At 67.5% G+C, this 57671-nt stretch carries 46 protein-coding genes and 8 pseudogenes (1 of these 54 running past the window's edge); 33 read left to right on the top strand and 21 right to left on the bottom strand.

The window, feature by feature from the left end; translation table 11 throughout:
- On the top strand, positions 1–1025 hold the 3' portion of the coding sequence (locus tag OG734_RS00265; RefSeq protein ID WP_330285420.1) for a carbamoyltransferase N-terminal domain-containing protein. The gene continues 724 nt to the left of window position 1, outside the view; only the last 1025 of its 1749 coding nucleotides appear in the window; its start codon lies beyond the left edge, outside the window; its stop codon occupies positions 1023–1025.
- Between the two features lie 72 nt (positions 1026–1097).
- A complete protein-coding gene (locus OG734_RS00260) occupies positions 1098–1397 on the top strand; it encodes a hypothetical protein (protein WP_330285419.1) in 300 nt (99 codons plus the stop codon).
- 264 nt (positions 1398–1661) lie between these two features.
- Here the strand turns inward: OG734_RS00260 and OG734_RS00255 are convergent, their stop codons facing one another.
- The 6 genes from OG734_RS00255 to OG734_RS00230 all read right to left on the bottom strand — a co-directional run bounded on the left by OG734_RS00255 (position 1662) and on the right by OG734_RS00230 (position 9115).
- Positions 1662–2720: a hypothetical protein gene (locus tag OG734_RS00255; RefSeq protein ID WP_330285418.1), complete on the bottom strand. Its 1059-nt coding sequence runs from the start codon at positions 2718–2720 to the stop codon at positions 1662–1664.
- Positions 2721–2966: 246 nt separating this feature from the next.
- A complete protein-coding gene (locus tag OG734_RS00250; protein WP_330285417.1) occupies positions 2967–3593 on the bottom strand; it encodes a hypothetical protein in 627 nt (208 codons plus the stop codon).
- Positions 3594–3600: 7 nt separating this feature from the next.
- Positions 3601–4584 (bottom strand): TniB family NTP-binding protein, encoded by a 984-nt coding sequence (locus OG734_RS00245; RefSeq protein ID WP_330293516.1) that lies wholly within the window; start codon positions 4582–4584, stop codon positions 3601–3603.
- Between the two features lie 104 nt (positions 4585–4688).
- The gene (locus tag OG734_RS00240; RefSeq protein ID WP_330285416.1) at positions 4689–6821 is read right to left on the bottom strand and encodes a Mu transposase C-terminal domain-containing protein; all 2133 of its coding nucleotides are present in this window, start codon (positions 6819–6821) and stop codon (positions 4689–4691) included.
- Positions 6818–7594, bottom strand: coding sequence for a TnsA-like heteromeric transposase endonuclease subunit (locus tag OG734_RS00235; RefSeq protein ID WP_330293515.1), 777 nt, complete (start codon positions 7592–7594; stop codon positions 6818–6820). Before OG734_RS00235 ends, OG734_RS00240 begins: the two co-directional genes overlap by 4 nt.
- A 171-nt stretch (positions 7595–7765) precedes the next feature.
- Positions 7766–9115, bottom strand: coding sequence for a DNA-binding protein (locus OG734_RS00230; RefSeq protein ID WP_330285415.1), 1350 nt, complete (start codon positions 9113–9115; stop codon positions 7766–7768).
- An 890-nt stretch (positions 9116–10005) separates the two neighbouring features.
- Here OG734_RS00230 and OG734_RS00225 point away from each other — a divergent pair.
- Genes OG734_RS00225 through OG734_RS00215 form a run of 3 tightly spaced genes read left to right on the top strand, consistent with a single transcriptional unit; the run spans position 10006 to position 13780 of the window.
- Positions 10006–11406 (top strand): 3'-5' exonuclease, encoded by a 1401-nt coding sequence (locus OG734_RS00225; protein WP_330285414.1) that lies wholly within the window; start codon positions 10006–10008, stop codon positions 11404–11406.
- The gene (locus tag OG734_RS00220; RefSeq protein ID WP_330285413.1) at positions 11403–12086 is read left to right on the top strand and encodes a DarT ssDNA thymidine ADP-ribosyltransferase family protein; all 684 of its coding nucleotides are present in this window, start codon (positions 11403–11405) and stop codon (positions 12084–12086) included. The genes OG734_RS00225 and OG734_RS00220 overlap by 4 nt, the downstream gene beginning before the upstream one ends.
- Before the next feature lie 17 nt (positions 12087–12103).
- Positions 12104–13780: an ADP-ribosylglycohydrolase family protein gene (locus OG734_RS00215; RefSeq protein WP_330293514.1), complete on the top strand. Its 1677-nt coding sequence runs from the start codon at positions 12104–12106 to the stop codon at positions 13778–13780.
- A gap of 42 nt (positions 13781–13822) precedes the next feature.
- On the opposite strand, the gene OG734_RS00210 is transcribed toward OG734_RS00215, so the two are convergent.
- Together OG734_RS00210 and OG734_RS47805 are read right to left on the bottom strand one after the other, a co-directional pair.
- On the bottom strand, positions 13823–16555 hold the full coding sequence (locus OG734_RS00210) for a helicase associated domain-containing protein (protein ID WP_330285412.1): 2733 nt from the start codon (positions 16553–16555) through the stop codon (positions 13823–13825).
- A gap of 42 nt (positions 16556–16597) precedes the next feature.
- Positions 16598–17008: pseudogene (locus OG734_RS47805) on the bottom strand (TniQ family protein); the annotation flags it as partial.
- Positions 17009–17171: 163 nt separating this feature from the next.
- Here OG734_RS47805 and OG734_RS47800 point away from each other — a divergent pair.
- From OG734_RS47800 to OG734_RS00175, 5 genes and pseudogenes are all read left to right on the top strand, one after another.
- A pseudogene (locus OG734_RS47800) lies at positions 17172–18241 on the top strand (IS630 family transposase).
- 279 nt (positions 18242–18520) lie between these two features.
- Complete coding sequence (locus OG734_RS00190) at positions 18521–19030, top strand: transposase (RefSeq protein WP_330285408.1); 510 nt, start codon at positions 18521–18523, stop codon at positions 19028–19030.
- A gap of 66 nt (positions 19031–19096) precedes the next feature.
- Positions 19097–20752 carry an IS21 family transposase gene (gene istA, locus OG734_RS00185; protein WP_330285407.1) on the top strand — a complete coding sequence of 552 codons (1656 nt, stop codon included), beginning with the start codon at positions 19097–19099 and terminating at the stop codon, positions 20750–20752.
- Positions 20749–21540, top strand: a pseudogene (istB, locus tag OG734_RS00180) (IS21-like element helper ATPase IstB). The gene istA and the pseudogene istB overlap by 4 nt, the downstream one beginning before the upstream one ends.
- Before the next feature lie 97 nt (positions 21541–21637).
- A complete protein-coding gene (locus OG734_RS00175) occupies positions 21638–22129 on the top strand; it encodes a nucleotidyltransferase domain-containing protein (protein ID WP_330285406.1) in 492 nt (163 codons plus the stop codon).
- A gap of 313 nt (positions 22130–22442) precedes the next feature.
- Here OG734_RS00175 and OG734_RS00170 read toward each other — a convergent pair whose 3' ends face one another.
- The 4 genes from OG734_RS00170 to OG734_RS00155 all read right to left on the bottom strand — a co-directional run bounded on the left by OG734_RS00170 (position 22443) and on the right by OG734_RS00155 (position 26355).
- Positions 22443–22826: a hypothetical protein gene (locus OG734_RS00170; RefSeq protein WP_330285405.1), complete on the bottom strand. Its 384-nt coding sequence runs from the start codon at positions 22824–22826 to the stop codon at positions 22443–22445.
- Between the two features lie 254 nt (positions 22827–23080).
- A complete protein-coding gene (locus tag OG734_RS00165) occupies positions 23081–24649 on the bottom strand; it encodes an ISL3 family transposase (protein WP_330285404.1) in 1569 nt (522 codons plus the stop codon).
- 213 nt (positions 24650–24862) lie between these two features.
- Positions 24863–25087 carry a hypothetical protein gene (locus OG734_RS00160; RefSeq protein ID WP_330285403.1) on the bottom strand — a complete coding sequence of 75 codons (225 nt, stop codon included), beginning with the start codon at positions 25085–25087 and terminating at the stop codon, positions 24863–24865.
- 257 nt (positions 25088–25344) lie between these two features.
- Entirely contained in the window at positions 25345–26355 is a 1011-nt protein-coding gene (locus OG734_RS00155; RefSeq protein WP_330285402.1) for a winged helix-turn-helix domain-containing protein, read from the bottom strand.
- Positions 26356–26600: 245 nt separating this feature from the next.
- Here OG734_RS00155 and OG734_RS00150 point away from each other — a divergent pair, with 245 nt between their 5' ends.
- The 6 genes from OG734_RS00150 to OG734_RS00125 all read left to right on the top strand — a co-directional run bounded on the left by OG734_RS00150 (position 26601) and on the right by OG734_RS00125 (position 29910).
- Positions 26601–27164: a peptidoglycan-binding protein gene (locus OG734_RS00150; RefSeq protein WP_330285401.1), complete on the top strand. Its 564-nt coding sequence runs from the start codon at positions 26601–26603 to the stop codon at positions 27162–27164.
- A 205-nt stretch (positions 27165–27369) separates the two neighbouring features.
- Positions 27370–27585 carry a hypothetical protein gene (locus OG734_RS00145; protein ID WP_330294032.1) on the top strand — a complete coding sequence of 72 codons (216 nt, stop codon included), beginning with the start codon at positions 27370–27372 and terminating at the stop codon, positions 27583–27585.
- Positions 27586–27695: 110 nt separating this feature from the next.
- A complete protein-coding gene (locus OG734_RS00140) occupies positions 27696–28817 on the top strand; it encodes a tyrosine-type recombinase/integrase (RefSeq protein ID WP_330285400.1) in 1122 nt (373 codons plus the stop codon).
- Positions 28817–29146 (top strand): helix-turn-helix domain-containing protein, encoded by a 330-nt coding sequence (locus tag OG734_RS00135; RefSeq protein WP_330285399.1) that lies wholly within the window; start codon positions 28817–28819, stop codon positions 29144–29146. The genes OG734_RS00140 and OG734_RS00135 overlap by 1 nt, the downstream gene beginning before the upstream one ends.
- Before the next feature lie 10 nt (positions 29147–29156).
- The gene (locus OG734_RS00130) at positions 29157–29531 is read left to right on the top strand and encodes a hypothetical protein (protein ID WP_330285398.1); all 375 of its coding nucleotides are present in this window, start codon (positions 29157–29159) and stop codon (positions 29529–29531) included.
- A gap of 43 nt (positions 29532–29574) precedes the next feature.
- Positions 29575–29910: an ankyrin repeat domain-containing protein gene (locus OG734_RS00125; protein WP_330285397.1), complete on the top strand. Its 336-nt coding sequence runs from the start codon at positions 29575–29577 to the stop codon at positions 29908–29910.
- Here OG734_RS00125 and OG734_RS00120 read toward each other — a convergent pair.
- Positions 29882–30681 (bottom strand): IS5 family transposase gene (locus tag OG734_RS00120; protein WP_199820873.1). Its coding sequence is split into 2 segments (ribosomal slippage): positions 29882–30342 and positions 30342–30681, totalling 801 coding nucleotides; the frame shifts between segments, so codons are not numbered across the junction. The two genes, OG734_RS00125 and OG734_RS00120, sit on opposite strands and share 29 nt — an antisense overlap.
- 83 nt (positions 30682–30764) lie before the next feature.
- On the opposite strand from OG734_RS00120, the gene OG734_RS00115 reads away from it, so the two are divergent.
- Complete coding sequence (locus OG734_RS00115) at positions 30765–31967, top strand: hypothetical protein (RefSeq protein ID WP_330285396.1); 1203 nt, start codon at positions 30765–30767, stop codon at positions 31965–31967.
- Between the two features lie 55 nt (positions 31968–32022).
- Here OG734_RS00115 and OG734_RS00110 read toward each other — a convergent pair whose 3' ends face one another.
- The gene (locus OG734_RS00110) at positions 32023–32430 is read right to left on the bottom strand and encodes a hypothetical protein (protein WP_330285395.1); all 408 of its coding nucleotides are present in this window, start codon (positions 32428–32430) and stop codon (positions 32023–32025) included.
- A gap of 521 nt (positions 32431–32951) precedes the next feature.
- On the opposite strand from OG734_RS00110, the gene OG734_RS00105 reads away from it, so the two are divergent.
- Positions 32952–34241 (top strand): IS256 family transposase, encoded by a 1290-nt coding sequence (locus OG734_RS00105; protein WP_330285394.1) that lies wholly within the window; start codon positions 32952–32954, stop codon positions 34239–34241.
- A gap of 151 nt (positions 34242–34392) precedes the next feature.
- On the opposite strand, the gene OG734_RS00100 is transcribed toward OG734_RS00105, so the two are convergent.
- Both OG734_RS00100 and OG734_RS00095 read right to left on the bottom strand, forming a co-directional pair.
- Complete coding sequence (locus OG734_RS00100; protein ID WP_330293513.1) at positions 34393–34788, bottom strand: MmyB family transcriptional regulator; 396 nt, start codon at positions 34786–34788, stop codon at positions 34393–34395.
- Positions 34789–35038: 250 nt separating this feature from the next.
- Entirely contained in the window at positions 35039–36304 is a 1266-nt protein-coding gene (locus OG734_RS00095) for a phospholipase D-like domain-containing protein (RefSeq protein ID WP_330285393.1), read from the bottom strand.
- Positions 36305–36562: 258 nt separating this feature from the next.
- Between OG734_RS00095 and OG734_RS00090 the strand changes: the two genes are divergently transcribed.
- The 14 genes and pseudogenes from OG734_RS00090 (at position 36563) to OG734_RS47785 (ending at position 50629) form a co-directional block, all read left to right on the top strand.
- Complete coding sequence (locus OG734_RS00090) at positions 36563–42940, top strand: RHS repeat-associated core domain-containing protein (RefSeq protein WP_330285392.1); 6378 nt, start codon at positions 36563–36565, stop codon at positions 42938–42940.
- Positions 42941–43047: 107 nt separating this feature from the next.
- Entirely contained in the window at positions 43048–43995 is a 948-nt protein-coding gene (locus OG734_RS00085; protein ID WP_330285391.1) for a hypothetical protein, read from the top strand.
- Between the two features lie 425 nt (positions 43996–44420).
- Positions 44421–45256: pseudogene (locus OG734_RS00080) on the top strand (IS5 family transposase).
- Between the two features lie 152 nt (positions 45257–45408).
- Entirely contained in the window at positions 45409–45612 is a 204-nt protein-coding gene (locus OG734_RS00075; RefSeq protein ID WP_330285390.1) for a transposase family protein, read from the top strand.
- A gap of 3 nt (positions 45613–45615) precedes the next feature.
- Positions 45616–46032: pseudogene (locus OG734_RS00070) on the top strand (transposase); the annotation flags it as partial.
- Positions 45915–46316 (top strand): annotated as a pseudogene (locus OG734_RS00065) (hypothetical protein); the annotation flags it as partial. The pseudogenes OG734_RS00070 and OG734_RS00065, both read left to right, overlap by 118 nt.
- A 30-nt stretch (positions 46317–46346) precedes the next feature.
- A complete protein-coding gene (locus tag OG734_RS00060; protein ID WP_330285389.1) occupies positions 46347–46496 on the top strand; it encodes a hypothetical protein in 150 nt (49 codons plus the stop codon).
- Between the two features lie 21 nt (positions 46497–46517).
- On the top strand, positions 46518–46838 hold the full coding sequence (locus OG734_RS00055) for an MmyB family transcriptional regulator (RefSeq protein WP_330285388.1): 321 nt from the start codon (positions 46518–46520) through the stop codon (positions 46836–46838).
- A 233-nt stretch (positions 46839–47071) separates the two neighbouring features.
- The gene (locus tag OG734_RS00050) at positions 47072–47257 is read left to right on the top strand and encodes a hypothetical protein (RefSeq protein ID WP_330285387.1); all 186 of its coding nucleotides are present in this window, start codon (positions 47072–47074) and stop codon (positions 47255–47257) included.
- A gap of 87 nt (positions 47258–47344) precedes the next feature.
- Positions 47345–48370 (top strand): hypothetical protein, encoded by a 1026-nt coding sequence (locus tag OG734_RS00045; protein WP_330285386.1) that lies wholly within the window; start codon positions 47345–47347, stop codon positions 48368–48370.
- Between the two features lie 377 nt (positions 48371–48747).
- Entirely contained in the window at positions 48748–49293 is a 546-nt protein-coding gene (locus OG734_RS00040) for an AAA family ATPase (RefSeq protein ID WP_330285385.1), read from the top strand.
- Positions 49294–49360: 67 nt separating this feature from the next.
- Positions 49361–49717: pseudogene (locus OG734_RS47795) on the top strand (transposase); the annotation flags it as partial.
- Between the two features lie 34 nt (positions 49718–49751).
- Positions 49752–50171, top strand: a complete 420-nt coding sequence (locus tag OG734_RS47790; protein WP_443064810.1) for a transposase — start codon at positions 49752–49754, stop codon at positions 50169–50171.
- Positions 50123–50629 carry a transposase gene (locus OG734_RS47785; RefSeq protein ID WP_443065052.1) on the top strand — a complete coding sequence of 169 codons (507 nt, stop codon included), beginning with the start codon at positions 50123–50125 and terminating at the stop codon, positions 50627–50629. The genes OG734_RS47790 and OG734_RS47785 overlap by 49 nt, the downstream gene beginning before the upstream one ends.
- Before the next feature lie 99 nt (positions 50630–50728).
- On the opposite strand, the gene cdgB is transcribed toward OG734_RS47785, so the two are convergent.
- From cdgB to OG734_RS00010, 5 genes and pseudogenes are all read right to left on the bottom strand, one after another.
- Positions 50729–52291, bottom strand: coding sequence for a diguanylate cyclase CdgB (cdgB, locus tag OG734_RS00030; RefSeq protein WP_443065051.1), 1563 nt, complete (start codon positions 52289–52291; stop codon positions 50729–50731).
- Positions 52292–52393: 102 nt separating this feature from the next.
- Positions 52394–53053: pseudogene (locus OG734_RS00025) on the bottom strand (caspase family protein); the annotation flags it as partial.
- A 9-nt stretch (positions 53054–53062) separates the two neighbouring features.
- Positions 53063–53407, bottom strand: coding sequence for an effector-associated constant component EACC1 (locus tag OG734_RS00020; RefSeq protein ID WP_330285384.1), 345 nt, complete (start codon positions 53405–53407; stop codon positions 53063–53065).
- A 91-nt stretch (positions 53408–53498) separates the two neighbouring features.
- Entirely contained in the window at positions 53499–56174 is a 2676-nt protein-coding gene (locus OG734_RS00015) for a DEAD/DEAH box helicase (protein ID WP_330285383.1), read from the bottom strand.
- A gap of 11 nt (positions 56175–56185) precedes the next feature.
- Positions 56186–56554, bottom strand: coding sequence for a hypothetical protein (locus OG734_RS00010; RefSeq protein ID WP_330285382.1), 369 nt, complete (start codon positions 56552–56554; stop codon positions 56186–56188).
- A 416-nt stretch (positions 56555–56970) separates the two neighbouring features.
- On the opposite strand from OG734_RS00010, the gene OG734_RS00005 reads away from it, so the two are divergent.
- Positions 56971–57381 carry a hypothetical protein gene (locus OG734_RS00005; protein WP_330285381.1) on the top strand — a complete coding sequence of 137 codons (411 nt, stop codon included), beginning with the start codon at positions 56971–56973 and terminating at the stop codon, positions 57379–57381.
- Positions 57382–57671 lie beyond the last annotated feature (290 nt).

The raw sequence follows: 57671 nt of genomic DNA, 5'->3' as shown, positions 1-57671 counted from the left end.
AAGAGTTCCACCGCGTCTTCGAGAGCGAGGAACCGGCCGCCGTCGAGTACCGCGCGACCGTCGGCGGGTACGGCAGCCTCTTCGAGCAGTCCGTGCCTCCGGTGCACGAGTTCTACTCAGCGGTTCGTGCCAGGGCGGAGGAGAACGGGGCCAGCGACGAGGACGTGCTGGCCAGCGTGCACGCCTTCCTCGAAGACCTCCTCGTCGAACGGATCTCCGTCAAGGTGCGCGCCGCCAAGGGCGACGGCCCGTGGAACCTCTGCTTCGCCGGCGGCTGCGCGCTGAACATCAAGTGGAACAGTGCGCTGCGCGAGGCGCCGGACTTCCGCGATGTGTGGGTGCCTCCGTTCCCCAACGACGCGGGTTCGGCCATCGGCGCCGCCGCGCTGGGCAGGGCGCAGCACACCGGTCTGGGGCCGCTTTCCTGGAACCCCCGGCTGGGCCCGGCGCTGACGGCGTCACCCGAGGTGCCCGCGGGCTGGTCGACCCGGAACTGCACTCCGGAGGAACTCGCCCGGATCCTCCACGAGTCCGGGGAGCCCGTGGTGGTCCTGCACGGCCGCGCCGAACTCGGCCCCCGCGCCCTCGGCGGCCGCAGTATTCTGGCGGCCCCGGTCAAGGCGTCTATGAAGGACGAGCTGAACCGCGTCAAGGACCGCGAGCCCTACCGGCCCGTCGCCCCCATCTGCCTGGAGGCCGAGGCCCCGACGATCTTCTCTCCCGGCACCCGGGACCCGCACATGCTCTTCGACCACAAGGTACGGGCGGACTGGTTGGAACGCATCCCCGCGGTCGTCCACCTCGACGGGACCGCACGGCTCCAGACGGTCGGCCCGGGCGACGACGACCTGCTCTTCACCGTGCTGACCGCCTACCATCGGCTCAGCGGCGTCCCGGTGCTCTGCAACACCAGTGCCAACCTCAACGGGCACGGTTTCTTCCCCGACGTGGCCTCCGCGGCGCGCTGGGGCCGGGTCTCCCGGATCTGGAGCGACGGGACGCTGTACCGGCGGACCGACGGCTGAGTCGATCCGTGACGCAGAAGGCACGATCCGATTCGGGACTGTAAAACGTTCGGCCCTGTCTCGCATTCGGTGGTGACGGAGCGTCGTGATAGGTCGGCGTGGACGGCGAAAGAGCGCGAGGCCTACGCCAACGACCTCGACGATCCCCGCGCGCTGATCGCCGTCTCCGCAGCGTCCAACCGCTCCAAGTCCGACCAGGACCCCGCGACCTGGATGCCGTCTTTCGAGGGCTATCACTGCCGGTACGCCGGCGGCTGGGTGGCTGACAACACGCGCTACCAGCTGTCCGTCGCCCCCGACGAGAAGGCCGCGCTCTCGCAGATCCTGAGCAACTGCCCGGATAGCCCGATCGAGATCACGCTCGTTCGCTGAGGGGCCGTAGGCTGCCGAACCGCCTCTGGCGCAGGGACAGTACCTTCCTGTCGCCGCCTTTGTGGCCTCCTCTTTTGTGGAAGGGACGCAGCCACCGGTGTCACGCCCTGACGGGCAGGCCCGGATGCACACGAGATCCACTGTCCGGGGCGTTTCCTCGGGCACTGTCCACGAGACAGACGGGCCGGCCTCGTCCATGGAGCGGTCAGAACCAAGCAGTTGAAAATGCCGGACCGAGCAGCGGGACAGGCCTTCCTGCAGCCTTCACTCTCCGCCCACATGGCCGGCGCAGCGGTGCGCGCCTGGCTCACAGAACAGGCCGTATCCCATCTTGTTGATCGTGATGTCGATGGCCATGTACGGCTCACGGCTGATCGTGATGGATGATCCCGCCGGGGTGTTGGGGAGTGCTTCGACTACTGTGCCGACCGCTTCGTCACCAGTGCGGCCCTCGTGAAGGACCCCGGAGGCCCTGCCTCCCATTTCGCTGCCCTTGTCACACGGAGGAGCGTGCTCGGAGCACTGCACCATGGTCAGGTAGCGGTAGTCGAATGAGCCGTCGTCCTTGATGGTGATGCTGGCGCCGGACCAGCTCCAGGTCCCGACGAACCGTGCCAGTGGCCGGGGCGTTGCTGTGGGGGAGGGGCTGCGGGGGCCGGGGGCGAGGTCGCCTATCCAGATGCGGGCATTGGCCGGGTCGGAGGTTTCCCAGGCCCGGCGGGAACCGAGAACCACGACCTTCTTCTTCCACACGGTGAGTGTGGCCAGTGATCTCAACGTGTCGAATCCGTTGGTCCGGGTCGGTTGTTTGGCCCACTTCTTCCCGTCGGCGGAGAACCAGAGGGCGCCCACCGCGGAGTTGTCGGCCGCACGGGCCGACCCGATGGCGACGAAGCCGCTGCCCGCGGGTGCGACGGCGAGCATTTCCTGGTTCTTGCGGGGGACGACGCCGACGTCCGGCAGACGCCCCACGTCGAGCGGCGCGCCGGTGTGCCACCCGGAGTTGCCCTCTCTATACCAGGTGTGGGGCTCGGTAGTGTGCTCGACGGAGTCGTCGGCCAAGCCACCGGTCAGCACCATGGTGTCGCCGTTACGCGCCAGATGGTCGAACTCGTTGCCGTTGTCCGGCAAAGGCTCCTTCTTCCACCTGCGTCCATCACGCGAGGCGAAGAGCTGGTCCGCAGGCCGGAAGTCACCAGTAGTGCAGTTCGTCAGCAGATGGAAGGCGTCATCGGCGACGAGGACCTCCGCCGTCGCCTCACTGCCCTCGTGGCCACCGCAGGGTGTCTCGAACAGTTTGGTCGAGTGCCCCGACTTCTCCACCAGCCACAGTCGCAGACTCGCTTGCTGCTCGTCGGGTTGTGATTCCGGGGTTCATAGTCGGTGTGGCAAGGTCGGCTTGAGCTGGGGTGTTGGGGGTTTCCTGAGAAGCGTCAGGGCGCGTTCTGGGTACTGGGCGGGGTGGTGACGGGGCTTCTGGTCTGGGGTTATTCGTGGTTGGTTGATAACGGTGGCGTGGTGTTGGTGATGGTCCTCGGTGTCTAAAGGTCTGGTGCGTGTTTGCGCTGGTCAGCGGCTTGGTGCCGGGTTGGCGCCGGTCCAGTACAGGGCGGTGTCGATGTCGCGTGCGGTCCAGCCGTCGGCTCGTGTTGCGCCGTGGTGGAGGAGGTCGTCGAGGAGTTGGAGGTAGCGGCCGTAGCGTCCCGGTGTGGGGGTGAGGGGGAGGCCGAGAGTGTCGAGGGCGTGTTGGACGCGGCTGTCGTAGACGGCCATCCGCTGTGGTGCTGCTGCGGTGAGGATGGCTGAGGCGAGGGCGTCGCCGGTGCGGAAGCCGGGCAGTTCCCAGATGATGCCGCGCCCTGTGCGGGCGGCCTCGCCGCGCGGGAGAGTGGTGTCGCGGACGGCGGTGACGGCCCGCTCGGTGACCGCTCGCACGTGGATATTGGGCAGGGACATCAGTTCTGTCACCCACCGGGTCTGTGCGGAGAGCCGTTTCCAGACCACCAGGGCTGCGATGTCCGTCTTGCCGAGGCTGCCTGCGTGCTCGGTTCGCTGTACGACGTCGTGGAAGACCTCGTCGTAGTGCGGTGAGACGGCGGCCAGGTAGCCGGTTCGGGCGGGGATCAGGGCGTCCCACACCCGGCCGCAGAGGGCAGCGAACTCCTCGCCGGCCGGTGTGTCCGTGGTCTTCTTCATGTCCGCATCATGCCGTTGTGGGTGATTGGCGGGTGCGGGGGCGTCTGGCTTCTTCGGCGAGGTGGTCGAGCTGGATGGCGTCGAGTGTTTTCTTGGTGATGCGTTCGGTGCCGTCGCAGATGGCGGTGATGGCGGCTTGGCGGATGAGGCGGGCGAGGCTGCCGATGCGGCCGGCGGTGCGCTGGTGGAGGTAGGAGGCGTGGCGGGGGAGTGTGCCGGGTGGGTGCTGGTTCAGGTCGAGGGCGTTCTCCATGTCGGTGATGAGGTCGGTGAAGGGCCGGGTCTGGCCGTGGCGGGCGGGGAGGGGGCCGCAGGTGATGAGGCTGGCGCGGCCAGCGAGTTGGGCGCCGCGGACTCCGGCGAACAGCGGGGTTGAGGCGACGTCGATGCCGGTGTAGACGAAGGTCGCTCTGATGCGTTCGGTGAGGTCTTTCAGCAGGTCGGCGGCTTCCGCGCCGGTGGTCGTGCGCGGGTTGAGGCGGTGGATCTCGTCGATGAGGACCAGGCGGACGCCGGCGGTGGTGTAGGTGTGGCAGACGGCGCTGGTGATCTGGGCCTGGGTCATGCGGGCGGTGACGGGGATGCCGAGGTAGCGGGCGAATTCGGTGGCGAGGGTCTTGGCGGTGGCGCCGGGCGGCACCAACAGGTAGGCGACCGGTATTTGTTGGTGGGTGCGTCCGGGTGGTGCGGGGTGTTTGCGGGTGTGGGCGAGGTGGCAGGTACGGCCGACTTCGAGAAGGGCGGTCGTTTTCCCGGCTGCGGCGGGGCCGGTAACGATCAGTGAGGGCCGGGCGGTGGTCTGCTGGTGGCGGCCGAGCAGCATCAGGGTGCGGACCTGGGTGGCGAGGGTGCTGATGGCGGGGGTGCGGACGGTGACGAACGCGGAGTGGTAGGCGAGGCGTTCTTCCGTGCTGCGAGGGGCGTCGCCGGGCTGGGGCGGGGTGCGGGGCGGCGTGGTGGCGAAGTCCTCCCAGCCCTGCCAGGTGGTGATCGGCCACTCCGGTTCGTTGGCAGGGGCGTCCGGCCACGGGCCGTCGGCGCGTGTGCGGGCAGGCTTGCTTGCCGGGCTGTCGGTGGTGATGTGCGGGCGGGTGGTCACCAGTTGAGGGCTTCCTGGGCGGGGTCGTAGAGACCGAGGCCGGTGTAGGGGGCGGGGTCGGGGGCGTCGGCGGTGTCGTCGCCGGGTTCGTCCGCGCCGTCGGTCTGCTCTGCGTTGTCGGGGAGGTCGTCGAGGCTGTCGTCGTCCCAGCCGTCGGCCTGCTGCGGGTCCGGAGGGCGGGTGGCGGCCGTGGGCGGGGGTGTTTTCAGCGGTGCGGTGCGGGTGAGGAGGTGTTGCTCGCCGGGGGTGGCGGTGCGGGTGTGGGCGCGGCGCATGAGCTGGTCGAGGGTGTCGGCGAGGTCGGCCTCGTGGGTGTCGCGGTCGCCGTGGCGGGCGGTGACGGTTTTGATGTGCTGCCAGGTGGCGCTGTTGAACGGCTGGTGGATGTGGTCGCGGTGGATCCACGGGATCTCTGTCAGGTGTCCGTCGGGCAGGCGGATCCATACCTGGCGGGCGTCGTGGGGGTTGGTGTGGACTTCCCATTTGCCGCCGCGCGCGGTGACCGGGGAGGGCTGGCCGCGGTAGGGGGCGAGGACATCGTGGTCGTAGGTGCGGTGGTCGACGCGGATGCCGCGTTCGGTGATGGCCTGCCAGCGCACCGGCAGCAGTTCGAGGTAATCGCTGCCGCTCAGCGGGAGGGGTACGTGGCCGGCGACGGCGATGAGCGCGGCCCACATCTGGTTCGGGGTGAGGGCCTTCTTGGGCAGGGTGGGGTGGCGCAGGCCTTCGTGGGGGCGGTGGTGGTAGTGGATCAGCCATTCGTCCAGCAGGTCCTGGAGCTGGGCGACGCTGAAGCAGGCCTCGGTTTCGGCGTCCGGTCCGCGGCGGGTGACGTTGGAGCCGGTGTAGCCGGGCAGGTGCTGGCACAGGAGTGCGTTGATGGTGCCGAAGGTGCGCTCGACGATGCCTTTGGCGGCGGGGGCGTGGGGCGGGGTGGGCTGGACGCTGATGCCGAGGGTCTCGCAGGCGGCGCTGAACGCCGTGGACAGGTAGATCTTGCCCCGGTCCACGACGATCGTCTCGGGCACTATCACCGGCCGGGCGGCTGCGCCCTGAAGGCGTTCATCCAGGCCCATCAGCCGCTGTAGCTGGGGGAGTTGGGTGTGGGCGAGGCGCAGGGCGTCGGGCCAGGCGGGGCGGGCGGGGTGGGGGACGGCCATCTCGGCGAGCAGCAGGGCGGCGTCGACGGCCTTGGTGCCGCCGGGGCGCAGGACGGCGGCGAGGATGGCGCGGGTGGCGACGTCGACGGCGATCGTGAGTTCGGGCCGGCCGGTGGTGCCGTCGTCGAAGACGGCCAGGACGTCCAGCCGGGTGGTGTCGACCTGCACCTGCTCGCCCGGCCGCAGCGCCACGGTCGGGGTGAACGCCCGTCCGCCGGTGGGGGAGGGAAGGGTACGGGCGGGGCGGTGGGGGTGTTCGGCGGGATTGGCGAGTTGGTGGACGAGCCGGTAGAAGGTGGCCTGGGAGGGGGCGGGCACGGTGCCGCGGCCGTACCGGTCGGTAAGGATCTGCGTGACCAGGGGCATCAGGCCCTTGACGGTGCCCTTGGAACGGTCGCGCTGGCGGCGCAGCGCTTCCTCGACGGCAGCGATGACGCGTTCGTCGGTGCGCCCGGTAGGCACGGGCCGACGGGTGGTGCGGTGGTCGACCAGCCCCCACAGTCCCTGCTTGCGGTAGGCCAGGCGCATGCGCTGCACCGTGGTCCGGGAGACAGGTCCGAAACCGATCGCGGTCAGCTCCGCCGCCTTGGCCTCCTCGCGCTGCGCGAGCGTGAATCGGTCGGGGTCGTACTCGGCCCGGGGCACCCCGCCGCTGTCCGCCATCCCGCCGGGCAGGCCGGTCTCCACCTCGCGGATGTGCCGCTGCCAGGCCAGCGCCTTGCGCCGCGCGTCCTCGGGCGCGGTTTCGAACAGACCCCACTGCGTCACGGCCTGGGGCATCTGGGCGCCCACGATGGTGAAGGACGGGTCGGCGAACAGGTGCCCGGCCACGACCGTCTCGTCTTCGCCCGTCTCACCGGCGAGGTAGACCTGCTGGCCCGCCACAGCGATGACCTGCCAGGTGCTCTCGCGGAAGCGGACGTGCGCTCCGACCTGCAGCACCGGCCGTCCGCCACGCCGCACGCTCACCGTCCATCCCCGCTGCCCGGGCCGCCGCGGCCGTTCGCATCGTCGGCGCCGGTGCTGACGAGGACCCGCTCGTTCAGCGGTACGTCCAGGGGCGTAGTGAGGTGTTCGTGCCACAGGGCGTGGAAGACGGCGGGCAGGACTTCGATCGGGTCGCCCACCGCTTCGGCGCCCTCGATCAGCGGCCGCGGCTGGGCGAATGCCTCGCGTACGGCGGCCGCGAGAGGGGGACGGCCGGCGTTGCGGGGGTGGCGGTAGCCGGCCAGCCATTTCAGGTTCGCCGAAAGCGTCATCTCCAGCGGCTCGAGGCGCCGGTAGCTCCAGCCGGCCTGCACGCACGCCGCCTCCAGGACCGTCGCAGCCCGCTGCGCCCGCTCACCGCCGGCCTCCGGGTGGCTGGGGCAGTCGGCCAGCAGGGCGGTGCCGTCGCGCTGGCGGGCGAAGAGCTGCGGCACCCACGAGCGGACCTGGCCGCGCGCGTCCCGCCACAGCAGACGGACCGGCCGCCCGGCCAGGCCGACCACATCGGGGTCGCGGTCCAGCATCATCAGCTGCGCCCGCATCGCGGCCGACCCGCACGCCACATGCCGGCCGGTCGTGGCCGACCACCACTGACCGGGCCCCCACCGCCGCCCCGGCACCACCGGGAACGCCGACACCGGCTCCAGCTCCTCGAAGGCCACCGCGAGAACCGCGTCCGCCCACCGCTGCTGCACCACCTGCCCGAGGGGGTCGACGAAGACCGCCTCCCACTCGGATCCGGTATCCGTCTGCATGCGCTGTGAGCGGCCACCCGCTGCGGCCGTTGCGTCCTTGCTGCCCACGCGCCCAGTCAAGCCCGTCCTGCCGGTGCGGCGGGCGGCTTCACAGATTTTGATCACGAGTGCTGGGCGATGAGGTACGCCCTGCGGATCACGGTCCGTACACGCTTCCCTGCCTCCTGACGCTTACTCACCGTTCCCTTCCTGGCCTCCCGTTGCGGTGGGCCGGGAGTGCTTCGGCCAGGACATCGGCCGGCAGGCGGGCCCAGCGTGCAAGATCCTCCAGGGCCATCCCGGCCGCGAGGGCTGCAACTGCTGCGCGGCGTCGGCGGTCTTGCCGTACTGGACACCGCGCAACTGGGTCAGCTGCTCTTCGGCGTCGTTGACCAGGCTGGTGATCAGTGCCCGTTGCTCGGCCGGCACCACAGAGCGCCACGTGGTGCCCGAGCCGGGCGCGCTGCGTTCCTTGGACAGGACGCGCAACTGTCCGGCCATGGTGGCGGGCTGGTGCTCCTGCCGCAGCCACCAGGGGTCGTTGCCGTAGCCGGGCGGCCCTCCCGCGCCGCGGCGGATACGGATGACGGCGCCCATCCACGAGGTCAGCGGGCCGCCGTAGTCGGTGGCGGCCAGCGGCCCCAGCCACCCCCGCCCGACCCGCTCGCCCAGTCGGCGGCAGAACGCCCCGTCGGCGGGCAGCGGCCGCGGCCGCCCGGCCCCGCTGTCCCTCCACACCAGCTGCGCCATGGCCGGGTCCAGCAGTGCGTCGGCGACGGCCACCACCTCGGGGAAGACGACCGCGTCCCGGCCCACGATCCGCCACCGCTCCAGTTCCGTCCCGGCGTTGCCGCCCGCGACCTGGTGCAGCCGCCGCGGCCAGATGGTCTCCCGCTCCCAGGTGAGGGCCTGCTCCCACCACAGGGCTACCACCGCATAAGCCAGAGCGAACACCCTCTCCGGCTCTACTCCAGCCCGTGCTGCCCGCCGCGCCACACCCGTCCACCGCCGCTGCGCCGCGGCCACCTCCGGCAGGCCGCGTACGTCCAAGTGCTCCAGGGGCTGGTCGGCGTCCGCGTCCAGGAGCCACCGTCCGTGCCGGACGCACACCCGCTCCCAGCGCGGCACGTACCGCACCACCCGCACGGCCGTCCCCGTACGCCGGGCCGCGCACAGGCGGCAGCCGAAGGCGACCGGTCCGGCGACCGCGCCCCCGGTCCGCCACGCCGCCGCCGGCACCCCGTTCTTTCCGGCCGACAGCTTGGCGTCCTCCTGTCCCCAGGACGGCAACGCCCGCGCCAGGACGTCTTCCCCGACGCGGCACAGGCCTGCCAGGAGCTGCCGTCCGGGCGCGTTCAGCAGCACCTCGGCGTCGGCCCGCGCGCCCCCGCCGTCGTACGTGGGCGGGTAGTTGCGCCACTGCCAGCACGACCGCAACACCTTCGCTTCCATCCCGTAGCGGCTCGCGATGCGGCAGATCAGCGACGAGGTTGTCTCCCCCTGCAGGGGAGCTGTCCGCAGGAGGCCGGGATGTTGGGTCACTCCACCACGGTCTCGTGTTCGCCGATCCGGGCGGGCGTTTTCGCAGCAGCCGTCCGGTCCTCGGCCCGTCGTCTCATTACTTCCCCAGGCCGTGGGCCTCCCTCTCGGCTCGGACGTCGTTCAATGCCTCTCAATATTGGCCACCTGGCTCCACCCGCTTGAAGAGCGGCGCGTGACGTTTCGAACCCCGATTGCGTGGGTGGCGGTAGCCGGCAAGCCACTGCAGATTCGCCACCACCGCTGGAGGCGGCTCAAGCCGCCTGTGCGTCCAGCCCACGCGCGCGCATGCCGCCTCCAGGACCACCCGCGCCCGCTGCGGCCTGCCTTCACCGGCGCCAGCTGCTCGAACCTGACTGCGACGGCGGCCTCAGCCCAGCGGCGCTGCACCGGCGTGCCGTCCACCCCGGCGAACTCGGCCTCCACCGCGCCCGGTTCCGGCACCCGGCAGGCGCGGCCCGCGACGGCGGGCAAGCTGGCCTGCCCGCCGTCCTGGCTGCTGTCGATGATCACAAACTCCACATAACGTCATACCTGTCCTGCCGTGCAGGCGAACCGGTAGGTAACCCCAACTGGGTTTATCCATAAGTCCGTTGGGGCGCACGCGGGTCAGGATGCCACCCGGATGTACCGGTGTCAGTGCGAACTCCTGCACTTTCCGGCTGCAGCGCCGCCTCTGCTTCGGCACCGGTGACGCGCGCCAGCAGACGCCCGCGCTAGCCCGGCAATCGCAGGGTGTCCCGTTCCGGGACTGTCACTCAAATGGGTGATCGGAACGGCGCTGCCCGGAATAGTGCGACAGGCTGTCTGTCTGATCTTCGGTACTTCTGGCTACCTCCACTCCTAACATGGCATCAGGTTCAGGGGGCGAGTCTTGGGGAGGGACCGCGCGGATGAAGGTTCTCAGACCGACGCAGCCGACGAGCGAGCAGCTCACGGTGATCAACAACCACAAGCCGGGAGTCTTCGTCGTGCGGGGCGCCGCCGGCAGCGGCAAGACCACCACGGCCCTGTACCGGCTGAAGTTCACCGTCGGCTTCTGGCAGCGACGACGCCGCGACGGCTTCATCGAGGGCCCCGTCCGGGTCCTGGTCCTCACCTACAACAAGACTTTGCGCGGCTACATTGAGGAACTCACCCAGGAACAGATCAAAGGAAACGACGTCGAGCTGACGATCTCCACCTTCGCCAAGTGGGCCACCGACCGCGTGCCCTACGAGCGGATCCTCCGGGAGCCCGAGCGCAACGGGAAACTGAACGACCTGGCTGCGCCCCTGCCGCTGTCCAACGACTTCGTGCGCTCCGAAGTGGACTACTTCCTGGGCCGCTTCATGCCGGACCGCCTGGCCGAGTATGTCGAGTGCGAGCGTCAGGGCCGTGGCCGTTCCCCGCGCATGCCGACCTCGATGCGCCGTCGGCTGCTGGACGAGGTGATCGTTCCGTTCCAGGAATGGAAGAAGGAGCAGCAGGCCTGGGACTGGGCTGACCTGGCGAACGCCATGGCCGCCAAGCGCGCCGACGACCCGTACCACGTGATCGTCGTCGACGAGGCCCAGGACTTCTCCGCAAACCAGGTCCGTGCCGTCCTCAACCATGTCACCGACGAGCACACGCTCACCTTCGTCCTCGATGCCGCTCAGCGCATCTACCCCCAGCGATTCACCTGGGCCGAGGTCGGCCTGAGCGTGGGGTCGCACAACAGCAAGCTGCTGTCGAAGAACTTCCGCAACACCCGGCAGATCGCCGCCTTCGCGGCCCCGCTGCTGCGCGACGTGGAGACCACGGACGACGCTGCGATCCCGGATCTGTCCTCGTGCGAGGGGGACGGCGACAAGCCCCTGCTGGTCCAGGGCACCTTCACCCAGCAGATGGACCATGTTGTGCAGTTCCTCAACGACCTCGGCCCGGACAACGACGAGTCCGTTGCCATCCTGCACGCAAAGGGCGGCGGCTGGTTCAGTTACGTCGAGACCCGCCTGACCGCCGCTGGCCTCGCCTGGGTCGAGCTCACGCGTAACGGGGAATGGCCCACCGGCCCGGTGAACGTGGCGCTGTCGACCATGCACTCCGCTAAGGGCCTGGAGTTCGACCATGTGATCATCGTCGGACTCAACAGCGAAGTCATGCCGCACGCTACGGAGCCCGGTGACAGCGAACGAGACGCCCACCTGCGCCTGTTGGCCATGTCCGCCGGACGTGCCCGTAAGACGCTGACCATCACCTACAAGCCCACCGAGGCCAGCGACCTCATCGCCTGCATGGACCCGGACACCTACGAGGTGAAGACCGTATGACCGCGGCAGAACCGATCCCGGCCATACCGGGTAGTGAAGGACACCCTGAGGGCATCCACGCGCTCATCCAGGAACGTAAGATCACCGAATTGGTGCACTTCACCACCAACCGTGGCCTGCTCGGCATCCTCGTGCAGCGGCTCTGCAGGGCCCGGGCACTGCTGTCCGAAGACCAGTACCTGGAAAGCATCTACCACCAGAACACCAAGATCCGCAGAGAAGCTCCGCAGTACTGGTCTTATGTGAACCTCAGCATCAGTGAACCCAACCACCGCTTCCTGCGCATCAGCAGTGAAGACTGGTGGGCGAACGAGGACCTGTTCTGGGCAGTCCTCAGCTTCGACCCAGTGATCATGACGCACCCCGGCGTCCTGTTCGCCCCAGGCAACATGGGATACGACGGCATCACCCCCGGGGAGGGCCTACCCGGAGCCGAAGCCCTCTTCGCCGACAGAGTCCCCAAGGGCTTCAGCAAGACGATGCTGCGCCACGACCGAGCGCCTCAACTCCCGACAAATCCCCAGGCCGAAGTGCTCTACCCGCAGGCCGTCTCCACTCAGCACCTGCAGCACATCTACGTCCTCACCGACGAGGACGCAGCGAACGCTGAGGCCATTGTCAGCGCCAGCGGACATGATGAGGTCGACATCTCCGTCGACCCGATCACGTTTGGCAGGTAAGGACTACGGTGAGCGCCATGCAATGGGAGGCAGTACGCGCCTCAGCCCAGTGGGCGGCGTACGGAGACGCACTCGGCTTCATCACCGAACTGACCGACACCGCAGGCGTGCAACGCCGCATCGGACATGATGAAGTCACCACCACCGTCCCCTGGAAAAGGCGCATCGGGGGACGCTACGGACGCGACATGCCCCTGCCAGCGGGCGCGTACTCCGATGACACCCAGCTCCGTCTTGCCACTTCCCGCGCCATCCGCGGAGACGGAGAATTCGACGCCGAGGCATTCGCGAAGATCGAAGTCGTCGCCTGGCAGGCATACGCCCTCGGGGCCGGCCGCGGCACCAAAGCAGCAGCAACCGGCTTGATGCGGGTCGAGGCCAAGTGGTCACAGAACATCTTCGCCACCAAAGCCGCCCGCTACGTCGACATCGGCGGCAACGGCGCCGCCATGCGTATCCAGCCCCACGTCTGGTCCGCACGGGACCTCACCAACTGGGACCACATCACCCGCGACGTCATACGCAACGCAGTCAGCACCCACGGCCACCCCCGAGGCATCCTCGGCGCCGTCCTGCACGCAGTCCTGCTGGCCCACACCCTGGACGCCAACGAACTCCCGGGTCCCAAGCAATGGCGCCCCGCAATCGACTGGCTCGAGCAGGTACCGGACGTCATCGCAAAAGACGACGAACTCGCTTACCTCTGGCTACCCACCTGGACCGACGCCGCTGGCACCGACTTCCGGTCAGCTGCCCTCACGGTCGCGGACGAATGCCGCACAGCCTTCGAAGCCGTTGACTCCGCAACACCTCTTACCCCGGAGACCTACACGGCCCTGGTAGAGCGGCTGGGCGGCTTCGACGATGCCACGCGCGGATCAGGCACAGTCACTACTGTGCTTGCCGCGGTGCTCGCATACGCCTACGCCAGCTCCCCAGAAGCTGCGCTGCTCCTAGCCGCCAACACCCTCGGCTCGGACACGGACACCATTGCCACGATGGCCGGCGCTCTCCTCGGCGCTGTCACAGCAGCTCCTCCACCCGGTGCCGTACAAGACGCCGACGCCATCGACTCTGAAGCCCGCCGCATGTGGGATATCTCCCGAGGACGCGAAACCGCCACGTTCGCCTACCCAGACCTTCTGCGCTGGAGCCCTCCCAAAGCCACACTCGACCTCGTAGGCCACACACCCAACGGGCCGGCTTTGTCCGGCCTAGGAACCCTCACCCCCGTAGGAACTCCAACACCAGGCAATCAAGCCACCTATGTATGGGGCACCTTGCCGTTTGGGCAGAGCGTTCTGGTGCGCGCCAGGCCGGACCTCAGGCCGCTGGATGAACACCTGCTTCCGGGAGACGTCCGCCAACCACGGACTCGGCAATCGGCGGACGCCGCTCCAACCGACCAGCAACTCCTTTTCGACACTCCAACATCTTCAGCCGTCACAACAGACCAGGGCAGGCTGGAGCGTGGGGCCGCGCGGGGAACCTTGAGCGAGCGTGCCCACAGGCCCGGACCCCCGACTCTCGAGGAAATCGTTCAAGGCCTGGCTAGGAACGGCTTCCCTCCAGAGCAGGTGGGCCGTGCGCTGCTTCACCAAATGGGAAGCGGACGATATGGCGTGGAGCGGGCTGCCGCCCTCGCCGGACTCCTCGCCCGTGCCTACCAAAGCGAGCAGGAGCGGCCTGGCTGAACCTACAGCGGGCCAACCCGGTGCTGGGATTGAGGCCGCGGCCTAGTCTGAGGCGGCTGGACCGGGGCCGTCGGGATTGAGGCCGAGACCTGCCAGTAGCTGCTGCTGGGCAGGGTGCAGGAGCGGCCATGCCTGGCGCTGGGCGGTGATCCATCGTGTGGCGCGTGGGGTATCGGGGCGGTATTGCTGCCAGGTGCGGTGCCAGGTGTAGGGCCAGGGTGGGTTCCACCACGGGTCCAGGGCGGTGAGCGCCTCAATGGTGGTGGTGGAGAGAACGCCGGCGCGGGCTTTGCGGCGTTGCTGGCCCAGCCATCTGCCGAGGGGGAAGCCGTCTTGTCGGGTGTGCTTGTCCGGGGTGAGGTGGCCGTGTCGGGCGGCGTAGGCGCGTGCGTGGTCGATTCCGGGGCTGGCGGGGTAGGAGCGTGTGGCCGGGGCGGGTCGTTCGCCTACGACAGCATCGGGTGTGATGCCGAGGGCGGTCAGGAGGTCCTGCTGGCCGGGGTGGAGATGCTCCCAGGACTCCTGCTGGACACGGATCCAGCGGCAAAGGCCTCGTGGGAGGTTCGTGGCCGGTACGCCGTCGGCACCCGTGGCTGCTGTGCGGAGGCGGTGGTAGGCCTGCTGCCATTGCAGGGGCCAGGGCGGATTCCACCACGGATCGATCAGGGTCAGGGCTTCGGCCCGGGTGGGGGAGAGGTGGCCCTGACCGGCGCGTCGTCGTTGCCAGGCCAGCCACTTCCCCAGCGGGAACCCGTCGAGGACGGTGCTGACGGGTGCGGCGATATGGCCGTATTCGGCCGCGTAGGTGCAGGCTTGTGCGAGCGCGGTGTCCAGCAGACCGGGCCCAACGCGGAGAGCCGGTGGTTGGGCGGCTCGGGCTGTCTCGGCGGTGATACCGATCTTGGTCAGCAGGCGGTGCTGCTCGGGGTGGAGTGTGCCGTAGTCGGTGCACTGACGCCTCAGCCAGTCGGCCAGCTCCTTCTCAAGGTCCGCAATGCCGGTGCCACCGCCGTCGGCTGCGGACGCGGACTCTGACCGCTCGCGTACGCGAGTCCAATGGCGTTGCCACTCCAAGGACCAGGTCGGGTTCCACCAGGGGTCGAGCGCTGCGAGGAGCGTGCTGACCGGCCATGTCCCGCCTGTACTGCGATGGTGCTCCCGCGCCTGGTGGCGCTGTTCGCTCAGCCACCGGCCCAGCGGAAACCCCTCAGGACAAGCTTTCAGGGGCGTGGCGAGGTGGCCGTGTGCGGCGGCGTACGTGCGCGCGTGGGCCAGCCCGGGGCCCGTACCGCAGAGCTGGGCGATGATCTCGTGGGGGCAAGCGGCGGCGGTCTCGGTGGTGATGCCGATCTCCGCCAGCAGACGCTGCTGCAGCGGATGCAACTGCTTGTAACCGGTGCACTGTACGGACAGCCACGTGGCCCAGCTGTCACTGCCGTCCGGCCAGCTCCTTTCTGCGGCCCCTTGGTGCCGGTCTCGGGCATGAGCGCGGATCCGGTGCCAGGTGCGCTGCCACGTCAAGGACCACGGCGGGTTCCACCACACGTCGATCGCGTCGAGTACCTGGAGGTGCGCGCCGGGTTCGTCCTGGCGGCGGGTGAGGCAACGCTGGGCAGTGAGCCACTTCCCGAGCAAAAACCCTTGGTACGAGATGTTCTTGGTGGCCAGGGCCAGGCATCCGTGTTCGGCGGCGAAGGCGCGCGCACAGTCAACAGCCTTATCGATGCCTGCTGTCCGGCTCGTTCGGCGCGGGCGTGCACTACCGGCGGCCTGGGCCGTGAGGCCGATGTCGGCCAGCAGACGGCGTTGTTGGGGGTGGAGTGAGCTGTAGTCGGTGCACTGCAGGTACAGCCATTCCCCGGTCAGCATGTGGGTGTCGGGGAAGCCGTCGACGGCGTTGAGGGGGCCGTGGCGTCTGACGTGGTCGCGGGCGCGGTAGTAGGAGCGCTGCCACTTCACCGACCAGGGGATGTTCCACCACAGATCCACCTCCTTGAGGGCGGCGGCCTTTTCTTCAGGCAGGACCAAGGCGTGGGCCTGCTGGTTGTGCACCCATTTCCCCAGGGCGAAGGAACCGACTCGGGTGTCGCGTTGGGTGGCGAGGTGGCCGTGCTGGGCGGCGTAGGTGCGCGCGTGGGCCAGGCCGGCGGCGAAGGCGCCCTCGGCGTGCACGCTGTGACCCCGCAGCCGTTTCTGAGCCGGCAGACCCTCTGTGCCCGCGGTCTTCCGACGCTGGTAGCCCGCGAGAACGTCGGCGAGAGGCCGGGGCCGGAGCGCCAAGGGGACCTGCCACAGCCGCTGTTCGTCGTCTCCACTGCCGCCCTCGGTACGGATGCACTGGTACGTCCAGGCAAACAGCGCTCCGTGGGTACAGCCGGCCAGACGCTCGGTGAGCCACGGTCGCCGCAAGCGATGGCCCAGCTCGCCGGGCACGCAGGGCACATCAGCCAACCGGTAAGGGAGGTGACCACCACCGTCAGCAGCGACACGGAGCCGCCAGGCCCGGCTTGCCAGAAGCGTGGCGAGGGAGACGGTCTCGGGGTAGGTGACCAGATCCCGCGCCAGGATCCGCCACCGCTGCGGATCCTCGCCCGCGGGCATGGCCGCATCCAGCCGCATCGGCCACAGACGTTCCTCGGGCCACTCCTGCGCCCACCACCAGGCTGTGACCGCTTCCGCAACCTCGAACGCCGAACCAGCGACGGGGGAGCGGTGCAGCAGCCTGCGGTGATCCGCCTGCGCCTGGACCACCTCCGGGCATCCGGCCAACCCCACGACACGGCCCCCGCTGCCAGGCACGTTCATCAGCCAGCATCGGTGGCGTGGGCAGACTCGTTGGTGCGCCGCCAGGTACACCCGGGCTGGTGCAACGCGACCGGTCCGCGCAGCCACACAGCCCGGGCACGCCGGACCCCAGGCAGCAACCGTCTCCACCCCGTTGTAGAGCCGCACCGCCGGCCGCTCCTTCGAGGGGCCCAGCGGCTCCTCCCGCGTCCAGGCCGGCAACGCATGGCGTAAGCCCACCTGCGGCACACGACACAGCGCCGCGACCCGGTCCCGGGCCGCGGCGTTCAAGAACACCTCGCTGTCGCCCTGCAGAGCCCGGACGACGCCCTGCTGGCCAGCCACTTCGGTAACCGACGACAGCAGACTCCGCACCGTCAGGCCGTACCTGTCCGCGATCCGCCCCAGGAACGACAGCGTCATCTCACCCTGCAGGGGAGCCACCCGAAAGGCACCCGCGGCCAGCAACAGCGTCCCCACCCGCCCGTCTCTTGTGACAACTATCGTGCTTCGACTCAACAAGTGTGACTGAGCGCTCTAGAGATCTTTAAGGGTGTGGGTTACGTGGGGTCGTGACGGTTGTCGTGGGCTGCGCTATGCCGGAGGGATGAGGTATCCCGATAGCGGAGGGCTGACGGCTGAGGAGCGGGTCCGGCGTGAGCGGGTCCGGTTGGCGGCGGCTGATCTGATCGAGGCCGGGGCCAGTGACGGGGAGGTGGCCCGGCGGTTCAGGGTGACCCGGATGTCGGCGAACCGATGGCGGCGGGCGTTGGCTTCGGGCGGTCGGCAGGCCCTGGTCTCCAAGGGCCCCGGCGGTGCCCGCTGCAAGCTCGATGCGGGTCAACTACGCGGGCTGGAAGCGGTGTTGGACGCCGGCCCGGCCGCTGCCGGCTGGAGCGACCAGTGCTGGACCCTGGCGAGGATCGCCGAGGTCGTGCGCCGCCGGTTCGGCGTCGAGTACACCCTGGCCGGGATGGACCTGCTGCTGCACCGCATCGGCTGGAGCGTGCAGGTTCCCTCCCGCAAGGCCACCGAGCGCGACGAGGAGAAGATCGCTGCCTGGAAGGACGAGCAGTGGCCCGTCATAAAAAGACGGCGGCGGACCTGGGCGCCTGGCTCTGCTTCGAGGACGAAGCCGGCCAGGGCCTGAGGCCGCCCAAAGGCCGAACCTGGGGCCGCCGAGGCCACACACCCGTCGTGCGGGTCACCGCCGCAGGCACCAAACGCGTCTCCATGGCCGCACTGATCTGCACGAAGTCCGGCCATCGGTCCCGGCTGATCTACCGCATCCACCTCGACCGCGGCCCCGCCAAAGGCCGGCGCAAGGGCTTCACCGAGACCGACTACGCCCGTCTGCTGGATGCCGCACACCAGCAGCTCGGCGGCCCGATCGTCCTGGTCTGGGACAACCTGAACACGCACGTCAGCCGCACCATGCGGCAGCTGATCGACGCCTGATTATGGCTGACCGTCTACCAGTTGCCGCCGTATGCACCCGAGTTCAACCCGGTCGAGGGCGTGTGGTCGCACCTGAAACGGTCCCTGGCCAACCTCACCAAACACAGCCTCGACCAGCTCACCACGCTGGTGAAGACCCGGCTCAAACGGATGCAGTACCGACCCCACCTCATCAACGGCCTCATCGCCAAGACCGGCCTCGACTTCCAACCGCCGTAACCTCAGCCATTGAAGATCTCTAGTTGGCGGGTAAGCGTTGGCGGCACGAGCGAGGCCCGGGCGGTGTCCTTCGGGTTCCTCAGCCGTGACGCGGTCGTTGGAACCTGTCCACCAGGCGGTGTCCTGGCGATCCAGAGCGCTGGCGCCAGGTTTAGCCGAAAATGACGACGAACACGATCGCCTAACTGGCCGCGAAGGGCACTGAGCAAGCTAGTACTACAGCCTCAGATCATGTGACTGGTGATCGGTGCTGATCGTTGTCCGGTCATGCTGACGGATGTGAGTGCGGAACACGTTGAGGGGTGGGCGGAGGAACTGGCTGCCCTGACAAGTGGGTTGGGGTATCTGTTCGCCCGGCCGGAGCCGCGGGAGGTGTTCGCCGATCTCATCGAGGGGCTGTTGTCGGACCTGGGCCGAAAGAACGGCTGGACGATGGCGGGGAGGGCCGGACATGCCACCCCGCACCGGATCCAGAAGTTCCTGGGCGAGGCGTCCTGGAGCGCGGAGGGACTGCTGGCCGAGGTGCAGGCTTACGTGGCACGGGAGTTGGGGGATCCGGGCGCGACGCTGGTGCTGGACGACACCCAGGTGATCAAGAAGGGTGACAAGTCCGTCGGGGTCGCCCACCAGCACTGCGGGGCGACCGGTGACGTCCGCAACTGTCAGGTCATGGTGATGCTCACCTACGCCGCCGCGCGCGGCGGCGTAGTGGCTGTGCGCGTGAGTAGTGACACCGCCTGTCGGTCAGCGACGACACCACCCCGCCTCATCGGAGAGCGGTATCGCTGAGTTTTGCCACCACCCTGGTGCTTGCGGTGGGACCATCGAAGTGCACCGCGTGGTGAGGGGGCATGGATGCCGCCGAAGTCCAAAGTTGATCTGTACGCGGCGATCCGTCGTGATTCTCGGGCCGGTCTGTCGAACCGGGCTTTGCAGCACAAGTACGGGGTGGGTTTCCGCACGGTGCAGAAGGCTCTGACCTCGGTCTGGCCGGAGCCGCGCAAGAAGCTTCCGCCGCGCAGGACGCGGCTGGACCCGTACAAGGGGCTGGTCGACGAGATGCTGCGGGCGGATCTCACCGCGCCGCGCAAACAGCAGCACACTGCCAAGCGGATCTTCGACCGGCTGGTTGCCGAGCATGGCGCGGCCGACATCACCTACGGGATCGTCCGCGCCTACGTCGCGGAACGTCGCGAGGAGATACGGATCGCGGCGGGCCGGGGCATCGCGAAGGCGTTCGTGCCGCAGTCCCACCGGCCGGGAGCCGAGGCGGAGGTCGACTTCGGGGATGTGACGATCCGTCTGGCCGGCGAGCAGGTCAAGTGCAGCCTGTTCTCCTTCCGTCTGTCGTACTCCGGCAAGGCGGTGCATCGGGTGTCCGCCTCCGGCGGCCAGGAGGCGTTCTTCGAGGGGCATGTCCACGCTCTCAGCGTGCTGGGCGGGGTGCCGACCGGCAAGGTCCGCTACGACAACCTCAACTCGGCCGTCGCCCAGGTGTTGGGCTTCAACCGGGCCCGGGTGGAGACGGAACGGTGGACCGCGTTCCGCTCGCACTTCGACATCGAGGTCTTCTACTGCCGTCCCGGCATCGAGGGAGCACACGAGAAGGGCGGGGTGGAGGGGCAGATTGGCTACTTCCGCCGCAACCACTTCGTCCCCGTTCCCGTGGTCGGCTCGCTGGCCGAACTGAACGCGATGGTCGACCGCTGGGACGAGGAGGACGACGCCCGGCGGATCCGCTCCCGCCCGCGGACGGTCGGCGAGTACTTCGCCGCGGAACAGCCGTTGCTGAAGCCGTTGCCGACGGAGCCGTTCGAGACGGGCAGGCTGTTCGCGCTGCGGGTGGACCGCTACGGCCAGATCAGCGTCCGCACCAACCACTACTCGGTGCCGGTGCGGCTGATCGGAAGACGGGTGCGCGTGATGCTGCACGCCTCCGAGCTGGTGGTCTACGACGACGGCGTCGAAGTCGCCCGGCACGAACGGCTGATGACCAAGGCTGGGTCCCGACTGGTGCTGGACCACTATCTGGAGGCACTGATCCGCAAACCGGGAGCGCTGCCCGGCTCGACCGCGCTGGAACAGGCCCGCTCGGCGGGGAAGTTCACCCCGGTCCACGACGCCTGGTGGGCAGCGGCCTGCAAGGCCCACGGCGATAGGGACGGCACCCGGGCACTGATCGAGGTCCTGCTGCTGGGCCGGCACATGCCCCACGAGCACCTGGTCGCCGGACTCGCCGCGGCCCTGCGGGCGGGAGCGATGACCTCGGACGCGGTCGCGTTGGAGGCCCGCAAGGCAGCGGAGGCCGACGACACCACCGCTCCGGCGGTGCTGCCGGAAGGGCCGGAGTCCGACCGGTTCGGGCATCCGAAGGTCACCTCCCTGACCGAGCGGAGAATGGCGCACCTGCCGCCGGACACCCGGCCGCTGCCCTCGGTGGCCGTCTACGACCAGTTACTGCGACGACGCCGGCCGGGCGGCCGGCCCCGACCCGAGGGAGAAGAGCCGTGACCGTCAAACGCCACCGTGGCCTGACTGAGCAGGCCGCCGACGCGGCCATCGAGGCATCCTGCAAGGCGCTGCGACTGCCCACGATCCGGGGCCAGTTCGCCGACATCGCCGAAGACGCGGCCAAGGGCCAGATGACCTACCGCGGGTTCCTCGCGGAACTGCTGCTGGCCGAGTGCGACGACCGGGCCCGCCGACGTTCTGAGCGCCGGATCAAGGCCGCCTCTTTTCCCCGGGAAAAGTCTCTGCGGCAATTTGATTTCGACGCCAACCCGAACATCGACCCGGCCGTCATCCACACCCTCGCATCCTGCGAATGGGTGAAAAAGGGCCTGCCGCTCTGCCTCATAGGAGACTCCGGCACCGGGAAGTCCCATCTGCTGATCGCGCTCGGAACCGAGGCCGCGATGGCCGGCTAACGGGTGAAGTACGTCCTGGCCACCAAGCTGGTCAACGAGCTGGTCGAGGCCGCCGACGAGAAGGTCCTGACCAAGACGATCGCCCGCTACGGACGCGTCGATCTCCTCGCGATCGACGAACTCGGATACATGGAACTCGACAAGCGGGGCGCCGAGTTGCTGTTCCAAGTTCTCACCGAACGGGAGGAAAAGAACAGCGTCGCCATCGCCTCCAATGAAAGTTTTGGAGGGTGGACAAAAACGTTTACCGACCCCCGGCTCTGCGCAGCCATTGTCGACCGTCTCACCTTCGGCGGGAACATCATTGAGACCGGCACCGACTCCTTCCGCCTTGCCCAGACCCGAGCCAGGGCCGAGCAGCACTCCGACTGACGATCACAACGGGCTCTCTTCGACAGGAGCCTGTCCTGTCAGGCCCAAAGGAAATCATTCGCTGCCCGAGGCTGGCGCTTCTAGCCTGCATCGGGTGATGAAAGCTGATGACGTGTTGTTCGTCCTGGCCTTGTTGCGGCGGGCGAAGGTGGATGTCTGGGTCGGTGGAGGATGGGGGATCGATGCTCTGCTCGGTGAGCAGACCCGGGACCATCGCGACCTGGACTTGATGCACCGGCAAGACCAGGAAGCCGCTGCGTTGGCGGCCCTCTCGGCGGAAGGTTTCGTGGAGAGCCTGGACTGGAGGCCCATCCGATTCGTCGTGACGGCCCCGGACGGGCGAGAGATTGACCTTCATCCGCTGGTCTTCTCCGACGACGGCTCAGCGGTGCAGGCGTCACCCGATCCGCAGCGTCCTTTCGTCTATCCCTCAGCATGCTTCGTGACGGGGACCGTCCAGGGGACGCCCGTCCCGTGCTTGTCCGCCGAGCAGCAGGTCTACTTCCACCAGGGATACGAACCATCGGAACGCGATCGGCACGACATGGCGCAGCTCCGCCGCACCTTCGGGATCGCCACGCACTTTTGACCCAAGTTGTGGGCCGAGGCTCTTTCGAAGACCGATCAAGGAAGGAGGCCCGAGCAACCCGAGGCGGTGTCAAAACTCGGCTCTGGCAGCGATCACGGGGAGCCGTCACGGCGAGTGATGTTGCCGTTCGATTCGGAGGCGTCGCAGGGCTGTCGGCCGGGAGCCTGCCGGTACTCGGGGTATCCCGGTGCGGGTGTGCGGTCGGCTCGGCTGCTGGATGTGGCCGCCGGGCCCGCGCCGCGGGTTGTTCAGCCCAGCGTGGCCATCAGAGCGGTGGCATACGCATCCAGTCGTTTCTCCACAGCCCGCGTCGTCAGCTCCGTCTTCCCTCAGCGATGTCACGGTGCTGGCTGCTCTCGCTGTCCAACTCGACGGCGAGGCGCCAGATGTCAGCGCCTGACAAAGCAGCAACGTAGTCCAGCCATGCATTGCCTCTGCCGGTGCCGGCAGACCTAGGGGCCTTGGGGGCGGTTTCGCGTCGCGTCCGCTCCTCCGCCTCGAATTCCGCAAACTTCAGCAACATTTCGACCGCGAGTGGCGCAATGTCGGGTCGGCGCAGGAGGTTGCTGGCATACGGCACGAGCTCGGGCCTCATGGTGAGAAACCGCTCGACGGCAATCCGACGTTCTTCGGGGATCTCCGGGAACTGATCACAGACGGGTCGGTCGGAAGCCGGCTCTGGACGATCGACGCTCATTTCGTGCTCCTCACCAACCTTGCCCGATCCGGCACATCGATCTTGTCATTGTCCACACCGCTGGCCATCGCCACCAGAGCCGTCATGCTGCCGCTGGCCCCCAACCACCGCCACATTGCGCTCCGCCACCACGAAGGTCCCAATTCAGGACGGCCCACGGGGCCAAAAACAAGACACCTGATCTTCACCAATCACCCCAGCACTGGGGGAGGTTGGAGATTCTGGCAGTGGTCGCGGGGAGTCGTCACGGTCGGTTACTGAAGCAGGATCAGCTTTCGGAGTAGTTCGAATTCGGCACGCCCGTATAGCTGCCTTTTGATTTTTTTGATGCGATTGACGGCACCTTCCGTGCCGCCGGAGCTCCAGGACAGGGTGAGGCCGGCGGTGACGGCGTCGAAGTCGCTGTTCATGCTGCGGGCGTAGCCGGTCAGTCCGGGCAGGTCGTCCCGGACGACGGCGTCGATCCAGTCGGGGAGCAGGGTTCCGAGGTGACAGGTGAGGATCTCGCCGAAGTCGCGGATGTGCTGGTGAGCGGCCTCCAGTTCGGGGCATCGGGCCAGGATCGACTTGAGGTGCTGATGTTCTTCTTCACTGAGCGTGGTGGGGTGGCGGGTGAGCCAGCCGGTGACCCTCCGGACGCTGGGTGGTGCGGGCGCCGGGGTGCCGGCCTTGGGCCGGAAGGCCGCGAGGTAGTCGCGGACGGAGGCGTATCCGTCGGGGTAGCCCTGTTCGGTGATCTCGCGGTGCAGGGCGATGGCGTTCGTGCACCCTTGTGACCATCGGCGTTGCAAGTAGGGCTTGTAGGGATCGAGCTTGCTCGGCCGCAGTGGCATCCCGACGATCATGTCCTGCCAGCGTGCGGCGTGCGCGTACCTCAACACCGTTTTCCGGCCCCACCCAAGATGCCGGGCGATCGCGCGGAGGCTGTGTCCCTGCGCGATCAGCTCGTGGACCTGGGCGTGAGCGGCCCGCTTGCGTTCCGCGCGCGGTCCGGTGGGATCCGCCGCCACCGCAGGCTCGGTGCCGTCCGCCGGTATCGGGGCCGGTTCTTGCAGGCAGGAGCGGTGGGCGCCGACGGTCTTCTCCACGGCCCGGCCGAGGCCCTGCCAGAGGTGGAAGCGGTCGGCGACCTGGACCGCTTCCGGGGCGCCGAGCCGGGAGCCCTCCGCGTAAGCCCCAGCCCTGTCCCGGCAGATGACCTCCACGCCCGGGTGCGCGGTGAGCCAGTCGGCCAGCGGTCCTGCCTCGCGGCCCGGGAGCACGTCGATGACTTGGTGCGTCTCACCATCGGTAATCACCGTCGCGTACCGGACACCGCGGCGGGTGGCGAAATCATCGACACCGAGGACCCGCGGGGTGTCGTGGAGCGGGTCAGGCATCGCCCGGACGCGGTTCAGCAGCCCCATTCGCCCCGCGGTCAGCCCCAGGGCAGTAGCCATCCTGGACCCGGCGCGGCCCGCCAAGGCGAGCGCGACTCGGTCCAGGAGCTCGCCGAGCCGGTCAGTGCACCGCGCGTACGGGCTGGTCAGCCCCGATATCTGCTCAGCGAATGTGCGCTGGGAGCAAGCCGGATCGACGCACACGAAGCGTCGCACGGACAGTAGGATCCGTACGGCGTGCCCGGCCAGCGGAAGATCCTGCAGCTGTCGCTCATAGCGGTCGTGCACCCGTGCCGACGCCCGGCCGCAGGACGGACACACGCCTTCACCACTCCGGCCGGCCAGCCGCACCATCAGTCCACTCACCCCGTGCACTGCGGCGGTGATCAGCACCTCGACGCCCTCGAACAGCACGTCCTGCCAGGAGATCTCGTCGTGGTCCATGTCCTGGGCATCGCCCCGGACGGTACGAAACAGCTCGCACTCACCACACCTGATGGAGCGCCACATATGGCGATTCGGGCTGAGGCGCGCCCCGGCGTGCAGTCCGGAATCGAACAGCCCCTTCACCGACCGTGACGGCTCCCCGTGATCGCTGCCAGAGCCCAAAACTCACCGACATTATCGAACCCACGGAGCAGGAACCGCTGTCAGAACTCATCGACGCACGCTGTTCCAAGTCATCGACAAAGCCATCCAGCACCGCCGTCCGACCGCCTCCCGGATCTCCTCCACCGAGCCGACGTCGCGTACATCGGGCCAGGCCCGCGGATCCATCCGCGCGACCTCCACGAGCGCCATCACCTCCCGTCGGGCCGGGTCGTCCGGCAACTGCGCCATGACCTCCACCGCGAGTTCCTCCACCACCACGCCGTACCGCATCCCGCACACCCCCGTGGTCGATTCGGGCAGCAGCGTACGGAGGAACCGCCGACCGCGTTCCGGCCTGTGGATAAACCCGGATCGGGGAGGCCCAGGCACCGGACGGCGGCGAGGGGTACATGTACCGCATGGCGCGTGAACGGGTGCGATGGCCGGCTGAGAAACCCAAGGCCCGTCGCCACGGAGAGAGTGGCACGGCGTCATAGCGGGCCACGGGCGACCGGGATCGAGCAGGCCGACTGGAGGCCGGTGCCCGCTCAGTCTGACGTGTGGTTCAAAAGGCCGAGTCCTAGCTGGCTTGGACTGTGCAGCCGCGTGTTCCGATGCCTGATGGTGGTGATTAGCCCAGCCTCGCGGAGGGTGGTGGCGTGTTCGCTGGCGCTGGATGCGGCCAGCCCCGTGAAGGCAGCTAGTTCCTTGGTTGAGCAGCCTGGGTGCTCGGCAACGGCGGCAAGCACAGCAGCTCGTGTGTGTCCGAGCAGCGCTGCGACTGGGGCGGTGACTCGCCTGGGGGCGGCCTTGGGCGTGAAGGAGGTCAACCGGCGCAAGGGCTGGTCGTAACTGGCTGGGTAGGTGACGGCGGGCTGGGGCTCAGCGTCGTAGTGGATAACAGGGCTTGTCAGCAGCACCGAGGGCATGAGCAGCAGACCTCGGCCTCCCAGGTGCAGGTCGTATTCGTTGTCGTCCCTCGGCGTGGGTATCTCCAGTATCGGAGCCTTCCAGCGCATATATTGCGGATTGACCTGGCGGAGTAATGACTCCACGCCCCCGTGCAGCATCTGCCGCATTCGCACCGACCTATCGGCGACGAAGGCGTCAACTATCTCTGACCAGTAAGGAGCGAGGAGTACCTCGTAGAGGGCGCTGAGGCCATCACAAACCTCCCCAAGGAAGGCTGAGTCGGTGAGGCGGGGCGTCAGAGGCGGGACTGCGGACGGACTGTGTCGAGGGAGGATCGTAGTCAGCGCCGTGCGAATCTGACTGACCGGTGTCGCACGTACCTGCTCGACGAGTTCCTCCGGGGCGCCGGCCCTGGGCGCACCAATGAAAGTTGGTGACCAACCCACACGGGGAATGAAGTCCAGGGCCAGGCGTGCCGTAGGGGACAGTTGCGCGAGCGAGTGTCGACGCCAGCCGCTCAGTCGAGCCAGCTGATTGCGATCTTGCAAGGCTCGTGCAGCCGCCTTCAGCTCCGCAAGCGGCATCGGCGAATCAGCCACCTTCGTGCGCGCCAAGTCCTCAGCCGTGAAGTGAATACGAAAGACCACGGTCTCCCCCAAAGCTGTGAGGCACAGGCCTGATGATCTTTCCGCTGTGGCGTTGTTCGGTCTAGGCCGAATCAGGTCGCGGCTCCGGCCACCGACAGCTCAATCTGGAGCAGGGGGGAAGCGGTGGTGCTGGTGGTCCGAGGCCACCAGCACCATGTCCTCCTCGCAATAAGAGCATGCACAGCACCCGGTTGATCCCGGGGCAGCGCCACCACACTCAACCACGATGACTACGGGGAACCCACATGACCATCACCGCAACACGGAAGCGCATCGCCACAGCCCTCGGCGCCACCCTGGCCGTCGGCGCCCTCGCCCTGAGCGCGTCCCCAGCCTCGGCAGCCAAGTCCGATGGCTACGTCCGCGGCTACGATTCCTACAAGGGCGACTGGAGCGACGAGGGAGAGCTGCAATTTGACGCCGGCGCGTGGTACGACGACAACAACGCCGTCTGCCTGTGGCAGAAGATCCTCTGGGCTGAGGGCGCGGACGAAACGGACGGCTCGAACTTCGATGCTTCTGACGTCGACGGCCAGTTCGGCCCGAACACCCGTGGGGCAACGGAGAATCTGCAGGATCACTGGAACCTAGGCGTCGACGGGGTCGTGGGTGGCGGAACCTTCGGCCGCGCCGACGACGAGCTCAAGGTGACGGGCGGCAGCGAGGCCAGGGGCGAGCAGCTCAACATGACGTACTACGGAGACCTTCACAGCTTCTCCGTGGTGCGCAACAGCGAGGGGAAGTACTCCTTCAGGGACGGGGACGACATCTGGCGCATCGCCGGCTACGGATACCGGACCTGCAGCTGACGCTCGTTCCTTTACCCCCGTAATCCGCCGGGGGGCAGGGAGGTTCCGCGCAACCTGCAGCAGGTCATGGGCGCTGACAGCCCCTGGCCGAACTTCAAAAGGACAGACTCCCAGAGTCCGGCAGTTACAGACTCCGGGAACTGACTGGTGCCCGTATCGGACGTAGCCGGTACGGGCCCTGACGTGTAACTGGTCACCTCCCCCAGTGACGCTTGAGGCGTCCACGGGAGCCAGCACCTCGCCGACCCGCGAGCAGGCGATGGCCCACTCCCGCCATTCCCGCTCGGCCACGGCCAACTCGGCCTGGACGCGATCGGCCTCTTCCCTCAGCCCGTCCACGCGACGGCGGGCGGCGACCTCGCGCTGTTCCAACAACCCCACGACCGACGGCATCCACGACCTCCTGTGCGACATCCCGTGAGTTCCTCTGAGCCTCGTTGAGTCCCCGCCCCCGTGGCCAGGGGGTTCTTCCTCCTTCGAGTGCTCTGTGGTCGCGTGACGTAACTTCGGGATTCTTGAAGCGTTCTCACCGTGTCCGACCGATCCGCAGTCGGGCCGAAGGTGAGGGGGCTCGGGTTGGGGGCGCTGGCAGTTGTACGGGACCTGCGCGAGCACTGGGCGCCCGCGTCGGCGGAGGAACTAGAGAGATTCGAGACCGACGCGCTGTCCGGGTTTGTCCTCGCACGCGCCTCGGCAGGACTGGCGGACGGCACGATCCGCGGGGATGTCGGACACCTGGACCAGATCAGAACCTGGTTCGGCCGACCGCTGTGGGATATGGAGCCGGCCGACGCTGACGCGTACTTCGGGAAGGTGCTGCGTGGCTCGCCGAGCGGCACCCGGCTGGCCCGGTCCCAGGCGCTGAGCACGTACTTCATGTTCCTGGAGCTGCGGCACAAGGTCGAACTGCACCGGATGACCGGCCGGGTCATCGAGTGCCCGATCGACGAGATGAACAAGCCGCGCGGCGCGAAGGACGCCCAACTGCGGATTCCACCGAGCGAGCCGGAGGTCGGGGCGCTCTTCACCGGCTGGGGCGGTGAGCTGGCCACCTGCCGCAAGTTCGCCCCTACCGCCAGGAACTACACCGCCTCGAAGCTGCTGTCCCAGGTCGGCCTGCGAGTGAGCGAGGCATGCGGGCTCGACCTGGATGACATCAAGTGGGACCTGGGCCGCTTCGGCAAACTCCACGTCCGCCATGGCAAGGGCGCCCGCGGATCGGGCCCACGCGAACGGATGGTCCCGCTGATCAACGGCGCCGACCGAACCCTTCGGTGGTTCATCGAGGATGTCTGGGGCCAGTTCGACGACGACCACACCCGCCCCGGCACCCCGCTGTTTCCCTCCGAGCGCAAGAACGCCGACGGTTCCTCACGTCGGGTGGGCGACGATGCCCTGCGCAATGGGCTCAAGGACGCGGCCAAAGTGCACCTGCCCGGGTGGGGCGAGAAGCTGACACCGCACGTCCTGCGACATTTCTGCGCGTCCCAACTCTACGGAAGCGGACTGGACTTGCTCGCAATCCAGGAGGTTTTGGGACACTCGTGGATCGCCACCACGATGCGATACATCCACGTCCAGCAGACCCGGGTCGAGGACGCCTGGGTCGCCGGGATGGAACGGGCCGCGAAGCGGTTGGAAGGACTGGTCTGATGAGGTGGAACCTGCGGCTGACCGCCGCGAACAAAGGGGTCTGGAAGGCTTCCGAGCTCCAGCGGAACCTGGCCGAGCACGGCTTGGTGATCTCGGCGGGGAAGATGTCGGGCCTGTGGTCCGGGCAGCCCGTCTCGCTCAAGCTGGAGGACCTGGACGTCATCTGCGTCGTCCTCGGCTGCGAGATCAGCGACCTGCTGATCCCCGAGCCGGAAAAGGTCGGCCGCCCGGAGCAGGCGGAGACGGAACGAGCGGCAGTCGGCGCGGGGACTGCCACACCGGCAGTGATCCCCAAGCGCCGGGATGGCCGATCCCTCCCGCCGGCCTGACGCCGCCACGGTGAGCAAGATCCGCGACAACAAGCCTGCGGCCTCCTGCGTGGGCTGCTTCGCCTGGGGGCAGCTGCCCGGCCGGTTCTGCCGGGCCTGCTACACCTACGGCCAGCTCAACCCGCCTGGCACATGTACTGTCTGCCGTCGCGAGGTTCCCGTCCACGACGGCCGCTGCCGGCTCTGCCGGGCCCAGGCCAGCTGGGCCGTCAAGGCTGCGGGCGTCAACGGCGAGGCCGCCGCACTGGCGATCTTCCTACGGCGGGTGAAGCACCAACAGCTCTTCTTCGCGGGCCTGCAGCGGCCTCGCAATGGCGGACCGCCCGTCGGCAAGCAGGGGCGTCGCGTCCTTAGACGTCATCTCAATTGGTGGATGACTGTGTAGATAGTCGCTGGCAGACGTGCTGTGGTGGCGGTTGAATGCCTTGGTGAGCGACTACTGGACACCCGCGCATCACGCGGTCGAGCACGAGGATGCCGAGACCCTGGCCCGGTTGCTGGCCCACGGTACCGATCCTGATGAGGCCTTCAGCAACATGACGCTGCTGACGCACGCGATCGACGCCGAGGGCGACGGCTCCCTGCAGAGCGGCCAACCGTTGACCGTGCACACCACTGCCGTGCTGCTGGCCTTCGGGGCTGACCCGGAGCTCGCCGATCCAGACGGTCGCACCCCCATGGACATCGCCAAGCACTACGGCCACGACCTGGCGGTGAAACTGCTGCGGACCCACATCAGCGGCCGAGCCGCCGGTAACAGATGAGGGTGCAGGCGATGCTCGTGAAAGCGAGGAAATGCTCGGCCTTGCGCTCATAACGACGGTGGAGACGGCGGCAGCCGGCGAGCCAGGACATGGTGCGTTCGATCGTCCAACGGTGACGTCCCAACCGCTGGGAGCTCTCAACTCCCTTGCGGGCGATACGGTGCCGGATGCCTCGGCTGCTTAACCATCGCCGCAGGTGGGCATAGTCGTAGCCCTTGTCGGCATGAAGCTTGTCGGGCTTGCGACGTCGGGGTCCCCGGCGGGAGCGGACCGGCGGTATGCCCTTCACGAGCGGGATCAGGGCCTGGCTGTCATGGACGTTGGCACCCGATATTCCCACGGACAGGGGCAGACCGGTCCGCTCCGTGATCAAGTGGATCTTTGAGCCGTACTTGCCCCGGTCGACAGGATTCGGACCTGTCAGGTCCCCCTTTTCAGGGCGCGCATGTTCACTGAGTCGATCGCACACCGAGACCAGTCCAGGTCACCGCGGGAGCCGAGTTCGTCAAGGACAAGGCGGTGGAGCTTCGCCCAGACCCTGGCCTTCGTCCACTCGGTGAAGCGGCGGTGAGCCGTCGCGCCGGACGGCCCGAAGGACGCGGCCGGCAACTGCTGCCAGGTGCAACCGGACGTTGCCACGAACACGATGGCAGCCAGCACTTCACGGTCACCGTGCCGCCGCCGACCACCGCCCTGAGGCCGTGAGGGCGCCTCCGGAACCACCCGCTGAAACAGCGCCCACAACTCGTCCGGCACCAGCCGCTCAACGATCCCCACCACAGCCAAGAGCCTAACAAGCCAGCCAAATGAGATGGCTTCTAAAACGGGCACCAGGGCCAGCCCCTGAGCTCGTGATGACGGGCTGGATCCAGCCGCCTCTGGTCACCACCACCCGGGACTACCGCACCTTCGAACGGGAACGGCACGCCGACCTGGCCAACCCGTGGCTGGTCCGGGCCCGGCGGGCAGCGCGCGCTCTGGGTGAGGCGCGCGGGTGGACCCGCTGGGTCGCCAGCGACGTCGACCGGGCCCTGGTAATCGTGCTGTCCGGCCATGCCGAGGGCGAGTCGATCCGCTACACCGAGATCTTCCCGGCCCTGCGAGGCCGGGGACTCCCGGTCGGTCGGACCGCCGAAGTTCTCGATCAACTGGGCCTGTTCACCGACGACCGCACGCCAGCGATCGACCGATGGTTGGACCGCAAGCTCGACGCCGTCGCCCCGGGCATCCGCGGCGAGGTCGATTCCTGGGCCCGGACCCTACTCGACGGCGGCCCGCGGTCCGAGCCCCGCGCACGGCAGACCGCCTGGACCTACCTCAACGAGATCCAATCGGTTCTGTTGGAGTGGTCCAGCCACTACGACCATCTGCGGGAGGTCACCCGGGAGGACATCGTCGCCGCCCGGGACGCCGCCAGCGGCAAGCAGCGGGAAAGCCGCGTCGTCGCACTGCGGTCGTTGTTCCGTCACGCGAAGAGGAACGGCCAAATCTTCCGCAACCCCACCCAACGGATCCGTGTCCACCGGCAGGCTGGCGGCGTCGCCCAGCCCCTGGGGCAAGCGGACATCGACCAGGCGGTCGCCAGCGCGACCACCCCGGACATCAAGCTGATCACTGCCCTGGCCGCCGTCCACGCGGCACGGCCGAAGATGATCCGAACGATGCAGTTGTACGACGTGGATCTCGGCAACGGGCGAATCACCGTCGCCGGTCACGTCCGCCCGCTCGACGACCTCACCCGCCAGGCCGTCCTGGACTGGCTCGACCACCGCCGAACCCGCTGGCCGAACACCGCCAACCCACACCTGCTGATCACCCAGAAGACGGCCGTCGAACTCGGGCCGGCGGGCAAGCTCTGGACCACCCGGGCCACCCGCAACCTCACCGCGACCCTGGAGCGACTCCGTGTCGACCGCCAGCTCGAAGAAGCCCTGACCCACGGCGCCGACCCCCTTCACCTCGCCCTCGTTTTCGGCATCGACGAGAAGACCGCCATCCGCTACGCGGACTCCGCACGGGCCTTGCTGGATCAGGCCGCTGAACAGCCATTTCGGTGAAGTCTGCTCGACCGGTACACGCCTTTGATGGGGGGAACATGCCGTCAGGGCAGAGTCAGCAACCGGGGCCGATCGGTGGAGACGATGTCAAGGCGAGCGCGGCGATCCGCAGCTCGGCCGCCCACGTCCGCTGGTCAAGCCCCAACGTGTACTCGATGCAGCACCCGCATTGCGGGATCAGCGATACGAATGATCGTTCCTCAACGGTTTCGACCTCCGTCTCCCACCAGTCGTCCGTCGCCAGGTCGGCGGGAGTGATTTCCCCGTTGATCAGCCTCGCCGCCAGCCGACGCAGCGCGTGGCGCCGTGCCAGGCCCGGATCAGGCAACTCGAGTCCGGCCTCGGAGAGTGCTTGCTCAAACGCGTCGCGGATATCGCGGGCATCCGCGTTGCGGGGCAATCCGGCGAGCTCGCGCAACGTCGGGGTGTCCAGCCCGGCCGCGAGCGCCTCGGCAGCAATCATCGGCAGGTCCTCCGGGCGGATCTCATCAGCCTGATATCGGCACGCCACCTCACCCAGAGACGTGAGGCCGCTCCGCGTTGAGGGCTCCGATTCCGGTGTCGTTCCTGCTGTTCTCATGACTCATACGATGCCAGCACCGTCCCAAGGAGGGTTGCCGAAGGGGCGGTCCGCTCGGTACTCACCCCGCGTGTTCGCCTGAACCCGAAGGCCGACGTGCACTTCCGGCTCCGTATCCCGGCGCCGGCCCGGCCTGCGACGCCGACGGAACCCTCCGGATCCGACGCACATACGGAAGCCAACCTGAGCCGGCTACGGAAGGAGAACACCGACCTGCGCCGCACTCTCGCTCTGTACGAGGAGGTCATCCGTCAGCTTGCAACCGAAAACGACGCCCTTCGCAGCGGCGCTACTGTTGTGCCCTTGCCCTTGCCCTCCCGGAGCCGGACCACCCCGCGAACCCCATCCTGATCCGCGGGACTGTAAAACGTTCGGTGTAACTCCCGATCATGGAAGATGCATCGATGACCAGCAACAACGTGACTGAGCCCGAGGCCGTCGAGCCGTCTGAGGCGCCGGCGAAGTCTGTGGACAACCGACTGATTGACGAGCTGGTGGGCCGGGCTCAGGCCGAGGGCCTTCAGCTGACCGGCGAGGGCGGGCTGCTCCAGCAGCTGACCAAGCGGCTCCTGGAGTCCGCTCTCGAGGGTGAGATCACCGACCATCTCGGCTATGACAAACACGATCCGGCCGGGAAGAACGGCGGCAACTCACGGAACGGCACCCGGGCCAAGACCGTGTTGACCGATGTCGGCCCGGTGGAGATAGCCGTGCCCCGCGACCGGGAAGGCAGCTTCGAGCCGAAGATCGTCAAGAAGCGGCAGAAGCGTCTGTCCGGCGTGGACGAGATGGTCATCTCGCTCGCGGCGAAGGGCCTGACGACCGGTGAGGTCCAGGCCCACCTGGCCGAAGTCTATGGGGCCGAGGTGTCCCGGCAGACGATCTCAACGATCACCGACAAGGTTCTCGACGGGATGGCCGAATGGCAGAACCGGCCCCTCGACGCCGTCTATCCCGTGATCTTCATTGACGCCATCCACGTGAAGATCCGTGACGGGGCGGTTGCCAACAGGCCCATTTACGTGGCCCTGGCGGTCACTGTCGAGGGTCGGCGGGACATCCTCGGGCTGTGGGCGGGCGACGGCGGCGAGGGCGCCAAGCACTGGATGCACATCCTCACCGAGATCAAGAATCGCGGTGTGAACGACGTCCTCATGCTGGTCTGCGACGGGCTCAAGGGCCTGCCTGACGCGGTCGAGGCCGTCTGGCCCCGCACCACGGTCCAGACCTGCGTGGTGCACCTGCTGCGGAACTCCTTCCGTTATGCCGCCCGCCAGGACTGGGACAAGATCGCCCGCGTCCTCAAGCCCGTCTACACCGCGGCGACCGAGGAGGCCGCACTCGAGCGGTTCGCCGAGTTCGCCGATGCCTGGGGCCGGAAGTATCCGGCGATCGTGCGGCTCTGGGAGAACGCGTGGGAGGAGTTCACCCCGTTCCTCCGCTTCGACACCGAGATCCGGCGCATCGTCTGCACCACCAACGCGATCGAGTCCGTCAACGCCAGGATCCGGCGGGCGGTCAAAGCCCGCGGACATTTCGCCACCGAGCAGGCCGCATTGAAGTGCGTCTACATGGCCATCATGTCCCTGGACCCCACCGGCAAGGGACAAGCCCGCTGGACCATGCGCTGGAAGACCGCACTCAACGCCTTCGACATCACCTTCGACGGCCGCCTCTCGGCAGCCCGTCAGTAACTCCAACAACCCCAGTTACACCGCTCGTTTGACAGACCCTGATCCGCAGGCCGTTGGCAGGCGCTGATAGATCTGTGGGCGATCGCCGGAGTGGATGACGCTGACCTGGACCTCTGGTGATCGCTTTTTCGTGGACAGGTCTGGGGGAGCTTCAGGGCGTGGGTGGGCGGTTTTCGCCGGTGCCGGATCGGGGTGCGAGCGAGGACGGCGCAGCTTGGCGCGGCTGGTCAGCGGGCTCTGCTGCCTGAGGCCGGGTTGCTGCCAGGCTGGCCAGGAGTTTGAGCCGGTCTTCGGATGTGGTGCCGGGTTCGGCGGTGTAGAGGGTCAGGTCGTGCATGGCCCGGTGGGACACGGGCAAGTCCAGGGAATGGTAGGTCAGCTCCAGCTCGCCGACCTCGGAGTGCCACAGCCGCTTGGCGCCGTCGTGGCGGATGCGGACGTCGTGCGCGGCCCACTGGCCGCGGAACTCGGGACTGATCGTGGACAGCTCGCCGATGAGTTCGCGCAGGGCCCGGTCCTGGGGTTCGCGTCCGGCTTCCGCGCGCAGCAGTGCGGTGGTGGCGACGGCGGCGGCCTCCCAGTCGACGAAGAACTGCCGGAATGCTCAGCACTTGTGGATCGGTTCCGGGAGGGGACGTGAAGGCGTACCTTCCCGAATGATCCTTTGAAGGTCTCCGAGTAGGCCCGCGTTCACAGCGCGGGTCGGGAAGGCACGCCCCCCGTGCTCAGCGTAGTCACCGATGACGGCGCCACCCAGTCCGGCACTTTGATCGCGGCCTGACCGGGCCACCCTGTGATCAGGTCTCGGGCGTGCTGATGATCCCCTTGCAGGCGTTCGTGTTGTCGGCGGTGCCGGGCACGGCGGCGGCCTTCACCGCGTTGAAGTCCGTGACGTAGGCGTCGTGGTCGGCGTCGACGTCGACCTTGAGGAGCGCCTCGTCGTTCTTGGTGAGGGCAGGGCCGGTGTAGTTGTGGCTGCCGGTCCACAGGACCTTCTGCCCCGTCGCGCCGTCGTACTTGCCCTCGATCAGCAGGTACTTGGAGTGGATGATGCGCGAGGCGGTGGCCGGGTCGTTGTCGTCGTCCCAGTTGTAGCAGCGCAGCGTGGGGCCGCCCGAGGCGTGCAGGGTCTCCCAAGTGCCGCTGGAGGAACCGCTGTCGGTCTGTGAATAGACGATGTCGACCGTGCAGCCGGCGGTCTTGAGCGCGACCAGCTTCTGCGCCACCGGGAGCCGGGTGAGCTTGAACATCCCGACCCGCACCTTGGTGTGCTTGGTGGTGCCGTTTTCGGTGTAGGTGCAGGTCACGTTGTCGAGGACGCCGGTGATGGTGTCGCCCGGTGACGGATCGTCCGCCGGACGCGGGAAGAAGTAGGCCTTGTAGGGGCTGCTGGTGGTCGAGCTGTACTGCCAGTTGGCCCAGTCCTGGCCCACGAGTTTGCCGAAGTAGTTGCTGTACGCCGTGTAGATCGTCACGTTGTTCGGCAGGACGTAGGCGTCGTTCCAGAACCGGCTGTAGCTGGACGGCGTCAGGTTCGACGAGGTCTGCACCACGACGTCGTACGCTCCGTCGAGCTGTGAGAACAGCCAGAACTTGTTGTGGTTGATGGAGGCGCCCTGTGAAGGCTCACCCAGACATGACTTGTTGACGGGGCACAGTCCGACGAACGAGCTCTTCGTGAGGTCGGTGCCGAGCGCGGCCGTCAGGATCGGGTACGTCGGGTCGTCGACGTTGTCGCTGACGTCGCTCTCGTCCAGCATCAGCTGGATGTCGACGCCGCGGGCGCGGGCGTCCGCGATGGCCTGGGCCAGCTCCGTGTCCCAGAAGTGGTAGACCGAGGCCTTGATGGACGAGCCCGACGGTGACTGGTTGATGTAGTCGAGCAGTTGTGTACGTATCGCCTGCTGCTCGGCCACGGTGCCGGTCGGCTTGTTGAAGACCGGGCCCGCCGTGACGGCCGCGGACGCGCTGTCCGCCAGGCCGAGTTGCAGGCCCGCGACGAGCGAGACCGAGAAGAGAGCCGCGGCGAGACGGCTTGAACCATGGCGTGATGCTGAGCGCACCAGACCCCCCTGAGGCCGATCGAGCATATATCTGTCGAACGGATGTTGACAGAGAGGCGGGTGTGACTACCAGTTACACCCGCAGAATGCCTGGGAGTTGGGCGTGAGTTGGCCGTGAGATGACCATAAGATGACACTTGTCCCTTTTGATGAACTAGACATGACAGATGAGAAGTTCCTACCCTCGGCGAACATTTATTGATCTTCCTTTCGCGTGGGGGGGGTGGGAGCTTCGTGAGACGTCTGAGTTCTCGAAGCGTGGCTGCCCTGGTCAGCAAGGCATTGCTGGCCGGGCTTTTGTCGGTCGTGGCGTTCGCGCCCACGGCGGCGGTGGCGTTGCCGAGTGGCGACCAGCCGAGCGTGCCGAGCGGAAAAATGGACAGCCCGGTGCCGCAGGTGGCCGAGCCGTCCCAGACGAAACCGGCGAAGGTGACCTGGCCCAAGGCGGGCCGTGGCACCGTGGCGCTGGGATCCGCGCCGGTCAAGGCGGCCAAGGGATCGGTTGTGTCGGTCCGTACGGCCCGGCACTCCGCGAAGGCCAAGGGCGCGGCAGCGCGCCCCGCGCCCTCCAAGGTCGACGTCGAGGTGCTGGGGCGCGCGAAGGCCGAGGCCGCCGGCGGTCTGGGACTCGCGGTGCGGCTCGCGCGCCGGGACGGCGGGCGGGGGGCCGGGGCGGTGGAACTCTCCATCGACTACTCGGGCTTCGCCCACGCCTACGGCGGCGACTTCGCCTCCCGGCTGCGTCTGATCAGGCTGCCGGCCTGCGCGGCAACCAACCCGAAGGCGAAGGCCTGCCGAAGCGGCAGCTACGTACCCGCGAAGAACGACACGGACGGTCAGAAGCTGACGGCGACGGTCGAGGCCACGCCGCAGACCGAGACGTACTCCGGCATGGCGGCCCTCGCGGGGCCCTCCGTCTACGCGCTGACCACGGGTTCATCGTCCGACAAGGGCGACTACCGGGCGAGCACGCTGTCGCCCACGGGCAAGTGGGACGTGTCGATGGGCTCGGGCGCGTTCACCTACCAGGTGCCGATCGAGGTGCCCGAACCCCCGGTGGGTGAGGCCCCGGACCTTGCGCTGACCTACAACTCCCAGTCGGTGGACGGCCGTACGTCGGCCTCCAACAACCAGGCCTCTTGGGTGGGGATGGGCTGGGACCTGAACCTCGGCTACATCGAGCGCCGCTACAAGAACTGCACCCAGGACGGGCACCCGGCCTTCGGCGACCTGTGCTGGGATTCGCCGAACTCGTCGGCGGACCCGAACGGCGCCGTGTACGTCATCAACATCAACGGGATGACGACGCAGCTCATCCAGGACAACACCGGCACCGGCTCCTTCCACATGGAGGACGATCCCGGCTGGAAGGTGCAGAAGCTCAACGGCGGCTACGGCTCGGACAACACCGACGAGTTCTGGGTGATCACCCAGCAGGACGGCACCCGCTACTACTTCGGCTGGGGCCGCTCCGAGCGCTCGCTCGCCAGGACGAGCTCGGTACTGACCGTCCCCGTCGTCGGTGACGACGCGGGCGAGCCCTGCAACAGCTCGTACCCCAACCCCTGCAAGCAGGCCTGGCGTTGGAGCCTGGACCGGGTGGTGACACCGAACGAGGTCGAGAACTCCTACTTCTACGACAAGGAGCAGAACTACTACCGTTCGGTGGCCGCGGCCGACAAGGCCCGCTCCTACGACGCGGGCGCGTACCTGAGCCGGATCGAGTACGGCTGGTCCTCGCAGACCGCGGGCGCCCAGCTTCCTGCCAAGGTGGAGTTCCAGCACGTCAACCGCTGTGTCGAGCGGATGAACGAAAAGGACCCGCTGGACAGCACCCCACCGGACTGCCCGACCATCGACGGGTCCCCCTCGTCGTACCCGGACGTGCCGGTCGACCTCATCTGCGACGGCCCGGAGGACGGCGAGTCCTGCGCGGGAAAGACCTACTACCCCACGTTCTTCCAGCGCGGAATGCTCTGGGACATCAAGACGTACGTCCGCGACAACGACGCGGCGAGCTGGGACCTGGTCATGCAGTACCAGATGAAGTACGCGCTGATGAATCCCGAGGGGGCCATCGACGGCACGCTCTGGCTCGACTACATCCAGCGTCGCGGCTACGCGGGGGACGACGTCACCCTGCCGACCATCAACTTCAACGGTGTGTACCTGGACAACCAGGTCGGCGGCTCGTTGCTGAACTTCCGCCGGGTCAACAAGGTCTTCACCGACCTGGGCTCCAGTGTGGCCGTCACCTACGGGCACGCCTCCGACGGTGACGTCTCCCGGCAGTGCGACGCCGCCGACCTGCCCTCCCAGTCGACCAACGACTCCGAGTGCTTCTGGCAGAAGTGGACGCCGGAGGGCACGACGACCGAGCAGACCGGCTGGTTCAAGAAGTTCGTCGTGACGCAGATCGTGGTGGACCCCGGCGATCTCGGGGACGGCGATCCCGCGATGACCACGACGTACGAGTACGACGGCGCCCCGGGCTGGCGGTTCACGGCCGACCCGATCGCCAAGGACGAGGACGAGTCCTGGTCGGAGTGGCGCGGCTACGGCAAGGTGCTCGTCACCACCGGCGCCAACTCCAACAGGCACTCCACCTACAACTGGCTGTACCGGGGCCTGGACGGCGACCGCACCTCCAAGACGGACCCCTCGCAGACCCGGACGGTGAAGGTCACCGACTCCGAGGGCACCCAGTGGACCGACTCCGCGTGGCTGGCGGGCAAGCCGCTGGAGACCTCCACGCGCGACAGCGCGGACAAGTCGCAGGCGAGGGAGTGGCACGAGTACTGGATGCACAACACCGCCCAGTACACGGGCCTCCCGGACGCCCGCTTGGTGCGGGAGAGCAAGACGCGCACGCTGGAGAAGGTCTACGACTCCACCGACACGGACCTGTCGACCTGGCGCGAGCACATCGTCGAGAACGAGTACGACGACAGTGAGACGGCCTCCACCACCTTCGGCCTGCCGATGCGCGTGGACGACTGGGGCGAGACCGGCGTCTCCGACAACACGTGCACCGAGTTCGGGCGGGCCTACAACACCGACCAGCTCGACGCGACCGGCACCAAGCGGTGGATGGTGTACCAGGACGACGAACGCCACTACTCCGTCTCCTGCACCACCCAGGCCCAGGACCAGGCGGCCGGGCAGGACACCCTGCACCAGGACCAGAGGACCGTCACGCTCCTCGACGGCGCCACGACCCAGTCCGAGAACGACACCAAGCTGACCGACGGCAACGCCACCGAGGTCCGCACCTACACCGACGCCACCACCTACCGCACCACCAAGGGCAACTTCGACGACGCCGGGCGCCGGACCAAGACCTGGGACGGCAAGCAGAACCTGACAACCACCACCTACAACCCGAACACGTCCTGGCCGATCAACGGCATCACCACCACGACCCCGACCCCGAGCGGGGGAACGGCACTCACCTCGACCACGTACATCTCCCGGTTCTTCGGGGAACCGTGGAAGACCGTCGACGCCAACGGCAACATCAGCCGGGTCGTCTACGACGCGCTCGGCCGCACCATCCAGGTCTTCAAGCCGACCGAGTCCGCCAACTACCCCGACGGCACCCCGTCGATGAAGTTCTCCTACGCGGTCCCGGTCGCCACGTCCTCCACGGGTGTGCCCGACGTGGCGACCGGCGCGCCGGCGAAGGTGACCACCGAGATCCTCCAGTCCGGCACCACCTTCCTGAAATCGGTCGGCTACGTCGACGGCCTCGGCCGGGCGCGGGAGACACAGATGCCCGCGCCGTCGGGCACGGGCCGCACGGTCACCGTGACCCGCTACGACTCGTCGGGCAATGTCGCCGGCACGTCGGCGGAGTTCTACAACAGCCAGGCGGCCGGCTCCGGCATGGTCAATCCGGCCGTCTCCGACATCCCGGCCTACAACGACCTGCAGGTGGACTGGGCCGGGCGCACCACGCTGTCGCAGATCCTGGTCGGTAACGTCGCGCAGGCGGCGAACAGGACCGTGACCAGCTACGGCGGCGCGGACCTCACTACCGTCTTCCCGCCGGTGGGGGAGCCCAAGGACACCTATACCGATGTCGACGGCCAGACCGTCAAGGTGGTCGAGCACAACGGCTCGGAGTCCTACACCACGGAGTACGAGTACACGCGCAGCGGTGGTCTGAAGTATGTCCACGACGCGTTGGGCAACACCACCCACTACACCTACAACTGGGCGGGAGATCGTCTCAGGACCGAGGATCTCGACAGTGGCGTCAGCACGAACACGTACGACGCCAACGGCAGCGTCGAGACCGTCACGGACGGCACCACCGTCCTCACGCACACGTATGACCAGTTGAACCGCCAGAAGTCGGTCTCCTCGGGTTCCACGTTGCTGAGCGAGTGGAAGTGGGACACCGCCACCAACGGCAAGGGAATGCTGGCCTCGACCACCTCGTACGCGGGCGGCTACGGCTATGTGTCGACGGTGGGCGCCTATGACGCGCGCGGCCGGGCCACGTCCAAGACGACGGTCGTCCCCAACGACGGCAGCGGTTTCCAGGGCAGCTACACCTTCGGCTACCACTACGACGCCAACGACCAGACGACCTCGGTCGACTACCCGGCGGTCGGCGGACTGCCCGCGGAGTCCGTCACCACCCAGCGCTCGGCCTACGGCGACCCGACCAAGCTGTCCAGCGCACTGGCCACCTATGTGTCCGGGGTCGGGTACGACGACCTCGGCCGTACGATCTCCCGCTCGTACGGCACAGCGGGCACCGGCACCAGTGCGACCCGCACCTTCGCCTACGACGACGCCAACGGCACCGGCTGGCTGAAGAACGTCACCACCAACGCGCTCACCTCGGGCACCACCACCAAGGTTCAGGAGGACACCTACGCCCGCAACAGCGCGGGAACCGTCACCGCGCTGCGCGAGATCGTCGCGAACCAGCAGCAGTGCTACACCTACGACGGCCTCCAGCGGCTGAAGGGGGCCTGGACCACGGCAGCCACGAACTGCGGCACCACACCGCAGTCGGACTTCGCCGGTCCCGACGCCTACCAGCACCAGTACACCTACGACCGGCTCGGCAACATCCAGTCCGTCACCAAGGCCACGGCGACGGAGACGACGGTCAGGGACTACAAGTACCCGGGCTACAGCGCCGACGAGACGACCTACACGGCCGACCAGGCGCACCCGCACGCGGTCACGTCCGTCACCACGCCGTCGGGCACGGACATCTACGGCTACAACGACAAGGGCCAGCTGACCACGCGCACCGTCGGCGGAGTGAGCTCCACCCTGGACTGGGACCCGCAGCAACGGCTGACCAAGGTCACGCAGAAGAAGCAGACCGGCGACGAGGTGTCGACGTACGTCTACGACGTCGAGGGTAACGTCGTCATGCGCACCGCCAAGAACGAGAAGGTGCTGTACCTGGACGGCCAGGAACTGCATTCCACCACCGCCGGAACCAAGGCCAGCCGCTACTACGCGCTGGAGAAGACGGCGGTGGCCGTGCGCGTGGCGGACGGCACCGCCAACGGCACGCTCATCTGGCTGATGTCCGACACACAGAGCTCCACCCAGCTGATGGTGGCGCAGGCGACGGGCGCGGTCACCAGGCGGCGTTACCTGCCGTTCGGCGAACAGCGCGGCGCCACCGCACTGCCCTCGGCCACCGACCGGGGCTTCCTCGGCAAGTCCGAGGACGACTCCACCGGCCTCTCCCTCCTCGGGGCGAGGCTCTACGACCCGGGTCTGGGCCGCTTCCTGTCCCCCGACCCACTGGCGACGCCGTATCTGCCGCAGAGCCTCAACGGCTACAGCTACAGCGTCAACAACCCCATCGCGTACAGCGACCCGTCCGGACTGTTCTTCGACCTCCTGTTCGGCGGCAGCTTCTGGCGCACGCTGTGGAATTCCCGCCACAACGCGGCGGTGATGCTGAGAGCCATGGCGGTTCGCTTCTACGACCTCTCCCACGGCAACGGCCACGGGGCCGTGACCACGAGCCGCAAGGCGAATGCCATCAAGCACGGCTCGTACAACAGCATCAACATCAAGAAAGAATCCCTGAAGAAGACCGGGTACGCGGACCTCATCTACTGGACGGACAAGAAGGTCTACGTCTGGGAGATCAAGCACCAGCAATCGGCCAACTACAAGTCGTCGAGACCGTCGGCGGAATCCACCGGGCCCGCGCAGCTCAAGAACTACATCAAGTATCTGACCAAACAGCTGCGGGCGAAGGGGGACAAGAGGCAGGTCGTCGCCGGTTTCGCATTCCCGCTGGCGCAGTCGGCTCCCAGCATCAAGGGCGATGAACTCATCACCGTCCGCTCGTCGTCGAAAGCCGCGGGAATCGAGGTGTACACGTACACGAAGGTGAAGAAGATCGACAAACCCTCGCCGTCGCCGTTCCCGCAGCCGAATCCGACGACCGTCCCGGAAAGGGTGCCCCAGCCCGCGAATCCGTACCAGCCGGCACCAGGCGCGACGCAGCTCGCCCCGCTGCCGGGAGCGGAGACCAACAACGAGTGGGGCTGGGACTGGGGGACGGTGACGACGCCGGACACCAGCACCAGCGGGGCGCTCGCGACGGTGGCCTTCCTGACCGCGCTGTTCCTGAGCCCGGCTTGACGGCCCCGCACCACGATCGGCTGCTCAGGCCGCCGATCGTGGTGCAGTAGCCTGCGGTTGACGTCAGTGGGGTCCGGTGTGCGTCCGGAGGAGCGAAGGGGCGGGACATGGCGGTGGAGCGCGAGATCGGGCTGAACTCGAGTCTGCGTGCTGAGATCGATCTGCCCTGCCCCGAGGACGGCTCCGCCTATCGCGAGGTGGCCGAGGCATGGTTCACCGCGGCCCTGGCCGAACTCGCCGGGGCGCTGGGCGAGGAGTTCGGGTACGACCTGGACCTCTCCGCCCGCGCCTCGACCATTATCGGGGGAAACAGCACGTACGGACCTCCCGGGAGTTTCTGGGCCTCACTGCTCGTCACCCGGGCCTCCGGGCGTCAGGTCGAGACCTATTGGTCGCCGAAGAATTGGCGGACCTTCCTCCGGGACGTCGAGAAAATGCCGCCCGAGGCCAAGGTGCAGCTGGCCGTGGTGGGACCCGACGGATTTCCGGGTGAACCCTGGCTGGACGTCTCCGTCGTACGGGAGAGGGACGCCCCGGACTGGATCGCGCTCGTCGCGGACCGCACCACCGAGGAGTTCGGCGATCCCGGTACCAGAGCCGAGGCTCAGTCCCGCTGGATCGCGTTCCTCAGGTCACAGGCGCACGCCCACGAGACGGTGCTCTTCGGCGGAGTCGCGGACGACGCGGAACTCACCACCGGCCGCACCGCCCTGGAAGCCACACTCGGTCTCTTCCAGGACGACACCTTCGCGGAACTGGACTCGGTGCTGCGCGGATACGCGTGGATCACGGTCTGCTCCCCGGGCGTCGTGGAGGTGCTGGGCGGCATCGACCGCCTCCGGGACGCCGACGCCTTCTTCGCCGTGGAACCGCTGGCCCGCGGCGGCGCGCTGCTGCGGGCGACGGAGCACATCTGGGAGTACGGGCCCGCCGCGGTCGACGCGGTCTTCCGCGCGCTGGCGCCCGCGCTGCCGCCGGGCGAGGCCTCACCGGCCATCTCCTCCGACACCATTCGACTCGCCTTCGAGGACGCGTCCCGGGTGGGGCGCTCCTGACTGCGAGGCGGCCCGGACTGCAGGGCCGCCGACTGCTGGGGTTGCGCGGCGTCACGGCTCTCCCGAGACCCGGGGATTGCCGACGCCTCAAGACGGCCACACTGGTGGTGACGTGGCTGCTGGGGCGGTTGCCGCCCTGGCGGGTGTTGATCCTCTCGCGATGCCCGAACCGCTTGGCCTGGTTCATCAGCAGCACCCGTGCCAGACCTGCTGGCCGGAACAGCAACCGTGACGTCCTCGCCGGGCAGATGCCCTGTAGGAACAGCGACGCCGCGCCCAGGGCTCCGTCAAGTTCCCCGGATGCACTGATGGTTGACGATCAGGGCCGGTAGAGGCGGGTAGCAGTGCAGGCACGGGGGTTCGTGATCATTGTGGTGACTAAGAGGTCCTAACAGAAGTTGTTGATCATGTGACTTTCGGTCTGGGTGCTCGTTGGTCTGGTCGTGGGGAAACGACAGTCGCGGCCTTGGATCGTGTCGGATGAACTGTGGTCGCTCATCGAGCCGTTACTGCCCGGGCCGGGTCCGAAGCTGGTGGAGGGCCGCCCGCGGGTCCCGGACCGGCAGGCGATGTGCGGGATCCTGTTCGTGCTGCATACCGGCATCCAGTGGGAGTACCTGCCCCAGGAGCTGGGCTTCGGTTCCGGCATGACGTGCTGGCGGCGCCTGGCCGCGTGGAACGAGGCCGGAGTGTGGGACGAACTGCACCTGGTGCTGCTAAAGAAGCTGCGGACCGCGGGGAAGCTGGACTGGTCGCGGGCGGTGATCGACTCCTCCCACGTACGGGCCGCTCGGCGCGGCCCAAAAGCGGGCCCAGCCCGGTCGACCGCGCACGGCCGGGCAGCAAGCACCACGTCCTCACCGACGGCCAGGGCATCCCGCTCGCGGTGTCGCTGACCGGCGGCAACCGCAACGACGTCACCCAACTCCTGCCCCTGCTGGACAAGGTTCCGGCCGTGGCCGGACTCGTCGGCAGGCCCAGACGCCGGCCTGACGCGCTCCTCGCGGACCGCGGCTACGACCACGACAAGTACCGCCGCCTGCTCTGGGCTCGCGGCATCCGCCCGGTCATCGCCGAACGAGGCCAGCCACACGGCTCCGGCCTCGGGGTATTCCGTTACGTGGTCGAGCGCACCATCGCCTGGCTGCACGGCTTCCGCCGCCTGCGCATCCGATGGGAGCGACGCGACGACATCCACGAAGCGTTCCTCGGCCTCGCCACCTGCCTGATCACCCACCGCCACGTCCAACGCCTTTGTTAGGACCTCTAAGCCAGATGATCACGAGGACGCCCCGTGCCTGCCGTTGCATCTTCCCCTGTCCCTGCCGTGCTGGGTCCGCTGGATGCGGACCTGCGCCCCTACCTCGCATCGGTGCCCGATCCGCGTTCACGCCGGGCCGCTGGTACTCACTGGTGTCGGTCCTGCTGGTGTGTGCCTGCGCGGCCGTGTCCGGCGCGAAGAGTCTTGACGAGATCGCCGAGTTCGCCGAGCGGGCCACGAACACCCTGCTGGCAACCCTCGGGATCCGCCGTCACCTGCTCGGCTGGCGGCGCAGCCCGAAGCCGGTCACCATCGGACGCGTCCTCATGGCGCTCGACGGTGACGCCTTGGACTAGGCCGTGGGCGCCTACCTCGCTGACCAGCACCGCAAGTCCGCGTGCGCGGATACGCCGACGGCCCGACGGCGGCGGGTCATCGCCGTGGACGGCAAGGCGCTGAAGGGCTCGGCCCGCCTCGATGCGCCGCGCCGGCACCTGCTCGCGGCGGTCACGCACCACCCCGTCGCCACACTCGCACAGGTCGAGGTCGGCGCGAAGACCAACGAGACGCGGCACTTCAAGCCCCTGCTGGCACCGCTCCACCTCGCTGACGCTGTGGTCACCTTCGATGCCCTGCACTCGGTGAAGGCCAACATCACCTGGCTGGTCGAGACGAAGAAGGCCCACTACATCGCGGTCATCAAGACCAACCAGCCCACCGCGTACGCCCAGCTCGCCGCCCTGCCCTGGACATCGATCACCGTCCAGCACACGGCCTCCCGCACCGCCCACGGACGGCGCGAGTCCCGGTCGATCAAGACCTGTTCCATCGCCGACAGCCTCGGCGGGATCGCTTCCCGCACGTCCGCCTCGCCATTCGCGTCCACCGTCGCCGCAAGCCCACCGGCAAGCCCGAGAGCCGCGAGAGCGTCTACGCCGTCACCAGCCTGGACATCCACCAGACCAGCCCCGCCGACCTCGCCGCCGCCATTCGCGAACACTGGGGAATCGAAAATTCCTCCCACTACATCCGAGATGTCACCTTCGCCGAGGACGCCTCGACCGTCCACGCCGGCAACGCGCCCCGCGCCATGGCTACCTTCCGCAACCTCGCCATCGGCACCCTGAAGCTCCTCGGAGCCGACAACATCGCCAAGACCACCCGCGCCATCCGCCACGAACCCGAACGAGCACTCGCCATCCTGGGCATCACCAACAACCCCGACACTCCCGGAACTTGATCAAGCCCTGCCTGCGTGGCCATGCTCCGCAGGGAAGCCGGACGCAATCCCCAGGACCAGCGCATGGCGCATCTCGTCGGTGAACTGTCCCTGGCGGACGACGACTTCCGCCGCTGGTGGGGCGACCACCACATCGCCAGCCGCACCAGGGGAAGCAAATCGCTGCGCCACCCGATCGCGGGCGACCTCACCCTCGACTGGGATGCCCTGACCTGCGCCGGCGACCCCGAACAGCAACTCGTCGTCTGGACCGCCGAACCCGACACCCTCTCCCACGACGCCCTGCGCCTCCTCGCCTCCTGGACCGCAACCACAACCGACCACTCCGTGGCCGACCGGTAGGACGTGACCGGGGAGCGTGGACAACGGACAACTCCAAACCCTGTCCATAACTTGGGCTCTGCCGCCCAGCCAGGCCGCAGCTCGGGCACGGACACGGGAATGGTCAGCATGGGTTCCGGCGGCGTCCAGGTCACAGCCGATCCTTTCCACCGTGCGCTCCGGTGCTGTCCTTTTGCTGCCGAGTCCCGCTAAGGGGTGAAGGCGGGAGGATCCCGCCGGATGGGAGTACCGCTGTGATCGTCCGACTCGTGGGCGGCCCGCTCGGTGGCCGTGAGTTGTCGACCACCCCGGACCCGTGGGCCGGAGGCTGGCTCACGGCCGGTGACGCGGACTGGGGCTTGTATGTCCCCGTGCACCGCGACCTGGTGACCGGCGTCGTCCTGGCGGAGGTCCGGGTCACCATCCCGCGTCGGCGGTAGTCACCGACCGCTCCACGCGGGGCTGACATAGCCGGGGACGGCAAAAATGCCTGATGAGCGCGCATGGAAGCGTGGGATCATGTAGCCATGGCTGAAAATAAGGAGCCTGACGAGCCCGAGGACATGGATCAGGCGGAGGACCAGGAGCCTGACGAGCCCGAGGACGCGGGCCAGGCGGAGCTGGTTGATCTTTCGCGCTTTTATGCGTCGGCGCTCAAGCCGTTGCACGGCTATTTTCAGAGCCAAAACGCGTGGATCAGCAAGATGATCGCTGATTCCCCTGCGCTGAGGATGCGCCCGGTTCTTCCTCGGATCGTGGTTGATTCTTCGCTGATCCGGATGACCGCCTTCACGGAGAACCTCGGCAGGCAGATGGCGGACCTGACGGGCTTCAACGACATGGTCCGGAAGGCGTTGGAGCCGCTGGCCGCGACCTACCGGCCACCCCAGTGGCACAGTGTCTTCGCCTCCCTCGGTGACGTCATCGACAGGCTCTACCCGGAGAACTTGCGCGAGGTCAGGCCCGATCTGGATGACCTGGAAGAGCTCCTGGTTGAAGAGGGCATCCCCCTTATGTGGGTGCCCAGGCCTCAGACGGTGCGTGCCCTGCTGGATGCGCCGGATGCGGCCGCCCGGCGCCGAATCATCGGCCGACGCTGGACGGGCATCGTCAACGACTGCGAGGCGGTGCTCGAAGAGGTCACGCACCCGGACGTGCAGGATGCCCGCGACTTCGCCCTCGATGTCGTCCATGCCCTACGAGCCGGCCACACCAGCGCGGCTCAGGCATTGGCCGCCAACCTGCTCGACTCCCTTCTCCAGCGCCATTTCGACAAAGACTTCCGCATCGAGCTCACGAAGAACGACTTCAAGACCACGGGCGTCAAGTTCAAGTTTGAGGACCACAAGTTCAAGGTCGCCTGTACCTTCGCCCCGGTCTGGTACGCGCACGCCAAGTACCACGCCAAGAACGGCGACCCCATCCCGCGTACCTTCGGTCGCCATCCCAGCGCACACGGCGTCTCTCGGACCCAGTACTCGCGTATCAACACGGTGTACGCCCTCATGCTGGTCACCTCAGTGATCAAGTTCTTCGACACGGAACTGCCGTGACAGCACGAAGCCCCGGGCGATAACGCCCGGGGCCACTCAGTGCACTTCGCTTGACCGCCCGGTTCAACGACCAACCGCGGCCGGTGTCACGCCCACTCCATGCCCAGTTCCCGCAGTGCGTCGAGCTGCTCCTGGGTGAGCCTGTCCCGCCTAGAACGGACATTCGATGTCCATACGCCTAGCTTGATCACTATCGGCTCTGTCTCGCCGTCGACGGCTGTGAATGGGTGCGGTGATGGCATTGAATGGGTGTCAGCAAGGATGGGACGACTGTCCCTGCTCACGTTGCGCAGCGGTAATGATCATGGCTGTCACCGGGTGACCAAGCTGCTGCCGTCGGGTGCCGATCGCGAGGATGGCGACTCGCCGCCGGTAGCGTGACCGTCGTGACGGTGGGCACCGAAGAAACCCGGTTGGTCGTGCTGCGCGGCAACAGCGCGTCGGGGAAGTCGTCCGTCGCAGCCGGCATCCGCGACCGCTTCGGCCGCGGCCTGGCTGTTGTCGGCCAGGACAACCTGCGCCGGATCGTCCTGCGTGAGCGGGATCGGCCGGGCGCCGCGAACATCGGCCTGATCGGCCTGATCGCCCGCTACGCCTTGGACGCCGGATACCACGTAGTGGTCGAAGGGATTCTGTACGCCGACCACTATGGCGACATGCTCGCCCGACTGTTCGCTGATCACCGTGGCCCAACCCACCTCTACTACCTGCACGTACCGTTCGAGCAGACCCTCGCCCGCCACGCCGCCAAACCGATCGCGAACGAGGTCAGCGAGCCGCAGCTGCGGGACTGGTACCGGGAGCTCGATCTCCTGTCCGGAGGCACCGAGACCGTCATCGGCGACGACAGCACCCTGAAGGAGACCATCGACCGCATCATGCTCGACACCGGCCTGGCCGACCTTCCCGCACTCGATCGTTGAGCGTCCCTGTCCTAGTAGGACTCCGTTAGGTCTGTCTCGCGGTCCTGTTTGGGGGCATGTTGGCAGTGTGGACGCACATGAAGTGAACCGTGCTCGGGCGACGTTGGCGTTATTCGTGGCTGACGTGTTCTCGTCGGTGCCGCGCAAGGATCAGCGGGCGAAGGGCGACTGCTATCTGCGGGGACTGATGCTGGACGGACGGCGGAAGTCGATCCAGCCGATGGCCCAGCGGCTGCCGGACGGCAACGAGCAGAACCTGCAGCAGTTCGTGAACCAGTCGACCTGGGATCCGGTGCCGGTTAGGCGGCGGATTGCGGAGCGGATGGTGCCGAGAATTGGCCCGGATGCCTGGGCGGTCGATGACGTGTCGTTCCCCAAGGACGGGAAGATGTCGGTGGCGGTCGCGCACCAGTTGCGGGGCGCTGGGCAAACAGGCCAACTGCCAGGTCGCGGTAAGCGTGCACGCGGTCTCCGACACCGCTTCCTGTCCGCTGCAGTGGCGGTTGTTCGTGCCGCAGGAGTGGGCGGACGATGCCGTGCGGCGGCAGAAGACCGGGATACCGCAGGAGGCCGGGCACCGGGAGAAATGGCGCCTGGCCCTGGACATCCTCGACGAGCTGGCCGGGTGGGGGCTGGTGCCGCCGGTGGTGGTGGCCGACGCCGGCTACGGGCAGAACGCCGACTTCCGCGACGGCCTGAACGGCAGGGGCATCGGCTATGTCGTGGCGGTCCGTTCGGACGTGACGGTCCACCCGCACGACGTGCGGCCCACCGCCCCGGCCTGGTCCGGGAACGGCCGCAGGCCCGCTACCGCGACAAGCCGTCCTCGGTGGCCGCGCTGGCGGCCTGCCATGGGCGGCAGGCGTTCACCGAGGTGACCTGGCGTGAAGGCTCACGCGGGCCGATGCGCTCGCGCTTTCTGGCACTGCGGGTGCGGCCGGCAGGGGTCCGGGCCCGCCGTCTGGCCCAGGCCGCCGCCACTGCAGAGCACAGCCGCTGGGACGGCGTCCTGCCCGAGGTGACGCTGCTGGTCGAATGGCCCGAGGACGCCGAAGCACCCACCGGCTACTGGCTGTCCAACCTGCCCGCCACCACCGCGCCGGCCGAACTGGTCCGCCTGGCCAAGATCCGCTGGCGCATCGAGCATGACTACCGGGAGCTCAAGCACGGCCTCGGCCTGGACCACTTCGAGGGACGTTCCTGGACCGGCTGGCATCACCACGTCACCCTGGTCACCGCCGCACACGCGTTCCTCACCGAACAGCACCTGGCCCCAAAAGCCGATACAGCGGACTCACCCTCTACCAGACCCTCGACGCCATCCAGGACCTGCTGAACTGCTGGACCGGCACCTGCACCACCTGCCACCGCCCCCTGCCCAGAACATCCACCACCAGCCCAAACCCAAGAGCCAGAGCAACCTAACGGAGTCCTACTAGGTTGTCCCTCTTTTTGTGTGCCGTGAACGCTTGGCGTTGTCCATCTGCAGGTCTGCAGCGTGCAGCGTCTCCTCTGCTGTTCTGCCGCATTGGGCCCAGCTGATGGAGATATTGACTCCAACTCGCATGGCGCGGCCGTCGATCCGGATCGGTTGAATGATGTCGTTCCGCAGCCGCTGGGTGAGGCCGTCAGCCTCAGCCTTGCTGCGCTGATCGGCGAGGATAACGAACTGGTCGCCGCGGAGCCGGGCTACGGTATCGCCGTCCCATACTCCCTGGCTGAGCCGGCGGGCGACTTCAACCAACACGGTGTCACCCGCGTTGTGCCCGAAGCGGTCGTTGATCGACTTGAAGCCGTCGAGGTCGCAGAAGAGGACCGCGAGCCCCTTAGCGCTGTCGCTCTCGGGGGCGATGACGTGCACGTGGTGTCGGGAGGCGTCGAACATGTTGGCGCTGTCCGAAGGGGAATTCCAGGTGTGGTCGTTGTAAGGGGGGCCAGCGAGGTTCGGGGAGTCAGGGATTCTCGGCTGCGAGGGCTGACAGAGACGGGAGGAGAGGCGGGAGCGCAGCTCGACGGAGTTCGCCAGATCAGTGAGGGAGTCGTGGGAGGCGCGGTGGGCGAGTTGGAGTTCGCGGCGCTTGCGCTCCTCGATGTCCTCGACGTGGGTGAGAAGGAAGCGCGGGCCGTCGGCGGCGTCGGCAATGACGGAGTTGCGAAGGGAAACCCATATATAGGTGCCGTCGCGGCGTCCGAGGCGCAGCTCAGCGCGGCCGCCCTCGGCGGAGGTGCGCAGCATGGTGCCTATGTCCTCAGGATGGACGAGGTCGGAGAAGGAGTAGCGGCGCATCGCGGAGGCGGGGCGGCCCAGCAGCCGGCACAAGGCGTCGTTCGTCCGGAGAATATGACCGTGCTGGTCGCCGCCCATCTCGGCGATGGCCATGCCTGAGGGGGCATACTCGAAAGCCTGCCGGAATGATTCCTCGCTGGCACGGATTGCCTGTTGCTCGCGTTCCAGCCGGATAAGGGCGCGTTGCATGTTAGCCCTGAGTCGACTGCTGTGGATGGCGATGGCGGCTTGGAAGGCGTACGACTGCAGGGTCTTGCGCTGCTCGAGACCCGGCAAGCGGTTGTTGCGCGGTCGGTCCACGCAGATCACACCGAGCAATTCAGCGGACGAGCCACCCTTGACGCTGGGTACGTACATAGGAGCGAAGAGCCGGTCGGCAGGGTGCCACTCTCCTTCGTAGCGAGGCAAGGGGCCCTCGATCGACCAGTGAGGGATGGCGCAAAGGGCCTCGATTTCGGCGTGGGATACGAAACGTAGATCCCCCCACGCTTCTCCGGCGGCGAGTAGATTTTCCCAGATGTCGCGTGAGCCGACACGGCCGTTGATGTCAGCCTCGACAGCGGTGTTTCCTGCATACGCTGCGACGACGAGGTCGCCGTCCGGGCGGACAAGGTTGACGGACGCCCGCTCGTACCCCAGGCCGGTGACTATGCCGTCAGGGACAGCTTGCAGAGTATCGGCCAGAGAGTTCGCCTGGTGGAGAGCCTGGATGGCGTCTTGGAGTGAATTTGTGTCATCTAATGTGTAAGCGGCATTTCGAGCGAAGGCGGTCCGCCCAACCTGGTTCCGGCTCAGCGACTGTGGTTCAGGATGTCCCTGACGTCGGAGAATTGACTGCATGCCCCGGAAAACAGTATCCACGTCGAGCAGTTCGGGTGCATCAGCGATGCCGTCCGTCAACACACGCACCAAAGCACTAGTGAAAGCCGTATACGCCTCACCTGGAGGAGCCAGAGCGAACGCATTTTCAGCTGCGGCCGCAAGCACGTAGGTTCCCTCGGCCTCGGCTAGTTGCACCATGCTCGCAGAGCCGGCGGACTGCACTCCCATGGCTCGCGCACTGAAGCAGCAGTCAAGAACAACGATGCAGCGCTGGGCGGGACTAGCCGCCAGTCCCATGCGTACCCAGTCGTACGGAAAGGCTGTGGAATGAACAGCCCGCGGATCACTGTCAGACATCGCCAGGTGCAGACGACCCTTTAGATCGAGCAAGCCATGCCCTGCGTAGTACAGCAGAAAGGTGTCCGAGGCTAACCGTGCTGAACGAAAGATTGCTTCATCTACCTCCCTCATCGAGGACGGATTGAGTAACTGCTCACAACGAGGAGATCCCAAGCCCCATACGTCGTCGGCGAATAGATCCACCAACGTGGACAGGTTTCGCTTCACAGCTGGCAGGATCTCGAGCGATGTGAACTCATCTACACCGATGAACAGTGCACTGGACTGCTGAGGAACAGGAAGCGCGCCCATGCTTCAGTTTCAGTCCTCGCTGAGCAGTTGTTCCACCATGCGCTGCGTCTCGCTCGCTGACGCACCGCTGATCGTTACCGTGCGGCCGTCCGGACGCTCTAGCGTCACGGTTGGCCGCTGCGGTCGGGTAGAGCGCCACGAGGCGACCGATATTCCAAGCGAAGCCGCACTAAAGCCGCTACCGAGCACGAGCGAAACCAGATCGAGGACCGTTCCCTGCGCGCCAGCGACAGGATTCTCGGACGAGAGCATCTCAATCTGTGAGCTACGGCGGAGAGCACGGTCCGCCTCAAACCAGTCGTGCAGCGAGCGGGTTTCCTCCTCAACGCTGTCGTCATGGATCCGTAGTGTCACTCGCACGACTGTCCCCCCAGTTCTCGGCGTCCGGAGCAGTCAGCATAGAGCCGAAAGACAGAGGTCCCAGCTGATCTATGACGGTCTGGCCCTATGCCCACTCCATGCCCAGTTCCCGCAGTGCGTCGAGCTGCTCCTGGGTGAGCCTGTCCCGCCTAGAACGGACATTCGATGTCCATACACCTAGCTTGATCACTATCGGCTCTGTCTCGCCGTCGACGGCGATCTCTTCAGCGTGGCCGCGGGGTACAGGCCGGTGGGCGCCTTCCCTCTCGACCCACTGCGCGAGGGCTGCCAGGCCGCACTGGAACGCCTGCTGCGCCTTGCCCGGACCCTTCGTCGCCCGCGTAGCCGCAGGGACCGGAGACGGCGCCTGGACGGGCTGTACGCCCAGCTTGGTCAGCCGCTTCTGCTGCTCGGTCGACAGCTGCGCCCAAGTACCCGGCTGGGACTGCCGCTGGAGCCACCGACCGATGTCATCGCCGTCCATCAGCACGCCGGGCTGGATTTCGGGCAGGGCGCCGTCGGCGTCGACCAGGTCGGAGAGGACGCGGTAGTGGCGTTGCCAGTCGAGCGGCCACGGGCAGTCCCAGTCGGGGTCGATCGCCGTCAGCTGCTGTGCGCGTTCTGCCGCCCGCTCCGGGTCCTTCCCGAGGCCGCCCTTGCGCCGGAGGTTGGCGGCATGCTGCCCGATGGGCACCATCGCGTCGCCCTCGTCCCACACCTGGTCCTGACGCGGAGCAAGGTGCCCGGTGGCCCGCCGGTAGGACCGCAGCGCGGAGATTTTGAACTCCCACGCTTCCTCGCCCGGCTCCCACACCATCCCGGCCTCCGGGGCGTCCAGGAGCTCCTTGCGCCGCGGCTCCAGCTCCCCGGCCCTCAGGGATTTCCGCTGTTGATGGACCCATCGCCCAAGCGGAAATGCCTTCGTGACCCCGACTTCGACCTCTACGTCGTAGGGAACGGCGTAGAGCCCGGTGATCTCGTTCTCTGCCCGCCAGCGGATGAGGGCCTGGTATCCCTCCAACCAGACGAGGCTGTCCGGCCGGTAGACGCGGGTGCGCAGGAACGCGGCGATGGTCGCCGCGTCCCGGGGAGCGCTGAAGTGGAGCAGGGCCGATTCGGCGGCGGCCTGGGTGTCGTGGTGCGCCTGGTCCTCGCCGTCACCCTCCCCGCCGGCGCCGACGATCCGGCCTTCCTCATCCCGCTGCACGTGGGCCTTGTGCTGCTCCCTGACCCGGCTGAGGGCGCGGGAGGCGAGCTGCTCAACGAGTCGGTCATCATGACTGCGGAGCCCTTGGAGGATCGCGACAAGGGGGCGGAAACTGGCGCTGGCGACCATGTCGGTGGGGTCCTCGTTCGGCTCCAGGAAGATCGGCACGATGATCCTGGCCACCTTGGTGGAGCCATCGCGGTTCAAGCGGAGCGCGCGGCCGATGTTCTGGACGATCTCGACTTGGGAGCCGCGGGTGTCGGCGAAGCAGATGGCCTCGACTCCGCGTTCGCCGGTGATGTCGACGCCTTCTCCGAGGACCCGCACGGAGGCGAGGAACGCGCGGTGTACGCGCCGGTTGTTGGCGTCGATGCCGTTGGCGAACTGCCGCAGCGCCTCCCGCCGTTCGGCCACCGTGTGGTCGCCGCACAGCCACGCCGACCACACCCGGTCCGGCGGGACGTGGCGGCCGGCCTCCAGGCCGTAGAACTCCGCGTCGATCGACGACGCGGGCAGTTCCCTCTCCGCCTTCACCATGGTCTCGTCATCGGCGTCCGTGACGTACAACTCTGCGACCGTCTCCGGCAGCTTCTCCGCGAACGCCGCCGCCTCCTCCACTTTCTGATGGAAGGTCATGACGGTGCGCAGGTTCCACCTTGCGGCGTGCTCCAGGAGGGCGGTCTGCAGTAGTGCCAGGCGCCGGCCTCGCTGTGCCTCCTCTGATTCCCCGAGGGCGGGGGAGGGGTCGCGGATCTCCAGGACGTCGATCTCGAACCCGGCGAGGATTTCGCGTTCGATTGCTTCCGAGAGCCCGAGCTCGGCGAGCCAAGACCCGTACGTGCCGTCCGGGTCGTCGGTCATGCTCGCGATCTCCAGCTCCTGGCCGTCCGCGCCTTTCTGTGGTCGGGGTGAGGCGAGGATGCGTGGGGTGGCGGTGAGGTAGAGCCGGAAGTCGGCGGGGATGCGGGTGTTGTCGTGGATCGCGGCCCATGGCCTGCCAAGATCGCCAGCGGTTGAGTGGGCTTCGTCCACGATGGCGAGCCAAAAACCGTCCATTTGCTGTCCGTACAGGCGCTCTCCGCCCGCCAGGGCGGCCTCCAGCGGCCCGCGTACCTTGGCCCGGCCCGTCACATCCTCGGGATCCTCGCGGTCCACGAGAGAGGCGTACGTGGCGAACACGACCACGGGCCCCGTCCCTGCCCACAGGGCGAGTTGGATCGGGTTGGTGGTGGTGCGCACCCCCAGCTCGTTCAGCACCGGGTCGTTCTCGAGCGAGCACACCGCGACCATGGGGGAGCGGTGGCCCACCAGGCGCCACGCCTGGGCGGTCTGCACGAGCAGGTCCAGAGTCGGCACGGTCACGAGGATGCGCCCGCAGGGAAAGCACTCCAGCGCGCACGAGGCGGCGGTGATCGTCTTGCCCGATCCGGTCGCGGACACGATCGTGCCCCGTGCTCCCTGAGGGGGCACAGACGATCTTGCAGGAAATCCTACCCACTTACGGAATTTCGACTTCTGGTCGACCTGGTGTTCCCTGAGCGTAATCGCCCTCATGCCGAGTCCCGTCACCCGTCGATGCTGTTCACGTCGAAATTCTCTGCACGGAGGTCCGCCGGTAGGTGAGCGCGGTACCTCTCTTGGAAGCAGATGAGCCTTTCCCTCTCTTCCGGGAAGCCCGTGAGAAGCTCGAAGGCGTACGCGGCCGCGTCTAGTGCACGCCCCGAGCCGATCTCCTCGTACAACACCCACACGCGCCCGCGGACGGCCCTCCGGCAGGCCTCCGCGATGTCGTCCTGCTCGCCGTAACACAGCGCGCACAAGACCTGGATGAGGCTGCGCCTCCAGACGAGCGGCACCAGCGGGTCAGCCAGAGCGGCAGACACCATGGAGGCGGTGGCCACGGCCGGTGCCATCAGGTTGGACTGGATGTACACGTGATTGTCCGCCCACCTTTCCCCTACTCGCTCAGGTGGCGCCCCGCTCAACGAGGCAAGGAAATCTCGGGGGACGTGACCGGCGGCCCGCATGCAGCCACACTCCATTCCGTCCCAGTTGTGACGTGAGATCTCCGCCGATACAACCTGCCCGACCAAGGTGCCCCGCCAATCAACAAGAACCTAGGAGAAGGTGTGCCATAATTTTTCCAATCCTACATGCTGCATCAATTCAAGAGGCAGCAGTCGGTCAACATCCGCACTACATCGCGAAGGGCAGCTGCTCCACACCACGCAGTGCCTGAGAACGTCACGGGGTGGCTGCCGTTGTCGTGAGTTCGCATACTCATGCACGAAGGCCCGCCCCCGTATCAGAATGACCATGTCATGACAGGCAATCAGGAGAGGCAGGCGTAATGAGCGCGAGGAAGACCGCCACTGCGGCGATGCTGGCGGCCTTAGCCATGGTGGGCGTAGTGGCTACGCCCACCATGGCGGCCGATGGTCTTCTCCCTCACCCGGGACCGGAAGGGCTGGTGTGGGTTGAAGAGATGACCGGTGATGGGGGAGTCGCATCCGGCGGGGCATGGGAGGGACTGCCGACCGTGCTCACCGTGGCATGCGAAGGCGGGGGCAGTGTGGGGGTGACGATGGAGTCACAGCAGAGACGAGTGGCCGAGTTCACGGTGGACTGCCCCGCCGGCACTGCGGGGAGGGGTTCGGTGACCATGAATGCAGGCGTCGTACAGGCAGGATCCTTCACCATAGGAGTCGACGCTTCAGACGAGAACATCCGCTGGGCCCTGGCAGTCACTCAGCCCGAGTAAGAGGCAACCCACCCCTCCTTGCCGCCCGGGCCGTAGGCCCATTGGCCGATCCCGCACAGCGGGGCTGGCCGTGTTGGCGCGCAGCGCCACAGGGTGGCTGAAGCGCAGCGGAGGCCACCAAGCGGGGACGTACCCCCGCAGCTCCGGGAGCACAGCGGACGGAGCGTCACCCGCCTTGCGCAGCAAGGCGGGTGAGCGGGACGCGCAGCGTCCCGCCAACGCTCCCGCGGAGCGGAGCGCAACACCGCGCAGCGGGGGTGTTCGCTTGCACATCGCGCAGCGATGTGGTA

Source organism: Streptomyces sp. NBC_00576, from assembly GCF_036345175.1.
Lineage (GTDB): Bacteria > Actinomycetota > Actinomycetes > Streptomycetales > Streptomycetaceae > Streptomyces.
The sequence above is the reverse complement of the archived record's forward strand: the minus strand, read 5'-3'. Positions and strand labels throughout refer to the sequence as shown.

What these genes read in the sequence shown, in the direction of transcription:
- OG734_RS00250 (WP_330285417.1), bottom strand. Translation starts at nt 3,593, where the DNA reads ATGAAGAAGACCACGGACACACCGGCCGGCGAGGAGTTCGCTGCCCTC.
- OG734_RS00235 (WP_330293515.1), bottom strand. Translation starts at nt 7,594, where the DNA reads ATGCAGACGGATACCGGATCCGAGTGGGAGGCGGTCTTCGTCGACCCC.
- OG734_RS00225 (WP_330285414.1), top strand. Translation starts at nt 10,006, where the DNA reads ATGAAGGTTCTCAGACCGACGCAGCCGACGAGCGAGCAGCTCACGGTG.
- OG734_RS00220 (WP_330285413.1), top strand. Translation starts at nt 11,403, where the DNA reads ATGACCGCGGCAGAACCGATCCCGGCCATACCGGGTAGTGAAGGACAC.
- OG734_RS00215 (WP_330293514.1), top strand. Translation starts at nt 12,104, where the DNA reads ATGCAATGGGAGGCAGTACGCGCCTCAGCCCAGTGGGCGGCGTACGGA.
- istA (WP_330285407.1), top strand. Translation starts at nt 19,097, where the DNA reads ATGCCGCCGAAGTCCAAAGTTGATCTGTACGCGGCGATCCGTCGTGAT.
- OG734_RS00175 (WP_330285406.1), top strand. Translation starts at nt 21,638, where the DNA reads ATGAAAGCTGATGACGTGTTGTTCGTCCTGGCCTTGTTGCGGCGGGCG.
- OG734_RS00170 (WP_330285405.1), bottom strand. Translation starts at nt 22,826, where the DNA reads ATGAGCGTCGATCGTCCAGAGCCGGCTTCCGACCGACCCGTCTGTGAT.
- OG734_RS00165 (WP_330285404.1), bottom strand. Translation starts at nt 24,649, where the DNA reads ATGGACCACGACGAGATCTCCTGGCAGGACGTGCTGTTCGAGGGCGTC.
- OG734_RS00160 (WP_330285403.1), bottom strand. Translation starts at nt 25,087, where the DNA reads ATGCGGTACGGCGTGGTGGTGGAGGAACTCGCGGTGGAGGTCATGGCG.
- OG734_RS00150 (WP_330285401.1), top strand. Translation starts at nt 26,601, where the DNA reads ATGACCATCACCGCAACACGGAAGCGCATCGCCACAGCCCTCGGCGCC.
- OG734_RS00135 (WP_330285399.1), top strand. Translation starts at nt 28,817, where the DNA reads ATGAGGTGGAACCTGCGGCTGACCGCCGCGAACAAAGGGGTCTGGAAG.
- OG734_RS00115 (WP_330285396.1), top strand. Translation starts at nt 30,765, where the DNA reads ATGACGGGCTGGATCCAGCCGCCTCTGGTCACCACCACCCGGGACTAC.
- OG734_RS00110 (WP_330285395.1), bottom strand. Translation starts at nt 32,430, where the DNA reads ATGATTGCTGCCGAGGCGCTCGCGGCCGGGCTGGACACCCCGACGTTG.
- OG734_RS00105 (WP_330285394.1), top strand. Translation starts at nt 32,952, where the DNA reads ATGACCAGCAACAACGTGACTGAGCCCGAGGCCGTCGAGCCGTCTGAG.
- OG734_RS00085 (WP_330285391.1), top strand. Translation starts at nt 43,048, where the DNA reads ATGGCGGTGGAGCGCGAGATCGGGCTGAACTCGAGTCTGCGTGCTGAG.
- OG734_RS00060 (WP_330285389.1), top strand. Translation starts at nt 46,347, where the DNA reads ATGGCTACCTTCCGCAACCTCGCCATCGGCACCCTGAAGCTCCTCGGA.
- OG734_RS00055 (WP_330285388.1), top strand. Translation starts at nt 46,518, where the DNA reads ATGCTCCGCAGGGAAGCCGGACGCAATCCCCAGGACCAGCGCATGGCG.
- OG734_RS00045 (WP_330285386.1), top strand. Translation starts at nt 47,345, where the DNA reads ATGGCTGAAAATAAGGAGCCTGACGAGCCCGAGGACATGGATCAGGCG.
- OG734_RS00015 (WP_330285383.1), bottom strand. Translation starts at nt 56,174, where the DNA reads ATGAGGGCGATTACGCTCAGGGAACACCAGGTCGACCAGAAGTCGAAA.
- OG734_RS00005 (WP_330285381.1), top strand. Translation starts at nt 56,971, where the DNA reads ATGAGCGCGAGGAAGACCGCCACTGCGGCGATGCTGGCGGCCTTAGCC.